Origin of the sequence: Pseudomonas syringae pv. tomato str. DC3000 (assembly GCF_000007805.1) — a bacterium.
GTDB lineage: Bacteria > Pseudomonadota > Gammaproteobacteria > Pseudomonadales > Pseudomonadaceae > Aquipseudomonas > Aquipseudomonas avellanae.
In genome coordinates this window covers 670,001-725,097 of sequence record NC_004578.1, presented here as the reverse complement: position 1 = coordinate 725,097, position 55,097 = coordinate 670,001, and the positions used below count along the sequence as shown (strand labels likewise).

At 55.5% G+C, this 55,097-nt stretch carries 63 protein-coding genes, 4 tRNA genes and 2 rRNA genes (2 of these 69 running past the window's edge); 11 read left to right on the top strand and 58 right to left on the bottom strand.

The genetic code is table 11. The features are described from left to right. The 3 genes from PSPTO_RS03545 to PSPTO_RS03535 form a co-directional block, all read right to left on the bottom strand. Window positions 1–955, bottom strand: partial view of an IS66-like element ISPsy5 family transposase gene (locus PSPTO_RS03545; RefSeq protein WP_003409202.1) — the 5' portion only. 599 nt of this gene lie to the left of the window's left edge; the window shows 955 of its 1,554 coding nt (coding positions 1–955); it begins with the start codon at window positions 953–955; the stop codon falls past the left edge of the window. Window positions 956–972: 17 nt separating this feature from the next. Continuing rightward, window positions 973–1,332 (bottom strand): IS66 family insertion sequence element accessory protein TnpB, encoded by a 360-nt coding sequence (tnpB, locus tag PSPTO_RS03540; RefSeq protein ID WP_003409203.1) that lies wholly within the window; start codon window positions 1,330–1,332, stop codon window positions 973–975. Between the two features lie 442 nt (window positions 1,333–1,774). Beyond that, the gene (locus PSPTO_RS03535; protein ID WP_005768976.1) at window positions 1,775–2,194 is read right to left on the bottom strand and encodes a hypothetical protein; all 420 of its coding nucleotides are present in this window, start codon (window positions 2,192–2,194) and stop codon (window positions 1,775–1,777) included. A 423-nt stretch (window positions 2,195–2,617) separates the two neighbouring features. Between PSPTO_RS03535 and PSPTO_RS03530 the strand changes: the two genes are divergently transcribed. Together PSPTO_RS03530 and PSPTO_RS03525 are read left to right on the top strand one after the other, a co-directional pair. Then, the gene (locus tag PSPTO_RS03530) at window positions 2,618–3,337 is read left to right on the top strand and encodes a hypothetical protein (protein ID WP_005768974.1); all 720 of its coding nucleotides are present in this window, start codon (window positions 2,618–2,620) and stop codon (window positions 3,335–3,337) included. A gap of 174 nt (window positions 3,338–3,511) precedes the next feature. Further along, window positions 3,512–4,282, top strand: coding sequence for an SDR family NAD(P)-dependent oxidoreductase (locus PSPTO_RS03525; protein WP_011103227.1), 771 nt, complete (start codon window positions 3,512–3,514; stop codon window positions 4,280–4,282). 147 nt (window positions 4,283–4,429) lie between these two features. Here PSPTO_RS03525 and PSPTO_RS03520 read toward each other — a convergent pair whose 3' ends face one another. Further along, complete coding sequence (locus tag PSPTO_RS03520) at window positions 4,430–4,672, bottom strand: hypothetical protein (RefSeq protein ID WP_005768970.1); 243 nt, start codon at window positions 4,670–4,672, stop codon at window positions 4,430–4,432. 215 nt (window positions 4,673–4,887) lie between these two features. Between PSPTO_RS03520 and PSPTO_RS03515 the strand changes: the two genes are divergently transcribed. Further along, on the top strand, window positions 4,888–5,409 hold the full coding sequence (locus PSPTO_RS03515; protein ID WP_011103226.1) for a hypothetical protein: 522 nt from the start codon (window positions 4,888–4,890) through the stop codon (window positions 5,407–5,409). 27 nt (window positions 5,410–5,436) lie between these two features. Here PSPTO_RS03515 and PSPTO_RS03510 read toward each other — a convergent pair whose 3' ends face one another. Then, window positions 5,437–6,567 carry an ROK family transcriptional regulator gene (locus PSPTO_RS03510; RefSeq protein WP_005768966.1) on the bottom strand — a complete coding sequence of 377 codons (1,131 nt, stop codon included), beginning with the start codon at window positions 6,565–6,567 and terminating at the stop codon, window positions 5,437–5,439. 165 nt (window positions 6,568–6,732) lie between these two features. Here PSPTO_RS03510 and PSPTO_RS03505 point away from each other — a divergent pair, with 165 nt between their 5' ends. Genes PSPTO_RS03505 through PSPTO_RS03480 form a run of 6 tightly spaced genes read left to right on the top strand, consistent with a single transcriptional unit; the run spans window position 6,733 to window position 12,560 of the window. Further along, window positions 6,733–8,169 (top strand): extracellular solute-binding protein, encoded by a 1,437-nt coding sequence (locus tag PSPTO_RS03505; RefSeq protein WP_011103225.1) that lies wholly within the window; start codon window positions 6,733–6,735, stop codon window positions 8,167–8,169. Beyond that, the gene (locus PSPTO_RS03500; protein WP_005768962.1) at window positions 8,166–9,059 is read left to right on the top strand and encodes a carbohydrate ABC transporter permease; all 894 of its coding nucleotides are present in this window, start codon (window positions 8,166–8,168) and stop codon (window positions 9,057–9,059) included. Before PSPTO_RS03505 ends, PSPTO_RS03500 begins: the two co-directional genes overlap by 4 nt. Then, window positions 9,056–9,949: an ABC transporter permease subunit gene (locus PSPTO_RS03495; RefSeq protein WP_005768960.1), complete on the top strand. Its 894-nt coding sequence runs from the start codon at window positions 9,056–9,058 to the stop codon at window positions 9,947–9,949. The genes PSPTO_RS03500 and PSPTO_RS03495 overlap by 4 nt, the downstream gene beginning before the upstream one ends. Next, entirely contained in the window at window positions 9,946–11,052 is a 1,107-nt protein-coding gene (locus tag PSPTO_RS03490; RefSeq protein WP_005768959.1) for an ABC transporter ATP-binding protein, read from the top strand. The genes PSPTO_RS03495 and PSPTO_RS03490 overlap by 4 nt, the downstream gene beginning before the upstream one ends. Before the next feature lie 6 nt (window positions 11,053–11,058). Further along, the gene (locus tag PSPTO_RS03485) at window positions 11,059–11,820 is read left to right on the top strand and encodes a glycerophosphoryl diester phosphodiesterase (RefSeq protein ID WP_005768957.1); all 762 of its coding nucleotides are present in this window, start codon (window positions 11,059–11,061) and stop codon (window positions 11,818–11,820) included. Continuing rightward, entirely contained in the window at window positions 11,817–12,560 is a 744-nt protein-coding gene (locus PSPTO_RS03480) for an inositol monophosphatase family protein (RefSeq protein WP_011103224.1), read from the top strand. Before PSPTO_RS03485 ends, PSPTO_RS03480 begins: the two co-directional genes overlap by 4 nt. Before the next feature lie 139 nt (window positions 12,561–12,699). On the opposite strand, the gene PSPTO_RS03475 is transcribed toward PSPTO_RS03480, so the two are convergent. Further along, window positions 12,700–13,356 carry a hypothetical protein gene (locus PSPTO_RS03475; RefSeq protein ID WP_005768953.1) on the bottom strand — a complete coding sequence of 219 codons (657 nt, stop codon included), beginning with the start codon at window positions 13,354–13,356 and terminating at the stop codon, window positions 12,700–12,702. Between the two features lie 265 nt (window positions 13,357–13,621). Between PSPTO_RS03475 and PSPTO_RS03470 the strand changes: the two genes are divergently transcribed. Then, the gene (locus PSPTO_RS03470) at window positions 13,622–13,921 is read left to right on the top strand and encodes a hypothetical protein (protein WP_010205374.1); all 300 of its coding nucleotides are present in this window, start codon (window positions 13,622–13,624) and stop codon (window positions 13,919–13,921) included. A gap of 215 nt (window positions 13,922–14,136) precedes the next feature. Here the strand turns inward: PSPTO_RS03470 and PSPTO_RS03465 are convergent, their stop codons facing one another. Together PSPTO_RS03465 and PSPTO_RS03460 are read right to left on the bottom strand one after the other, a co-directional pair. After that, window positions 14,137–14,706 carry a single-stranded DNA-binding protein gene (locus tag PSPTO_RS03465; RefSeq protein ID WP_003426596.1) on the bottom strand — a complete coding sequence of 190 codons (570 nt, stop codon included), beginning with the start codon at window positions 14,704–14,706 and terminating at the stop codon, window positions 14,137–14,139. A 9-nt stretch (window positions 14,707–14,715) separates the two neighbouring features. Then, entirely contained in the window at window positions 14,716–16,110 is a 1,395-nt protein-coding gene (locus PSPTO_RS03460; protein WP_005768949.1) for an MFS transporter, read from the bottom strand. Between the two features lie 129 nt (window positions 16,111–16,239). On the opposite strand from PSPTO_RS03460, the gene uvrA reads away from it, so the two are divergent. Continuing rightward, a complete protein-coding gene (gene uvrA, locus PSPTO_RS03455) occupies window positions 16,240–19,074 on the top strand; it encodes an excinuclease ABC subunit UvrA (protein ID WP_005768946.1) in 2,835 nt (944 codons plus the stop codon). 93 nt (window positions 19,075–19,167) lie between these two features. Here uvrA and bfr read toward each other — a convergent pair whose 3' ends face one another. The 50 genes from bfr to PSPTO_RS03205 form a co-directional block, all read right to left on the bottom strand. Continuing rightward, window positions 19,168–19,632 (bottom strand): bacterioferritin, encoded by a 465-nt coding sequence (gene bfr / locus PSPTO_RS03450; RefSeq protein WP_005614296.1) that lies wholly within the window; start codon window positions 19,630–19,632, stop codon window positions 19,168–19,170. Window positions 19,633–19,894: 262 nt separating this feature from the next. Further along, the gene (rplQ, locus tag PSPTO_RS03445; protein WP_004397026.1) at window positions 19,895–20,281 is read right to left on the bottom strand and encodes a 50S ribosomal protein L17; all 387 of its coding nucleotides are present in this window, start codon (window positions 20,279–20,281) and stop codon (window positions 19,895–19,897) included. A 41-nt stretch (window positions 20,282–20,322) separates the two neighbouring features. Then, complete coding sequence (gene rpoA, locus PSPTO_RS03440; RefSeq protein WP_002555464.1) at window positions 20,323–21,324, bottom strand: DNA-directed RNA polymerase subunit alpha; 1,002 nt, start codon at window positions 21,322–21,324, stop codon at window positions 20,323–20,325. A gap of 22 nt (window positions 21,325–21,346) precedes the next feature. After that, entirely contained in the window at window positions 21,347–21,967 is a 621-nt protein-coding gene (gene rpsD, locus PSPTO_RS03435; protein ID WP_002555465.1) for a 30S ribosomal protein S4, read from the bottom strand. 18 nt (window positions 21,968–21,985) lie between these two features. After that, window positions 21,986–22,375 carry a 30S ribosomal protein S11 gene (gene rpsK / locus PSPTO_RS03430; protein ID WP_002555466.1) on the bottom strand — a complete coding sequence of 130 codons (390 nt, stop codon included), beginning with the start codon at window positions 22,373–22,375 and terminating at the stop codon, window positions 21,986–21,988. Between the two features lie 30 nt (window positions 22,376–22,405). Next, a complete protein-coding gene (rpsM, locus tag PSPTO_RS03425; protein ID WP_002555467.1) occupies window positions 22,406–22,762 on the bottom strand; it encodes a 30S ribosomal protein S13 in 357 nt (118 codons plus the stop codon). Window positions 22,763–22,892: 130 nt separating this feature from the next. After that, complete coding sequence (gene rpmJ, locus PSPTO_RS03420; RefSeq protein ID WP_002555468.1) at window positions 22,893–23,009, bottom strand: 50S ribosomal protein L36; 117 nt, start codon at window positions 23,007–23,009, stop codon at window positions 22,893–22,895. A 28-nt stretch (window positions 23,010–23,037) separates the two neighbouring features. Continuing rightward, entirely contained in the window at window positions 23,038–24,372 is a 1,335-nt protein-coding gene (gene secY / locus PSPTO_RS03415) for a preprotein translocase subunit SecY (RefSeq protein ID WP_002555469.1), read from the bottom strand. After that, window positions 24,373–24,807, bottom strand: a complete 435-nt coding sequence (gene rplO, locus PSPTO_RS03410; RefSeq protein WP_002555470.1) for a 50S ribosomal protein L15 — start codon at window positions 24,805–24,807, stop codon at window positions 24,373–24,375. Between the two features lie 3 nt (window positions 24,808–24,810). Continuing rightward, window positions 24,811–24,987: a 50S ribosomal protein L30 gene (rpmD, locus tag PSPTO_RS03405; protein WP_002555471.1), complete on the bottom strand. Its 177-nt coding sequence runs from the start codon at window positions 24,985–24,987 to the stop codon at window positions 24,811–24,813. Between the two features lie 2 nt (window positions 24,988–24,989). Then, window positions 24,990–25,490, bottom strand: coding sequence for a 30S ribosomal protein S5 (rpsE, locus tag PSPTO_RS03400; RefSeq protein ID WP_003317099.1), 501 nt, complete (start codon window positions 25,488–25,490; stop codon window positions 24,990–24,992). Between the two features lie 3 nt (window positions 25,491–25,493). Further along, window positions 25,494–25,844 (bottom strand): 50S ribosomal protein L18, encoded by a 351-nt coding sequence (gene rplR / locus PSPTO_RS03395; RefSeq protein WP_002555473.1) that lies wholly within the window; start codon window positions 25,842–25,844, stop codon window positions 25,494–25,496. A 10-nt stretch (window positions 25,845–25,854) separates the two neighbouring features. Continuing rightward, window positions 25,855–26,388 carry a 50S ribosomal protein L6 gene (rplF, locus tag PSPTO_RS03390; RefSeq protein ID WP_005768939.1) on the bottom strand — a complete coding sequence of 178 codons (534 nt, stop codon included), beginning with the start codon at window positions 26,386–26,388 and terminating at the stop codon, window positions 25,855–25,857. Window positions 26,389–26,400: 12 nt separating this feature from the next. Continuing rightward, entirely contained in the window at window positions 26,401–26,793 is a 393-nt protein-coding gene (gene rpsH, locus PSPTO_RS03385; RefSeq protein WP_002555475.1) for a 30S ribosomal protein S8, read from the bottom strand. Between the two features lie 214 nt (window positions 26,794–27,007). Next, the gene (gene rpsN / locus PSPTO_RS03380) at window positions 27,008–27,313 is read right to left on the bottom strand and encodes a 30S ribosomal protein S14 (RefSeq protein WP_002555476.1); all 306 of its coding nucleotides are present in this window, start codon (window positions 27,311–27,313) and stop codon (window positions 27,008–27,010) included. Window positions 27,314–27,326: 13 nt separating this feature from the next. Then, a complete protein-coding gene (gene rplE, locus PSPTO_RS03375) occupies window positions 27,327–27,866 on the bottom strand; it encodes a 50S ribosomal protein L5 (RefSeq protein ID WP_005768935.1) in 540 nt (179 codons plus the stop codon). 20 nt (window positions 27,867–27,886) lie between these two features. Further along, a complete protein-coding gene (gene rplX, locus PSPTO_RS03370) occupies window positions 27,887–28,201 on the bottom strand; it encodes a 50S ribosomal protein L24 (protein WP_002555478.1) in 315 nt (104 codons plus the stop codon). Between the two features lie 11 nt (window positions 28,202–28,212). Beyond that, complete coding sequence (gene rplN, locus PSPTO_RS03365; protein WP_002555479.1) at window positions 28,213–28,581, bottom strand: 50S ribosomal protein L14; 369 nt, start codon at window positions 28,579–28,581, stop codon at window positions 28,213–28,215. 23 nt (window positions 28,582–28,604) lie between these two features. After that, on the bottom strand, window positions 28,605–28,871 hold the full coding sequence (gene rpsQ, locus PSPTO_RS03360; RefSeq protein ID WP_002555480.1) for a 30S ribosomal protein S17: 267 nt from the start codon (window positions 28,869–28,871) through the stop codon (window positions 28,605–28,607). Window positions 28,872–28,873: 2 nt separating this feature from the next. Beyond that, on the bottom strand, window positions 28,874–29,065 hold the full coding sequence (gene rpmC / locus PSPTO_RS03355; RefSeq protein WP_002555481.1) for a 50S ribosomal protein L29: 192 nt from the start codon (window positions 29,063–29,065) through the stop codon (window positions 28,874–28,876). Further along, window positions 29,065–29,478, bottom strand: a complete 414-nt coding sequence (rplP, locus tag PSPTO_RS03350; RefSeq protein ID WP_002555482.1) for a 50S ribosomal protein L16 — start codon at window positions 29,476–29,478, stop codon at window positions 29,065–29,067. Before rplP ends, rpmC begins: the two co-directional genes overlap by 1 nt. A gap of 12 nt (window positions 29,479–29,490) precedes the next feature. Continuing rightward, window positions 29,491–30,177, bottom strand: coding sequence for a 30S ribosomal protein S3 (gene rpsC / locus PSPTO_RS03345; protein ID WP_003176422.1), 687 nt, complete (start codon window positions 30,175–30,177; stop codon window positions 29,491–29,493). Window positions 30,178–30,190: 13 nt separating this feature from the next. Continuing rightward, complete coding sequence (rplV, locus tag PSPTO_RS03340; RefSeq protein ID WP_002555485.1) at window positions 30,191–30,523, bottom strand: 50S ribosomal protein L22; 333 nt, start codon at window positions 30,521–30,523, stop codon at window positions 30,191–30,193. A gap of 13 nt (window positions 30,524–30,536) precedes the next feature. Further along, window positions 30,537–30,812, bottom strand: coding sequence for a 30S ribosomal protein S19 (rpsS, locus tag PSPTO_RS03335; RefSeq protein WP_004883670.1), 276 nt, complete (start codon window positions 30,810–30,812; stop codon window positions 30,537–30,539). 16 nt (window positions 30,813–30,828) lie between these two features. Then, window positions 30,829–31,653, bottom strand: coding sequence for a 50S ribosomal protein L2 (rplB, locus tag PSPTO_RS03330; protein WP_004397049.1), 825 nt, complete (start codon window positions 31,651–31,653; stop codon window positions 30,829–30,831). Between the two features lie 14 nt (window positions 31,654–31,667). Beyond that, window positions 31,668–31,967, bottom strand: coding sequence for a 50S ribosomal protein L23 (gene rplW, locus PSPTO_RS03325; RefSeq protein ID WP_002555488.1), 300 nt, complete (start codon window positions 31,965–31,967; stop codon window positions 31,668–31,670). Continuing rightward, window positions 31,964–32,566: a 50S ribosomal protein L4 gene (rplD, locus tag PSPTO_RS03320; protein WP_002555489.1), complete on the bottom strand. Its 603-nt coding sequence runs from the start codon at window positions 32,564–32,566 to the stop codon at window positions 31,964–31,966. The genes rplW and rplD overlap by 4 nt, the downstream gene beginning before the upstream one ends. Before the next feature lie 12 nt (window positions 32,567–32,578). Further along, a complete protein-coding gene (gene rplC, locus PSPTO_RS03315; RefSeq protein ID WP_004397052.1) occupies window positions 32,579–33,214 on the bottom strand; it encodes a 50S ribosomal protein L3 in 636 nt (211 codons plus the stop codon). Between the two features lie 81 nt (window positions 33,215–33,295). Further along, on the bottom strand, window positions 33,296–33,607 hold the full coding sequence (gene rpsJ, locus PSPTO_RS03310; protein WP_002555491.1) for a 30S ribosomal protein S10: 312 nt from the start codon (window positions 33,605–33,607) through the stop codon (window positions 33,296–33,298). A gap of 141 nt (window positions 33,608–33,748) precedes the next feature. Then, entirely contained in the window at window positions 33,749–34,942 is a 1,194-nt protein-coding gene (gene tuf, locus PSPTO_RS03305; RefSeq protein WP_007245455.1) for an elongation factor Tu, read from the bottom strand. 31 nt (window positions 34,943–34,973) lie between these two features. Next, on the bottom strand, window positions 34,974–37,079 hold the full coding sequence (gene fusA / locus PSPTO_RS03300; protein ID WP_005768927.1) for an elongation factor G: 2,106 nt from the start codon (window positions 37,077–37,079) through the stop codon (window positions 34,974–34,976). A gap of 30 nt (window positions 37,080–37,109) precedes the next feature. Then, the gene (gene rpsG / locus PSPTO_RS03295; protein ID WP_004397077.1) at window positions 37,110–37,580 is read right to left on the bottom strand and encodes a 30S ribosomal protein S7; all 471 of its coding nucleotides are present in this window, start codon (window positions 37,578–37,580) and stop codon (window positions 37,110–37,112) included. 122 nt (window positions 37,581–37,702) lie between these two features. After that, window positions 37,703–38,074, bottom strand: coding sequence for a 30S ribosomal protein S12 (rpsL, locus tag PSPTO_RS03290; RefSeq protein ID WP_002555494.1), 372 nt, complete (start codon window positions 38,072–38,074; stop codon window positions 37,703–37,705). 197 nt (window positions 38,075–38,271) lie between these two features. Further along, window positions 38,272–42,471: a DNA-directed RNA polymerase subunit beta' gene (gene rpoC / locus PSPTO_RS03285; protein WP_004397078.1), complete on the bottom strand. Its 4,200-nt coding sequence runs from the start codon at window positions 42,469–42,471 to the stop codon at window positions 38,272–38,274. 64 nt (window positions 42,472–42,535) lie between these two features. Beyond that, the gene (gene rpoB, locus PSPTO_RS03280; protein WP_011103220.1) at window positions 42,536–46,609 is read right to left on the bottom strand and encodes a DNA-directed RNA polymerase subunit beta; all 4,074 of its coding nucleotides are present in this window, start codon (window positions 46,607–46,609) and stop codon (window positions 42,536–42,538) included. Between the two features lie 221 nt (window positions 46,610–46,830). Beyond that, entirely contained in the window at window positions 46,831–47,196 is a 366-nt protein-coding gene (gene rplL / locus PSPTO_RS03275; RefSeq protein WP_005768921.1) for a 50S ribosomal protein L7/L12, read from the bottom strand. Between the two features lie 79 nt (window positions 47,197–47,275). Further along, window positions 47,276–47,776 carry a 50S ribosomal protein L10 gene (gene rplJ, locus PSPTO_RS03270; protein ID WP_004397081.1) on the bottom strand — a complete coding sequence of 167 codons (501 nt, stop codon included), beginning with the start codon at window positions 47,774–47,776 and terminating at the stop codon, window positions 47,276–47,278. Between the two features lie 202 nt (window positions 47,777–47,978). Continuing rightward, window positions 47,979–48,674, bottom strand: coding sequence for a 50S ribosomal protein L1 (rplA, locus tag PSPTO_RS03265; protein WP_003317112.1), 696 nt, complete (start codon window positions 48,672–48,674; stop codon window positions 47,979–47,981). Continuing rightward, entirely contained in the window at window positions 48,674–49,105 is a 432-nt protein-coding gene (gene rplK / locus PSPTO_RS03260) for a 50S ribosomal protein L11 (protein WP_002555500.1), read from the bottom strand. The genes rplA and rplK overlap by 1 nt, the downstream gene beginning before the upstream one ends. Window positions 49,106–49,223: 118 nt before the next feature. Continuing rightward, window positions 49,224–49,757: a transcription termination/antitermination protein NusG gene (nusG, locus tag PSPTO_RS03255; protein ID WP_003317113.1), complete on the bottom strand. Its 534-nt coding sequence runs from the start codon at window positions 49,755–49,757 to the stop codon at window positions 49,224–49,226. A 9-nt stretch (window positions 49,758–49,766) separates the two neighbouring features. Beyond that, complete coding sequence (gene secE, locus PSPTO_RS03250) at window positions 49,767–50,135, bottom strand: preprotein translocase subunit SecE (protein ID WP_005768918.1); 369 nt, start codon at window positions 50,133–50,135, stop codon at window positions 49,767–49,769. 46 nt (window positions 50,136–50,181) lie between these two features. Next, a tRNA-Trp gene (locus PSPTO_RS03245) sits at window positions 50,182–50,257 on the bottom strand. Window positions 50,258–50,422: 165 nt separating this feature from the next. Then, window positions 50,423–50,498 (bottom strand) — tRNA-Thr (locus PSPTO_RS03240). 26 nt (window positions 50,499–50,524) lie between these two features. Then, window positions 50,525–50,598: transfer RNA gene (locus PSPTO_RS03235), tRNA-Gly, on the bottom strand. 24 nt (window positions 50,599–50,622) lie between these two features. Then, a tRNA-Tyr gene (locus tag PSPTO_RS03230) sits at window positions 50,623–50,707 on the bottom strand. 143 nt (window positions 50,708–50,850) lie between these two features. Next, complete coding sequence (locus PSPTO_RS03225; RefSeq protein ID WP_005768916.1) at window positions 50,851–51,279, bottom strand: hypothetical protein; 429 nt, start codon at window positions 51,277–51,279, stop codon at window positions 50,851–50,853. A 7-nt stretch (window positions 51,280–51,286) separates the two neighbouring features. Beyond that, window positions 51,287–52,036 carry a pantothenate kinase gene (locus PSPTO_RS03220; protein WP_005768914.1) on the bottom strand — a complete coding sequence of 250 codons (750 nt, stop codon included), beginning with the start codon at window positions 52,034–52,036 and terminating at the stop codon, window positions 51,287–51,289. Then, window positions 52,026–52,985 carry a bifunctional biotin--[acetyl-CoA-carboxylase] ligase/biotin operon repressor BirA gene (birA, locus tag PSPTO_RS03215; protein WP_011103219.1) on the bottom strand — a complete coding sequence of 320 codons (960 nt, stop codon included), beginning with the start codon at window positions 52,983–52,985 and terminating at the stop codon, window positions 52,026–52,028. The genes PSPTO_RS03220 and birA overlap by 11 nt, the downstream gene beginning before the upstream one ends. Before the next feature lie 143 nt (window positions 52,986–53,128). After that, window positions 53,129–53,244, bottom strand: a 5S ribosomal RNA gene (rrf, locus tag PSPTO_RS03210). A gap of 158 nt (window positions 53,245–53,402) precedes the next feature. Then, window positions 53,403–55,097 (bottom strand): 23S ribosomal RNA (locus PSPTO_RS03205) (it continues 1,199 nt past the right edge of the window).

Genomic DNA, 55,097 nt, shown 5'->3' with positions numbered 1-55,097 from the left:
GCGCGTTATAGCCCGCGTAATCATCAGTCATCACATAGCCGCGATAACTTTCCAGCAGCCGTAACGGTACGTCCTGCGCGCGGCTGGAAGTGTAGTCGAACAATACGACTTTATGATCTGGAGGCCCGCTGGCCTGTACCCACATCCAGGATTGGCTGGTCGGGTCTCGATCTGGTTCTTTCAGTACCTGAACGCGGGTTTCGTCACAGTGGATGACCGGGCTTTCCAGCAATCGATCACGCATCAGATTTAACAGCGGCTGCAAATGTTCGCCGCACTGGATAATCCAGCGGGCCAACGTTTGACGCGGGATTTCTATGCCATGTCGGCTTAGCACCGTTTCAAAACGATGCAGCGGCAAGCCGTCGACATACTTGGTGGTCAGCAGCATGGCCAACACGCTGGGGCTGGCCATGCTCTTTTCAATCAACTGCGCAGGCTTGCCGGCTGTGACCGGTGCCGACTCACAGCCACGACAGCCGTAGACTTTGCGGATGTGTTTGATCACCCGAATCTGCATCGGCACGATATCCAGTTGCTCGCTGGTTTCCTCGCTGACGACATGCTTGCGGCAACCGCAGGCACAGGTCAGTTCGTGTTCGGGCAGCTCGTGGATGACTTCAATGCGCGGCAGATCAGCCGACAGTGGCTTGCGCTTGCCACGGCGTGGCGCAGGAGCAACTACTTCCTCATCAGCATCGCCGACCGGGAGCATAGGCTCGCTTTCAGGTTCATTGAACAAGGCAAGTTGAGGGGTATTAGGCTCGACGGTTTGTTCGGACTTTCGACCAAAAATACGGTCACGCAGCAGCTTGATCTGCTCTTTGAGATCAACGATGTGAGTGGCGTAGGCGTCTTTAACTTCCTGTTCGCGCGAGCGTGCTTCGTAGCTCTCAAGCAGCATCTGTTTGAGCAATACGGGATCGTCAGGAAGGTTGTCGGGCAATGGTCGCATGCCCTGGATTATACCCGTCAGGCAACAAACCTTGGAGTCAAAATCTTATGAGGACGGTTGCGCCACAGATCAAATCCATCCAGCAGCCAATTCAATTCCTGAACCGTCAGCACAATGGCTTCGTCGACATCATCTGGCGAGATTTTGAAACGCTCGGACTCGAGACGCTTGAGCCAAAGGCAGAAGCCGTTACGCTCCCAATACAAAATCTTCACTCGATTCCGGGATTTGTTGAGAAAGACAAAGAGCACCGGATCAAAGACCGCCACTTTAATATCCAACTCGACCAAAGCAGCTAAGCCATCGATGGATTTTCTGAAATCCACGGGTTTGGGATAGAGGTAGACTTTCTCGACTTTGGCGTCGGGTCGCATCATGGTGCTGGCTCCTGAAAGAAAACGGGAGCACAGCATCAGGCGTCAGCCAGTGGCTTGAAATGTGGGGTTCGTGGATCGGATACGAGACTACGCCGATTCAGATGACGTATACCGAGCAGTTTGCGCTGGAGTGCCTTGTGGCCGAGGCTATCGCGCTGAGGAGGTAGGCGTTTGTGTGGGGTATGGTGCAAGCTGGGATTTTGTTGCAGCTCTTGCTGGCTATCAGGTCTGCATAACTGGAGGTCGCAGTTAGCTGTAAAAGACCGCTATCGAACGAAAACGACGTTCAACTTGAATTCATGTTCTGCAAAGACCTGTCTACGTCAGTAAATTCAGCTTTATCGCGAGTATGCTGTTGAGACCTCCTGAAGGGCAAATGCGTCACCCTCCAGGAAAGCTATATGAGTGTTTAGCGCGAACGGCCAAACGTTTACGGCACTCCTTACTTGCGATAGCTAGTATCTTGCCCGCCAAATGGATTGGGGGTGCCTCTCGACGAGCGACCATCGCTGTAGCGAGTATCTTGTGCGCCAAGAAGGTTCTCGCTGCTTTGCGACCAAGTGCCGTTACTGTTGACGGTATCTTGTCCGTGAAAAACGTTAGCGGTGCTTCTTGAGGTCGTACCATCGCTGTAGCGGGTATCTTGCCCGCCTGAAAGATTAGCGCTGCTGTGCGACGTGCGACCATCGCTGTAGTTAGTGTTTAGCCCGCCCATGCCATTAGCGCTGCTGATAGAGGTCGTTCCATCATCGTATCTGCAGGTATAGCCGCCGGACAAATTCGCACTGCAACTGTCGGCCAAGGCCTGATACAAGGGAGAAACAAGAAGAATCGACCCCAATAGAACAACCTTAAGTTTCATGAAAGCTCCGCTCAAAAGGAATCGAATCACAAGCAAGGTCGATAGACCGTGCGACCGCACACGAACATTTATTTTCTGGCAAACAGGAGCGCTTATGAATACTTTAGTTTCTCAGACTCCTTTAAATTTTGGCGATTGGAGCACCGGGCAAAACTACGAAAGTAGCAAAATGCTACCATTTATACAGACTGAGTAACCCACACTAAGTTTCCACTACAAAAACTTATTTTTTTATCACGCGCAACCATGGCGCTTCCTGCGGTGATTGCCCCACCCAGGGAACGAGGGCGATGCTTTCCATGACGTCTTTTTTGGGTCGCTTTCCGCCGGTCGCGAAAGGCAGTCGGCCTGAAGCAGTCTTGGACTGTGTATGCTTCAACCGCCAAGCTAACCGTTCAGCCCACGGCGAGGGCCTATCAGCATATGAAGTCATTCTACGAAGACATTCGAGATTTCTTGACCAGCAGCATTGTCGTGGGTGATCTGACTTTACCGACGCACTATGCAAAACCTGAGCGCTTCAATGACTTTCAAGCGGGCTTTCGCACGCATGGTAATACCGACGAAAGCCTGGTCTCCGACGCTGAGGGCGACTGGAAACCCGAATGGTATGTCATCGCAATGACCGGGCTGGATGATCCCGTTTTCCTTGCCGTTAACGAGGCTGGAAGTGGTTATCCGGTCTATACCGCAGTCCACGGTGCCGGACGATGGGATGCCATTCAGATAGCACCGAGCCTCGCAGCTTTTGGCCGCCTGCTGAAGGCATTGGCGGAGGTGAATGAAGACACCTTCGAATTCAACCGCTTGATCATGGCTGAGGTCCGCTTTCCGAATGAATACTGGCGTGAGGTCATCGATACGCGTCAGGAGACAGCGCTTTTGGAACAATCTTCCCCTGATATTAGTGACTATAATCCAGTCGACTTTGAAAGAGGCAACCTGATCGTAAGTGATCCAGGCCCCCATAAGCTGAAGGTTGTTCAGATCGTCAGCAAATGTCGCGGATTGCCGTTGAAGGACGCGCTGGCACTCGCCGGAGCGCCCGAGTTAAAGGCCGCAAGTGGCACCAGAGGCCAACTGCACAGCTTGCGCGCACAACTTGAGGCGGCAGGTGCGACGGTTGAGTTTCGGCCTGATTAATAGCGACGCGCATTACACACGCAGAGCAGTGGATCGGTAAGTTTTTCGTCAGATGAGTATTCATCAGTATCAAGTCGCTTTCGTTCAGGTCTCTATTTGCAAGCAACCTTCTACTTGAACGTCATGCCGTGCCCCGAAGTCAAAAAAACTCAGCCATGCTCCTCAAGGTGCCTTATGAGTTTGATACCCGAACTGAACAGCAAAGCTCACGTGCTGATAGGCGGGGCCAGCCGAGGCATAGGCTTGGCACTGTGTGCGGCTTTGCTCGCGCGCGATGATGTGGCTCTGGTATGGGCGGTAGCGCGAAAAGCCAGCAGCTCTATAGAACTGACAAAGCTTGCAGAACAGTATGGCCAACGCCTGAAACGAGTCGACTGCGATGCGTGCAATGAGCAAGCACTCGAAGCACTCGTGAGCGAGACGCTTGAGGGGTCCGATCATCTGCATCTCGTTATCAGTACGTTAGGCATTCTCCATCAGGACGGCGCAAAAGCAGAAAAGGGCCTGGCACACGTGACGCTTGCGGGCCTGCAAGCGAGCTTCGCGACCAACACCTTTGCACCGATCCTGCTGCTTAAACACCTACTCCCGCTATTGCGCAAACACCCTTCGACCTTCGCGGCGCTCTCCGCGAGGGTTGGCTCTATCGGTGATAATCGATTGGGTGGCTGGTACAGCTACAGAGCCAGCAAAGCGGCGCTCAACCAGTTGCTGCACACCGCCAGTATCGAATTGAAACGCCTGAACCCTGCCTCTACTGTCCTGGCAATACACCCAGGCACGACTGATACGGAACTGTCCCGGCCATTCCAGGCGAACGTGCCTGATGGACAACTATTCGAACCGGCTTTCTCCGCGGATCGCATTATTGCGCTGATAGAAGTACATGGTCCGGCCGACAGCGGGACCTTCTGGGACTGGAACGACAAACCCATTGTCTGGTGACTTATTTCACTCGCGATAACAAGATCACTATCAGCCCGGCGCGGCTATCTGACCAGATGTTTTCTGGCCAGTAGCTGCCGTCGTCACCTTGCGTTGCCGATAACTAGCAGGTCGAAGGGCCGAGTCATCACCATGACAGATGAAGGCTTAGAATCGACGGAATGACCGTACCTCTTCCTCACTCATACGTTTTCCATCCGGCATTATTACTTCAAGAGTGGATTCAACGAGTGGCGGCTGCGGACGAACGGCTTGCTCGCTTGCCCTTGCCTCGACTCTGCGCTCAATCATGGAGGGGTATCTGGAAGCAATCAAAATAATAAGCCCCACAGGAGCGAAGATCACCATCAACGTTCTCAACACTTCAAGCCGTTCACTGCGCTTATCCATAAGCTACTCCTTTTTTTCCACTGGACTTGGCTGCGGTCACCTATCATACGTCAAACCCAGGCAAGCCAGGCGCTGTACGAAAACTAGACCTTATTCCCGTCAGAATTTCTGAGATATAGTGACCTGGTAACACGCAGGCAGGGACAATCAAAAACGGGCTGCACGAGCGAGTGAACGTGCCGCACGAATGAATAAGATTTGATCAGGAGATCGATTTGGCAATCACCCCACCCTTGGCCGCTAAACGGCCTGACCATGCATGTGGCTATGTTAACCTGAGCCTTCCACACCCGAGGGCGATGCGTGCCTACGTATTATTCAGCCTACTGTTGGCGAGCACCCTTAGTCTTGACGCTATTGCCGATCAAACAACTCCAGACAGCCCAGGATTGACCCAATTCGAAATCGCAGGTCGGCAGCTCAGCCTGAGCAATGAGAAGGGCCGTTGCGTACTTAACCGAGCGGGCGATCCCCCTGTAAAAATGGACATGCAATGGCCATGTCGCTTCAGTGAGAACAAACAGCTCAACGTGCGAATCGAAGACCATCGGCAGTCGTTAGTCTTTATGGTCGAGCGCAGCGTCCCTATGCCTGCACCCAGTACGGATTGCCTCACAGACCTTCAGGCTGTTCGCCTTTTCAAGGGTCAACTTGAAATAGCACCCTCAATACGTGTAGGCGGCTGCGGTCCCGGCCTCTGGGATCAAAAACTATTTATTTGGTATTTCTCTAAATAATATTTCAAAAATCAGATGTTATACGTTTCAAACAAAAAACCGCTCCTTCAAAGGCACCAACGCCGCCCCGATAGCCGCCGCATCCCCATTGGTTTCACTCAGCAATAACCGAGGCCTTGGCGGTGGCGAGTTATACCGATGGGTCCCCCAGAAAGTCGTCGCCGCAATCAGGCGCTTCCCCAGTTCCGCCGGCAATTGCCCACCAAACACCACCGCCTGTGGATCAAACAACCCCGCCAGCGCATTGACCAGCCGGTCCAGCGTTGGCTGGATTCGTTTCAACCAGGTATCGACACCGGGCCAGTTGGGGTCGAAGCGCAGGCGCAGGTCTTCGATGGAATCCACTTGCACGCCTTTCTGATGCAGTTCTTCCAGCAAATAGCGCAACGCCGGGCGGTTTATTGATTCTTCATCGTTGTAGAGGGTGATCTCGCCTGCGTTGCCGTGGCTGCCGAAGTACGGTTTACCGTTGATGACCACGCCTGCGCCGAAACCGAAGTTGAACGACAGGTAGATGAAGTTGCTGGCCCAGGCGCCAACGCCCACCAGGCTTTCGCCGATGGCGGCTGTGGTGGCGTTGTTTTCCAGCCAGACCGGCATGCCGAAGCGTTCTTCGAGTACTGGCTGCAAGTCGATCAATGACCAGTCGCGCAGCGGCTCCGGTGCGTTGATCTGGCGGTTTTCAAGGAAGAATCCGGCGATGGCGAAGCCCATACCGATGACGCGGTCCGTCTCGATGCCGTTACGCTGAAGCATGCGTTCGATGGTTTTCGCCAGCGAATCCAGCGTGCTGTTGCGGCTCAACGGCGGCGTGCGCAGGGTGACTTGTTCCAGCACGTTGCAGCCCAGATCCGCTACGCAGACGACTGCTGAGTCGGTGTTGATCGACACGCCGATGGCATACACCGCCTCGTTGACCAGTTCGATGCGCGGGCTCGGTTGGCCTCGGCCGTTCTTCACGCGCTCGCCGCTGCGCAACAGGCCACGACTGATCAACTCTTCGATCAGGCGGTGTACCGACTGCTGCGCGAGGTCCATTTCGGCCGATACCGTGGCGCGGGTGATCGCGCCTCGACGACGAAGAATGTCCAGCAGTTTGCGTTCATTGAGGCTCAACGGTTGGTGCGAAGAAAGGGCAGTGTCGAGGTCGAGAGGCATGGAATCTACAAATCAAAGGAGGATTAAAACAGTCGGCGTGTGGAGCAGTTTATCGCTCGTCGCCAATTGCGCACTTCAATCATGAAAATTTAATAAAAATCGAGCAGGTCACAAATACTACACACAAGCTGTATTAAATGGCAGTCAGTTCTTGTGAGTGCTCCCATGCCTTTCATCAGTAGAATTTTTTCCGTACTGGCACTGCTGCCGCTTGCCACTCAGGCGCTCGCCGCACCCGCCGAGTTCTGGTACAGCCACAGCGGTGCGGCGGCGAGCGCCATCGCAGACGTGTGCAGAAGCTTCAATGCGCAACGTGAGGAAGGCGATCGCCTGCACTGCATTCGCCAAGGCACTTATGAGCAGACGTTGCAGAAAACCGCCGCCGCCTATCGCGCCGGCATAGGCCCGGCACTGGTCGAGATTTATGACGTCGCCACGCCGGACATGCTGCTGGGTGGCGCTACGCATGCGGTCGATACGGTGATGGCCGATCATCAACGAGCCTATTCAGATGACGCGTTTCTACCCGCATTGCGGCGCTATTACTCTGATGATCACGGCACGCTAGCGGCCCAACCCTTTGCGGCCTCGACAGCGGTGTTTTACACGCACCGAAAAGCGCTGGCTGCAGCGGGTATCAGTGAACCGCCTGCCACTTGGGAAGCTTTCGATACTGCCTTGCGGGCCTTGAAGAGAAGTGGCCACACGTGTCCTGTCGTAACTGAGTTTTCCCCGTGGATCTGGCTGGAACAGACCAGTGCCGCACAAGGCACGCACGTCGCGATCCGCGCCGCAGGCACTGACCATTATCAGTTCGACAAAGGCACGCACGTGCGCCTGATGACCGACCTTGCGCGGTGGACCGCCGAAGGCCTTGTGCGGCACCAGGACTCGACCCGCAGCGGCCAGCAGGGTCTGGCGTTTGCCACCGGCGACTGCGCCATGCTGCTGGATTCAACAGGCAGCTGGAATCTCATGCACGGTGATCTGGAGTCTGATATCGAGGTGAGCGCACTGCCGATCTACGCTCAAACCCAGCGCCGCGCCAACGTCCCCGGCGGCTCTTCGCTGTGGGTGATGCGCGGGCATTCTGTGCACGATTATCGAGTGGTTTCGGAATTTCTGGCGTTCGTACTGCAACCGGATAACCAGTTGATGTTCAGCGCACGGACGGGTTACCTGCCGGTCACTCAGGCTGCGGCTGCGCGATTGCAATCCAGCACAAAGAAGCCCTCGGCGGTGGCGGTCGGGCTCGCCGCACTCAACGATATCGACGGGGAGCCCTCTGCTCCGTTGCGCTGCGGCTTTATCACGCTGATGCGCTTGATCTGGTCGCAGGAAATGGAAAATGCGCTCGCAGGCCGTCAAAGCGTTGATAACGCACTGCGCCAGACAACGATGCGCGCCAACGATCTGCTCAGCCTGTTTCAACAGATGCACCAGGCTCAGGCCAGCAACTCAGCTCTAGACACACATCCTGCGACGCTTCGCTTGCTCGCGAAGAGGCCCGTACAGCCCTCGGAAATTGGGCGCGCGGACGATCGCTTTGGCGAGCAAGCTCTCTCCGACAAGAATCTCCACTCGAGCGAGGTAACGCCATGAAGGCGGGTGCGCATTTTCCGCAACCGCGTTTGGCGCTGCTGTTCGCGCTGCCGCAGTTGCTCGCGCTCGGGCTGTTTTTCTATTGGCCTGCGCTCCAGGCACTCTGGTGGTCGTTTCATCTGGTGCCCCCCTTTGGCAGTCACGAAATCTTTGTCGGCTTGAGCAATTATTGGCGGGTACTGAAAGACCCCGGCGTGCTCGCATCGCTGGGCTCGACGCTGGTGTTCAGCCTGTCGAGCGTGATGCTTTCGATCCTTATCGCGTTGGTGCTTGCGCTGTGCCTTGAGCTGAGGTTGCGTGGCAACGCGGTGTTTCGCAACCTGCTGATCTGGCCCTACGCAGTATCGGGCGCGACCATCGGCATTGTCTTTCACGTGCTGGCCAATCCGGTGATGGGCATTTTTGCCTGGCTCAACGCGATCGCCCCCGGTACCTGGGCGCCCTACGCCATCCCCGTGCAAAGTATGCTGCTGTTGATCGCGGCGTATGCCTGGTGCCTGGTGCCGTTCAACTTTGTGATGCTGGTCGCCAGCCTGAAGTCGGTGCCGGACGATTACCTCGCCGCTGCGGCAATGGATGGAGCAGGCCCCTTGCGCCGCATGCTCGATATTCAATTGCCACTGATCGCGCCGTATCTGCTGTTCGTGTTCGTCATCGACCTGCTGGAAAGCCTGTCCAACAGTTTCGGACTGGTCGACACCCTCACTCACGGCGGGCCGGGCGATACCACCAACGTGTTGGCCTACAAGATTTACACCGACGGTTTCATGGGGCTGGACCTGGCCGGATCATCGACACTTTCCGTGCTCATGCTGTTGGCAGTCGTGGCGTTGAGCGTTGCACAGTTCAAGCTCATGTCGCGCTTCAAACGCCGTGGGGTGAAAACATGATCAGGCACAGTCGGCTGCTCGATGCAGTTGCCTACTTACTGCTGACGCTGGGTCTGGTGTTCGCGTTGGGGCCGCTGTATATGGCGGTCTGCTCGGCGACCGTCAGTAACTCGCAGCTGTTCACTTACGGCCTTGCGGTCGTGCCCGGCGACCAGTTGCTGGAGAACCTGCAGCAGGTTACCCGGCGTCTGGACTTGCTGCGTTTGCTGGGCAACAGCCTATTGGTCGCCACGCTGGTGGTGATCGGCAAACTGGCGCTCTCGGCCTTGACCGCCTTTGCGGTGGTGTACTTTCGCAGCCGTTACACGTCAGTGATTTTCTTCGCTGTACTGGGCGCGCTGTTGCTGCCGCTGGAGGTGCGCATCATCCCCACGTATGCCGTGGCCAGTGATCTCCTCGGGCCGCTGCGCACGGTATTGCGATGGCTGGGCATCCAGTGGCTGCCGGTGCCGACCATTAATCTGCTCGACAGCTACACCGGCCTCGCCCTGCCCCTGATCGCTTCGGCCACCGGTACTTTTCTGTTTCGGCAGTTCTACCAGACCCTGCCCGCCGAACTGGTCGAGGCCGCGCGAATGGATGGCGCCGGGCCGTGGCGCTTTTTCATCGACATTCTGCTGCCGCTGTCGAAGACCAACTTCGCTGCGCTGGGCACGCTGGTGTTTATCGGCGCCTGGAAAGACTACCTGTGGCCGCTGGTGGCGACCAACCGCGAGGACATGCGCACGCTGGTGCTGGGCGTCGCCAGCTTTCTGCCGACCGATGCAAGTCAAATCCCTGAATGGAACCTGCTGATGGCCGCTGCAGTGGTCAGCATGCTGCCCCCTATCCTCGTCATTGCGCTCATGCAGCGATGGTTCGTCAAAGGCCTGATCGGAGTCGGTAAATGAACGCGCTCGCCCCCATTACCTGTGCGCCGCAGATTGTCACCAAAGGGCTGCACAAAACGTATGGCACCGGGCACATCCTTCATGGCCTGGACCTGACCTTCAAGGCTGGCGAACGGAACGTCATCCTCGGCCCGTCGGGGTGTGGCAAGTCCACACTGTTGCGCATGGTCGCCGGGCTGGAGGACGTCAGCCAAGGGCAGATTCTGATGGGCGGCCGCGACGTCACACGTCTGCCGCCCAAGGAACGTGGCTGCGCAATGGTGTTTCAAAACTATGCGCTCTACCCGCACATGAGCGTGGCCGACAACATTGGCTATGCGCTCAAGCTGGCCGGTGTTTCGCGCAAACAGCGCGAGCAGCGCGTACGGGAATGCGCCAGCTCGCTGGGGCTGGAGGACCTGCTGCAACGCAAGCCCGGCGAGCTGTCCGGTGGTCAGCGCCAGCGCGTCGCCATCGGCCGGGCGTTGATTCGCAAACCGCCGGTGCTGCTGTTCGATGAGCCGCTGTGCAACCTGGACAGCGCATTACGCCATGAAATGCGCCTGTTGATTCGCAGCCTGCACCAGCAGACCGGCGCAACCATTCTGTATGTCACCCACGATCAGACCGAAGCCATGACGCTCGCCGAGCGGGTGGTGATTCTCAACCAGGGCCGTGTCGAGCAGATCGGTACGCCCGCCGACATCTATGATCAACCCGCCAGCACATTCGTCGCCCGCTTCATCGGCACCCCGCCGATGAACCTGCTGCCCGTAACCTGTCTGGAAGACAACGTGCTGATGCTCGCAGATGGGCAACGCCTGCCCATAAAGCTCGGTATCGGCGCCATCCGGACAGGCAAATGGCTGATGGGGGTGCGACCCGAGACCTTCACGCTGGATCAGAACGGCGTGACTGCCGTGGTGGAGTCTTCGGAAAATCTCGGCAGCCACAGCCTGCTGTATTGCAAATTGGCCGGCACACGCTGCGTGGTCAGCCTCGCCGACCGGCACCACCTGACGCCCGGCACCCAGGTGCGGCTGGCGATCAATCCCACGCCCCTGCTGTTCGATATGGAGAGCGGCCAACGCCTGCTCGTTTCCTTCTCACACACCGCCAAGTGACCCGCCATGCCCAAATCTGCTCCCCTCGTCCGCTCGTCTCTGATTGCCCATCGCGGCGCCAAGGCTTACGTGCCGGAAAACACTTTGCTGGCCCTTGAGAAAGCTGCCGAGTGCGGCGCGAAGTGGGTCGAGATCGATGTGAAACTGACCCGTGACGGCCAGCCTGTGGTGATTCATGACGACATGCTCGACCGCACCACCAACGGGCGCGGCGCTGTCGTGCTTCATGATCTGAGCGCCATCCGCACGCTGGACGCCGGCGGCTGGTTCGCAGCGGAGTTCACTGGCCTGCAGGTCCCGACATTTGAAGAAATAGTGGCCTGTGCGTTACGCCTCGAGCTCGGCCTGCAGGTCGAACTCAAGCCGACGATTGGCGACGACGTCGAGACGGCGGAGGTGGTCATGCCGATCCTCAAAAGCCTTTGGCCTGCCGACAATGATCAGCTATTCGTTTCCAGTTTTTCAGTGCGCTCCCTCACTGCCGCTCGCCGGTTATGGGCCGACGTACCACTGGCCATCGCCTCGGTGGTGGCCCCTGCTGACCCGGTCGCACTGCTGGCCGAATATGACTGCCGAATACTTCACGTACTTGACGATATGCTCGATGACCATCACCTTGTTCGCCTGAAAAGCAGCGGCGTCGAATTCGCCGTGGCTACCATCAACAGCCCGAAACGCGCACGCTACCTGCTTGAACACGGCGCGCAATCGATTCTCAGCGATTACCCGGACCTGTTGAACCTGCCAAACGGAGGCTGCCTGCAATGAACAACCGACTCAGCGTCGCCATGCAAGCCGTAGAAAAGGCCACTGGCCTGGCTATGGCGTATTTCAACGACCGCCACACCCTCGACATCACCACCAAAAGCGCGCAAGACCTGGTCTCCCGCGCCGACTTTGAAGTCGAACAACTGCTTCGTGCAGAACTGGGCAAACACTTCCCCGACGATGCAATCCTTGGCGAAGAATTGGGCGGTGAATTTATCACCGACGGCTGGGTCATCGACCCCATCGACGGCACCGGAAACTATCTGCGCGGCACACCACTGTGGGGCATCGCCGTCGCTTACATGTCGGCAGGCGTGCCTGAAATAGGCGTCGTCGCCTACCCGGCCCTGGGCTACACACTGGCCGCCCGTACCGGCGATGGCTTGCTGCGCAATGGCATCCCCTTCGTGCGCCCGCAACCGCCAGAGTACCTGCGCATTGCCGGCATTGGTGAAAACACACGTTGGGACGCCGAAGAGCTGGGGCAGCTACAACTGACCTTGCGCCAGCAAGGCTGGGGCCTCGCCGGCTATCGCTGCGCCACCATCGGCCTGGCCTTCGCTGCACTGGGGCAAACGGATGGGTACATGGAGAAATTCACCAGCCTGTGGGACATCGCTGCGGGTGCGGTGATTTGTCGTGAGGCGGGGTTGTTGTGTGAAATCGAGGGCGAGCAGAAGCAAGGGTCCATGACAGTGATGGTCGGGCGTGAGGAGTTGATGGGGATTTTTGCGGGGTGATCGGCTAGAACGCACATCAGTCCAGCTAACGTCTGCAGACATTCGTACAGCCAAGGCTCGATAAAGAAAAATGCTTTATCGAGCCCCTCGCTGAGCATCGAACCTAGTGAGAACCGCATCATGGGGTTTCTACAACGCCTCAGCGGTTCGCACGAAAGAACGAAGCAACATCATTGAACCTGACGCCCATTTCGCGCATCGCCTGATGCGCGTGTCTCGCGGTGATCTGTCGGACATAAAAAGGTTCGCCGACGACAAAGTGATGAATCCCGTGAGTCGAGCCGAAATTGGCGCAAAACAACTGCAACGGCCAGAACCATGGGTTATTCAAGACCTGTGTCTGAGTGATAAAGTTTTTAGGGTCGACATCACCATAATAATGAATATTTGAAGTAATGAAGTGGAGACAAAAGCTTCTCAGTACATTGGGGGCAATGAGCACGACGACCAGCGTATTCATTAAAGCCACCCACGCACTTAGCCCATGAGTTTCGGCATAGAACCCCGGCGCGCCATTGAAGTAATCCGCGGTATGAAACACAAGAAAAACATACCATATACTCCAGCTCAACACGGTAAGCAGAATATAAGCCCTGGCGCCCGTCAGCAGAAGCCTGACCTTGTTTTTCCACCCGGCTTCGCGCGCGATCATCACTGAGGTTGAAAGCATCAGGTCGCAGATCATGAAAAATCGCAGGACACCCCACGGCGTGCCTTTGGACAGCGTACGCTCCTCCAGATCAGCCTCAGTGCCCGAAAACTTATGGTGATTGAAATGCTGCCGGCGTGGCAGCAATGCTTTCCAACGAGTCCATGTCAGCTCCTTCGCTCCATGCCAATGTAGAGCTGACGCGAAGACTAGACCTATAGCTTTTTATCGAGAAATACTTGTTTGGACTAAAGCATTCGATAGTGTGACCACTATAAAAAACTCCGACGTCAGCGTCTTGTCCCATAGCCTTGGTTTGGCACCGTTGACGCTGATGACCAGCCGACGCCGGGAACGACCCGCTGCCCCCGCACGTCAGACCTGCATCGACTCACTTAAAAGGTACAGCGCAATGGACAAGACGATCACCATAGACCAACTGGCCACCACTGACCTCAGATCAATCAACGAGATATGGCTCGGTGGTACTCACACTGAGTTGTGCCTGTGGCGTGGCGAGCAAATCTTCACCCACGACATGCTCAGCGAGGGCACCCACGATCAGAATGTCCGGCGCCTGTGCTTGCAGCTGGTCGACCCTGACGATCAGGCGGCAGTGGCCAGCGTCGAGGTGATTGTGCGCGAGCGGTTGGAGAAGATGGGCAGCGAGGGCGAGTTTTATCCGGCTGAGAATGTGGATACGCATCAGTAAGCAGGCCAATTACGCGATCTTGTATGCTCAGGGTCAAACGGGCTTGCCATCGTTTACGAACACGCCGCCTCCAGATAGGCTGGATTCCTGACCGGTTTACTCATCTCGAAAAAAACCCTCTGGCTTTACGGCGCAGAGGGCTTGGTTTCAAACACGTAAAGCGATGATCAGGTGATGACGAATACTGACCTGATGAGGGTTTTTACGTTTTTGGCTTAGAACGGAATATCGTCATCAAAGCTGTCAAAGTCAGCAGCAGGCTGCGGCGCTTGTTGTTGCGGCGCCGGGCGCGAATCGCGCTGTTGTGGCGGTTGCTGGTTGTAGTTCTGCTGAGGGGCAGATTGCTGCGGCGCGGATTGCTGTGGGCGCGACTGCTGTGGACGAGGCGCGGACTGGTTGTAGTTGCCGCCACCGCCCTGACCTTGTTGAGCGTCGCCCTGTGGACGGCCGCCCAGCAGTTGCATGGTGCCTTGCATGTCGACGACGATTTCAGTGGTGTAGCGCTTGATGCCGTCTTTTTCCCATTCGCGGGTCTGCAGCTTGCCTTCGATGTAGACCTGCGAACCCTTGCGCAGGTATTCGCCGGCGATTTCGGCAACCTTGCCGAACATCGAAACACGGTGCCACTCGGTCTTCTCGACCTTCTGGCCGCTCTGCTTGTCAGTCCATTGTTCGCTGGTTGCCAGACTCAGGTTGGTCACGGCGTTACCGTTAGGCAAGTAGCGAACTTCGGGATCCTGGCCGCATGTACCGACCAATATGACTTTGTTAACCCCACGGGCCATAACGTTCTCCTAGGCTTCGCACGCTTCTGATGCTGGGTTGACCAGCTTCTCGAGAGAGGCGCGATCCAATAATTTTGTGTCGAGTTTTATGTAGATGGCTGCCTCTTCGGCAACCACCACTGCATCTGTCACGCCTGCTACGGACATCAAACGCTCCGCCAGGCCTGCTTCACGCTGCGCCTGCGGCGACAACGGCAGACGTAGGCTGGTCACGTAAGGCGGTTCTCGCATGGTCACTGCGAAGGCGAGCCAGACGGCGGCCATGGCTGCACCGCCAAGGAACACCACATCAAGCCCACCGTGCTGGAACAACCAGCCGCCCAGTATCCCACCTGCGGCCGAACCAAGAAACTGGCTGGTGGAATAAACTCCCATCGCGGTGCCTTTTCCGCCCGCCGGTGAAACTTTGCTGATCAGCGACGGCAAGGACGCTTCCAGCAGGTTGAACGCAGTGAAGAATACCACTGTCCCGATGACCAGTGCCCGCAACGTATCGCCGTATGCCCAGAAGAATAGCTCAGACAGCATCAGAACAAACACGGCGCCGAGCAGAACGCGCTTCATTTGACGTTTCTTCTCGCCATAGATGATGAACGGGATCATCGCGAAGAAGGAAACCAGCAAGGCGGTCAGGTAGACCCACCAGTGCTCTTCCTTGGGCAAACCGGCTTTTTCGACCAGCGCCAGCGGCAAGGCCACGAAGCTGGACATGAGCATGGCATGCAACACGAAGATACCCAAATCCAGGCGCAGCAGGTCCGGGTGACGCAACGTCGCGCCTAATGCCTGTTTGGCGACGCCGGATTCGCGGTGCACCAGCGGACCGTTGGCCTTGGGCACCACGAACGCGACGATCAGCATGCCCAGCAACGCCATGCCTCCGGTTGCCAGAAACAACCCCGACAGCCCGAACGCGCCGGTGATGACCGGGCCAACGACCATGGCGACAGCGAACGACAGACCGATGGTCATGCCGATCATGGCCATTGCCTTGGTGCGGTGCTGTTCGCGGGTCAGGTCAGAGAGCAAGGCCATCACAGCGGCAGAGATAGCCCCCGCGCCTTGCAGGACGCGTCCGCCGATAATTCCCCAGATCGAGTCGGCATTGGCGGCCACTACGCTGCCGAGCGCGAAGATGATCAGCCCGAAATAAATAATCGGTCGCCGGCCGATCCGGTCGGAAAGAATCCCGAACGGGATTTGCAGTACGGCCTGCGTCAGGCCATACGCGCCGATCGCCAGACCAATCAGTGCAGGACTCGCGCCCGCCAGGTCCATGCCATAGGTTGCCAGAACCGGCAAAACCATGAACATGCCAAGCATGCGGAACGCGAACACCAGGGCCAGACCGCCTGCTGCGCGGGTCTCGCCGCCACTCATACGCTCGCTGTGGGTATCGTGCATGGAATAACCTCGTGTGAACCGGCGGCGATTCTACCAGTCCCATCGTTGTACAGCACATACGCGACGCTTTGCCGCGTGATGGCTCGGAGCCGTATACTCCGTCGTTTATGCCCGCCAAGCGAGGCCGCAGTGGACAAGATCCTGATACGTGGGGCACGAACCCACAACCTGAAAAATATTGACCTGACACTTCCCCGCAACAAACTGATCGTTATCACCGGGCTCTCCGGCTCAGGCAAGTCTTCGCTGGCTTTCGATACGCTGTATGCCGAAGGGCAACGCCGTTACGTCGAGTCGCTGTCTGCCTATGCACGACAGTTTCTGTCGATGATGGAGAAGCCGGACGTCGATACGATCGAAGGTCTGTCGCCGGCCATTTCCATCGAGCAGAAATCCACGTCGCACAACCCGCGCTCGACCGTGGGCACGATTACCGAGATTTACGATTACCTGCGTCTTTTATATGCGCGGGTCGGACAGCCTCGCTGCCCGGATCACGATATTCCGCTGGAAGCCCAGACCGTCAGCCAGATGGTTGACCTGGTGCTGACTCAACCCGAAGGCAGCAAACTGATGCTGCTGGCGCCGGTTATTCGCGAGCGCAAGGGTGAACACCTTTCGGTATTCGAAGAGCTGCGTGCGCAGGGTTTTGTGCGGGCGCGGGTTAACGGTCGGCTGTGTGAGCTGGATGAACTGCCGAAGCTGGACAAGCAGAAGAAGCACTCCATTGACGTGGTAGTGGACCGCTTCAAGGTTCGCGCCGACCTGCAGCAGCGTCTGGCCGAGTCTTTCGAGACGGCATTGAAGCTGGCAGACGGCATTGCGCTGGTCGCACCGATGGACGACGAGCCAGGCGAAGAAGTAATTTTCTCCGCCCGCTTCGCCTGCCCGATCTGTGGCCACGCGATCAGCGAGCTTGAACCCAAGCTGTTCTCCTTTAACAACCCGGCTGGCGCATGCCCGACCTGCGACGGTCTGGGCGTGAAGCAGTTCTTTGATATCAAGCGGCTGGTCAACGCCGAGCTGACGCTGGCTGAAGGCGCGATACGCGGCTGGGACAGGCGTAACGTCTATTATTTCCAGATGCTCGGCTCGCTGTCCAAGCACTACGGTTTCAGCCTGGAAGTGCCGTTCAAAGAAATCCCGGCCGACATGCAGAAGGTTCTGCTTAATGGCAGCGGCTCGCAGAGTGTCGACTTCCGCTATCTGAATGATCGCGGCGATATCGTCAAACGTGCGCACCCGTTCGAAGGCATCGTGCCGAATCTGGAACGTCGCTATCGGGAAACCGAATCAGCGACCGTGCGCGAGGAGCTGGCCAAGTTTCTCGGTACACAGCCCTGCCCTGACTGCCGCGGCACTCGCCTGCGTCGCGAGGCACGTCATGTGTGGGTGGGTGAAAAGACCTTGCCTGCGGTGACCAATCTGCCGATTGGCGACGCCACGCATTATTTTGAAACGCTGAAGCTGACCGGCCGACGCGGCGAAATTGCCGACAAGATTCTCAAAGAGATCCGCGAGCGTTTGCAGTTTCTGGTAAACGTCGGTCTGGACTACCTGACCCTGGATCGCAGCGCAGACACGCTGTCTGGCGGTGAAGCGCAGCGCATTCGTCTGGCCAGTCAGATCGGTGCGGGCCTGGTCGGAGTGATGTACATCCTCGATGAGCCGTCTATTGGCCTGCATCAGCGCGACAACGACCGTTTGCTGGGCACGCTCAAGCACCTGCGCGACATCGGCAACACGGTGATTGTGGTCGAGCATGATGAAGATGCGATTCGTCTCGCCGACTACGTGGTCGATATCGGCCCTGGCGCTGGCGTGCACGGCGGGCATATCGTTGCCGAAGGCACGCCGGACGAGGTGATGGCGCACCCTGACTCACTGACCGGCAAATACCTGTCGGGACGTGTGAAGATCGCCGTACCCGCCAAGCGCACGCCCCGCAACAAGAAGCTGTCGTTGACACTCAAGGGTGCGCGTGGCAACAACCTGCAGAACGTCAACCTCGACATTCCGATTGGCCTGCTGACCTGTGTGACGGGCGTTTCCGGTTCGGGCAAGTCGACGCTGATCAACAACACGCTGTTCCCGCTGAGTGCTACGGCGCTCAACGGCGCAACGACGCTTGAGGCTGCCGCTCACGACAGCATCAACGGCCTGCAGCATCTGGACAAGGTCGTGGACATCGATCAGAGCCCTATCGGTCGTACGCCACGCTCCAACCCGGCGACTTATACCGGGCTGTTCACGCCGATTCGCGAACTGTTTGCCGGTGTGCCGGAATCGCGCTCGCGGGGCTATGGCCCGGGACGGTTCTCGTTCAACGTCAAGGGCGGTCGTTGCGAAGCGTGTCAGGGCGATGGCTTGATCAAGGTCGAGATGCACTTTCTGCCGGACATCTATGTGCCGTGCGATGTGTGCAAGAGCAAGCGCTACAACCGTGAAACCCTTGAGATCAAATACAAGGGCAAGAACGTCCACGAAGTGCTTGAGATGACCATCGAAGAAGCGCGCGAGTTCTTCGACGCCGTCCCTGCACTGGCGCGCAAGCTGCAAACCCTGATGGACGTAGGGCTTTCCTATATCAAGCTGGGTCAATCGGCGACCACCCTGTCGGGCGGTGAAGCTCAGCGCGTCAAGCTGTCGCGTGAGCTGTCCAAGCGCGACACTGGCAAGACGCTTTATATCCTCGACGAACCGACTACCGGCCTGCACTTTGCCGATATTCAACAGTTGCTGGATGTCCTGCATCGCCTGCGCGACCATGGCAACACGGTGGTGGTAATCGAGCACAATCTGGATGTCATCAAGACGGCAGACTGGTTGGTGGACCTGGGGCCGGAAGGCGGCTCAAGAGGCGGGCAGATCATTGCGACCGGCACACCTGAGCAGGTCGCCGAGATGGAGCAGTCGTATACCGGGCATTACCTCAAGCCTCTGTTGATCAGAGACAGGGCTTAACCGGCGTAATGAAAACGGGTCAGGCTTCGGTCGGGCCCGGATACAAAAAAGCTCCTGTCACATCTGTGCAGGAGCTTTTTTATGGACGCTGAATCAGAACTGCGATTGCAGGTAATTCTGCAGACCGATGGATTTAATCAGACCCATCTGCTGCTCAAGCCAGTAAGTGTGATCTTCCTCTGTATCGGCCAACTGCACGCGGAGAATTTCACGGGTCACGTAGTCGCCGTGCAGCTCACAGAGCGCGATGCCCTTGCACAGTGCGGCACGTACCTTGTATTCCAGACGCAGATCGCTGGCGAGCATCTCAGGCACCGTGGTGCCGACATCCAGATCATCCGGTCGCATGCGTGGCGTGCCTTCCAGCATCAGAATGCGGCGCATCAGAGCGTCAGCATGTTGAGCCTCTTCTTCCATCTCATGATTGATACGCTCGTAGAGCTTGGAAAAGCCCCAGTCTTCGTACATGCGCGAGTGAACGAAATATTGGTCACGAGCCGCCAATTCGCCCGTGAGCAACGTGTTGAGATAATCGATTACTTCCGGGTGGCCTTGCATCGCACCTGACTCCTGCTTCAAAGAACGTAGTTTGAACCAAGCGTCGCGCAAGGTCACTCGGAAAAGCGCAATAAACCGACGAAAAGCGGCGAAATTACGCTGTAAAGAAGCGAAAAACCGGCTAAATGAGGTCGGTTCTGTTTCTCACTTCGACTCAATCCGAGAATGGCAATACGGATGATTGACACTGACATTCGGGTTTCTAAAACGCAGATAACAAAAAACCGGGCACAAGGCCCGGTCTTCTGTTCAAACTGATGTCTTATTCAGCAGCTTCTACAGAGCCACCGACAGGACGATCAACCAACTCGACGTACGCCATTGGCGCGTTGTCGCCAGTGCGGAAACCGCACTTGAGGATACGCAGATAGCCGCCCTGACGGGTTGCATAGCGTTTGCCCAGATCGTTGAACAGCTTGCCGACGATTTCTTTCGAACGAGTACGGTCGAAAGCCAGACGACGGTTAGCAACACTGTCTTCCTTGGCCAGGGTGATCAGCGGCTCGGCAACGCGGCGCAGTTCCTTGGCTTTCGGCAGGGTAGTTTTGATCAGCTCGTGCTCGAACAGCGACACCGCCATGTTTTGAAACATGGCTTTACGGTGAGAGCTGGTACGGCTCAGGTGACGTCCACTTTTACGATGACGCATGGTTCATTCCTTACCAAACTCGCGTTCGGTGATTACGACGATCAGGCCGTAGCCTTGTCGTCCTTCTTAAGACTTGCCGGCGGCCAGTTGTCGAGGCGCATGCCGAGGGACAGACCACGCGAAGCCAGAACGTCCTTGATCTCGGTCAAGGATTTCTTGCCCAGGTTCGGAGTCTTCAACAACTCTACTTCGGTGCGCTGAATCAGGTCACCGATGTAGTAGATGTTCTCCGCCTTAAGGCAGTTGGCCGAACGCACGGTCAGTTCCAAATCGTCAACCGGACGAAGCAGGATCGGATCGATCTCGTCTTCCTGTTCGATTACCACTGGTTCGCTGTCGCCTTTGAGGTCCACGAACGCAGCCAACTGCTGTTGCAGGATGGTTGCAGCGCGACGGATAGCCTCTTCCGGGTCCAGAGTACCGTTGGTTTCCAGATCAATAACCAGCTTGTCCAGGTTAGTGCGCTGCTCGACACGGGCGTTTTCCACCACGTATGCGATACGGCGGACCGGGCTGAACGAAGAGTCAAGCTGCAAGCGACCAATGCTGCGGCTTTCGTCTTCATCGCTTTGACGCGAGTCTGCCGGCTCATAACCACGACCACGAGCTACGGTGAGCTTCATGTTCAAGACGCCGTTAGACGCCAGGTTAGCGATTACGTGATCGGGGTTAACGATCTCGACATCATGATCCAGCTGAATATCGGCAGCGGTAACCACCCCCGAACCCTTCTTCGACAAGGTCAGCGTAACTTCGTCTCGACCGTGCAGCTTGATAGCCAGACCTTTAAGGTTCAACAGGATTTCAATGACGTCTTCCTGTACACCTTCGATGGCGCTGTACTCATGGAGTACACCGTCAATCTCGGCCTCGACTACTGCACAGCCGGGCATGGAGGACAACAAAATGCGGCGAAGCGCGTTGCCCAGGGTATGGCCGAAACCACGCTCGAGAGGCTCGAGAGTGATTTTGGCGCGGGTTGGACTGACAACCTGCACATCAATGTGGCGGGGTGTCAGGAACTCATTTACCGAAATCTGCATGGATGCACCTATTTTCTAGCCCTTACTTGGAGTAGAGCTCGACAATCAGGCTTTCGTTGATGTCGGCGGATAGATCACTGCGAGCTGGTACGTTCTTGAAAACGCCCGATTTCTTCTCAGTGTCTACTTCTACCCATTCTACGCGGCCACGTTGGGCACACAGATCGAGAGCCTGGACAATACGCAGCTGATTCTTAGCCTTTTCGCGGATAGCAACAACGTCGCCAGCACGAACCTGATAAGAAGGAACGTTAACGGTTTTGCCGTTTACGCTAACCGACTTGTGCGAAACCAATTGACGGGATTCGGCACGCGTCGAGCCGAAGCCCATGCGGTATACAACGTTGTCCAGACGGCATTCGAGCAGTTGCAGCAGGTTCTCGCCTGTTGCACCTTTCTTGCCGGCGGCTTCTTTGTAGTAGCCGCTGAACTGACGCTCGAGAACGCCGTAGATACGACGGACTTTTTGCTTTTCACGCAGCTGGGTACCGTAATCGGACTGGCGACCGCGGCGTTGGCCGTGGATGCCTGGAGCTGCTTCGATGTTGCACTTGGATTCGATAGCGCGAACGCCGCTCTTCAAAAAGAGATCGGTGCCTTCACGACGAGCAAGTTTGCATTTTGGACCAATGTAACGAGCCATTTCTTACAGTCTCCTGGATTACACGCGGCGCTTCTTCGGCGGACGGCACCCGTTGTGCGGGATTGGCGTCACGTCGGTGATGCTGGCGATCTTATAGCCACAGCCGTTCAATGCACGGACAGCGGATTCACGACCTGGGCCTGGACCCTTGACATTGACGTCGAGGTTCTTCAGACCGTACTCCAGCGCAGCTTGGCCAGCACGTTCAGCAGCTACTTGAGCAGCGAACGGGGTGGATTTGCGCGAACCACGGAAACCCGAACCGCCGGAGGTAGCCCACGAAAGAGCGTTACCTTGACGATCGGTAATGGTGACGATTGTGTTGTTAAACGACGCGTGGATGTGGGCGATGCCATCAACCACTGTCTTTTTAACTTTTTTACGAGGACGAGCAGCAGGTTTTGCCATGACTAGATTCCTGTCGTTGCGCTGGAGCGATTACTTGCGGATCGGCTTACGCGGACCTTTGCGAGTACGCGCGTTGGTCTTGGTACGCTGACCGCGCACTGGAAGACCACGACGATGACGCAGACCGCGGTAGCAGCCCAGGTCCATCAAGCGCTTGATTTTCATGTTGATTTCGCGACGCAGGTCACCTTCAGTGGTGAACTTCGCCACTTCGCCACGCAGCTGTTCAATCTGCTCGTCGCTCAGATCTTTGATTTTCACCGCCGGGTTGACCCCGGTGGTTGCACAAATTTTCTGTGCGGTGGTGCGACCAACACCATAGATGTAGGTCAGCGAGATAACAGTATGCTTGTTATCTGGAATGTTAACGCCTGCAATACGGGCCATTCAGTGGGACTCCAATTGACAGCTACCTACGCCCCGGAAGCCAAGAAATAGGGCGCGAGATAATATCGCTGTAGTAACAAATAATCAACCCAGCAGCGCACTAGCTGCTGGGCTTAAGCACAAATCACAATCAGCCTTGGCGCTGCTTATGACGTGGTTCCGCGCTGCAAATTACTCGAACAACACCTTCGCGGCGAATAATCTTGCAGTTACGGCACAGCTTTTTCACCGATGCACGAACTTTCATCACCAACTCCTCGAACCTTAGGGGTGCTTCAGCGCAGCATACCGCCGCTGCCACCGTAGCCCTTCAGGTTGGCTTTCTTCATCAGGGATTCGTACTGGTGCGAAACGAGGTGAGATTGCACTTGCGACATAAAGTCCATCACAACCACGACCACGATCAGCAACGAGGTCCCGCCAAGGTAGAACGGTACGTTTGCCGCGACCACCAGAAACTGGGGAAGCAGACACACGGCCGTCATATATAGAGCACCGAACATGGTCAAACGAGTCAGAACGCCATCAATGTAGCGCGCCGACTGCTCGCCTGGACGGATACCCGGAATAAAGGCACCGGACTTCTTCAGGTTTTCCGCTACGTCTTTCGGATTGAACATCAACGCCGTATAGAAGAAGCAGAAGAAAATAATCCCTGCACTAAACAGCAGAATATTCAACGGCTGACCAGGAGCGATCGACTGCGAGATGTCCTGCAACCAGCCCAGACCTTCAGACTGACCGAACCAGGACCCCAACGAAGCCGGGAACAGCAAAATGCTGCTCGCGAAAATGGCCGGAATTACGCCAGCCATGTTCACTTTCAACGGTAGGTGGCTTGTCTGCGCAGCGAAGACCTTGCGGCCCTGCTGACGCTTGGCATAGTGAACGGCTATTCGACGCTGACCACGCTCAATGAACACCACAAAACCGATGATCGCTACTGCCAGCAAACCGATTGCAACCAGGGCGAAAATGTTGATATCACCCTGACGGGCAGACTCGAAAGACTGCCCTATCGCTCTCGGAAGACCAGCCACGATACCTGCGAAGATCAACATCGAGATACCGTTGCCGACACCGCGCTCGGTGATCTGCTCGCCTAGCCACATCATGAACATCGCACCTGCCACGAAGGTAGTTACGGCCACAAAGTGGAAACCAAGGTCCCCAGAAAACGCGACGCCCTGACTCGCCAGGCCAACGGACATGCCGATAGCTTGAACCAGAGCCAGAACCACAGTGCCGTAGCGGGTGTACTGGCTTATCTTGCGACGGCCAGCCTCACCTTCCTTCTTCAACTGCTCCAGCTGTGGGCTGACGGCTGTCATCAACTGCATGATGATCGACGCCGAAATGTACGGCATGATCCCCAGTGCAAATATGCTCATCCGCTCCAGCGCACCGCCGGAAAACATGTTGAACAAGCTAAGAATGGTCCCCTCATTCTGTCGAAACAGTTCTGCGAGTCGGTCCGGGTTGATACCTGGAACCGGGATGTGTGCGCCTATTCGGTAGACGATAATCGCCAGGAACAGAAAACGCAGACGAGCCCAGAGTTCAGACATACCGCCTTTGCCGAGCGCAGAGAGAGCACCTTGCTTAGCCATTTATTCCTCGAACTTGCCGCCAGCTGCTTCGATAGCCGCACGCGCACCTTTGGTGGCGGCGATACCCTTGATAGTGACAGCGCGAGTAACTTCGCCCGACAGCATGATTTTCACACGCTGTACGTTCTGGTTAATCACGTTGGCATCTTTCAGGGACTGCACAGTTACGATGTCGCCTTCCACTTTAGCCAGCTCGGACAGACGCACTTCTGCGCGATCCATGGCCTTCAGGGAAACGAAACCGAATTTTGGCAGGCGACGATGCAGCGGCTGTTGGCCGCCCTCAAAGCCCGGAGCAATAGTGCCACCGGAGCGGGAGCTTTGACCTTTGTGGCCACGGCCACCGGTCTTGCCCAAACCGCTACCGATACCACGGCCCGGACGATGCTTTTCGCGACGGGAACCCGGCGCTGGACTCAGATCATTGAGTTTCATCGATTAACCCTCGACTCGCAGCATGTAGTAAGCCTTGTTGATCATCCCGCGATTTTCGGGAGTATCCAGGACTTCTACAGTGTGACCGATGCGACGCAGACCCAAACCCTTAATGCACAATCTGTGATTAGGGATGCGGCCGGTCATGCTTTTGATCAGCGTTACTTTAACGGTAGCCATGATCAGATGATCTCCTCAACACGCTTGCCACGCTTGGCAGCGATCGACTCAGGAGACTGCATGCCTTTCAAACCCTTGAAAGTGGCGTGAACCACGTTTACAGGGTTAGTCGAACCGTAGCACTTGGCCAATACGTTCTGAACACCAGCAACTTCCAGCACTGCGCGCATTGCGCCGCCAGCGATGATACCGGTACCTTCAGAAGCAGGCTGCATGTACACCTTCGAGGCGCCATGAGCAGACTTCATTGCGTACTGCAATGTAGTGCCGTTCAGGTCAACCTGAATCATGTTGCGGCGAGCAGCTTCCATCGCTTTCTGGATTGCAGCAGGCACTTCACGTGACTTGCCACGGCCGAAGCCAACGCGCCCTTTACCATCACCCACCACGGTCAACGCAGTGAAAGTGAAGATACGGCCGCCTTTTACGGTTTTGGCAACGCGGTTAACTTGAACCAGTTTTTCGATGTAGCCTTCGTCGCGTTTTTGGTCGTGATTTGACATAACTTAGAACTCCAGCCCGCCTTCACGAGCAGCATCAGCCAGCGCTTTGACACGGCCGTGGTACTTGAAGCCAGAACGGTCGAAAGCGACTTGCGATACACCCGCGGCTTTCGCGCGCTCGGCGACCAGCTTGCCAACCTTAGTGGCCGCGTCGATGTTGCCAGTGGCGCCATCACGCAGTTCTTTGTCCAAAGTAGAGGCGCTTGCCAGAACTTTGCTGCCGTCGGCCGAGATGACCTGGGCATAAATGTGCTGCGAAGAGCGGTGCACGCAGAGACGCACGACTTCCAGCTCGTGCATTTTCAGGCGTGCTTTGCGAGCGCGACGCAGTCGGGTAACTTTTTTGACGGTCATTTGCTATGCCCTACTTCTTCTTGGCTTCTTTACGGCGGACGACTTCGTCCGCGTAACGCACACCTTTGCCTTTGTAAGGCTCAGGACGGCGGAAGTCGCGGATCTCAGCGGCCACTTGACCAACCAACTGCTTATCGATACCGCGAATCAGGATATCGGTCTGGCTGGGGGTCTCAGCGGTGATGCCATTCGGCAATTCATAGTCCACCGGGTGCGAAAAGCCAAGTGCAAGGTTCAGGACCGTGCCTTTTGCTTGCGCCTTGTAACCAACACCGACCAGCTGGAGCTTGCGCTCAAAGCCTTGGCTTACGCCCTGGACCATGTTGTTAACCAGTGCACGAGTGGTGCCTGCCATTGCGCGGGTTTGTTGATCGCCATTGCGAGCAGCGAAACGCAGCTCACCAGCTTCTTCAACAATCTCAACAGACGAATGGATAATCAGTTCTAGAGTGCCCTTGGCACCCTTCACCGAAAGCTGCTGGCCGACGAGTTTGACTTCGACGCCTGATGGCAGCTTAACGGGGTTCTTAGCTACGCGTGACATGCTTATCCCCCCTTAGAACACAGTGCAAAGCACTTCGCCACCGACACCGGCAGCGCGCGCAGCACGATCCGTCATCACACCTTTACTGGTGGAGACGATAGACACACCAAGACCGCCACGAACTTTCGGCAGATCATCGGAGGACTTGTACTGACGCAAGCCTGGGCGGCTGACGCGCTTAACCTCTTCGATGACCGGACGGCCTTCGAAGTACTTAAGCTCGATGGACAGCGAGGATTTAACTTCGCTGCTGATCTGATAACCCGCAATGTAGCCTTCGTCCTTCAGGACTTTTGCTACAGCAACCTTCAACGTGGAAGATGGCATGCTGACGACGGGCTTTTCAGCCATCTGGGCATTACGGATACGAGTTAGCATGTCCGCTAACGGGTCCTGCATACTCATGGGCTAGACGCTCCTAAAACAAAATAATTAGCCTTGCGGCTACAGCTTGATCGCCGAGAACTTCCGGGCAAGTGAAAACACGGGCTCAGGCGAGCCGGCAATTCTAGTCCTACCCCGGAAATGAATCAAGCCCCAAAAGGGGCTTGATTCAAATTCAGGCGCCATCCCGACCGATGACTTGCGCAACCGGCGGGACGAAGCGAGAGGTGTCGCCTTACCAGCTGGCTTTAACCAGACCTGGAACGTCGCCACGCATAGCTGCTTCACGCAGCTTGTTACGGCCGAGGCCGAACTTGCGGTAGACGCCGTGCGGACGACCAGTGATACGGCAACGGTTACGCATGCGCGCAGCGCTTGCGTCACGTGGTTGCTTCTGCAGAGCTACGGTAGCTTCCCAACGCGCTTCTGGACTTGCGTTCAGATCAACGATGATAGCTTTCAGCTCTGCACGCTTCTTGGCGTACTTGGCAACGGTGAGCTGACGCTTCAACTCACGGTTTTTCATGCTCTTCTTGGCCATTTTCCTACTCCAATCAGTTGCGGAACGGGAATTTGAAAGCACGCAGCAATGCGCGACCTTCATCATCGTTCTTGGCAGTGGTGGTCAGGGTAATGTCCAGACCGCGGAGAGCATCGATCTTGTCGTAATCGATTTCCGGGAAAATGATCTGCTCTTTTACGCCCATGCTGTAGTTACCACGACCATCGAAGGACTTGGCATTCAGGCCGCGGAAGTCGCGAACCCGAGGCAGGGAGATCGACAGCAGACGATCCAGGAACTCATACATACGATCGCGGCGCAGAGTCACTTTGACGCCGATCGGCCAACCTTCACGGACTTTAAAGCCAGCGATGGATTTCCGAGCGTAAGTCACAACGACTTTTTGACCGGTGATCTTTTCCAGGTCAGCAACAGCGTTCTCGATGACTTTTTTGTCACCGATCGCCTCGCCCAGACCCATGTTCAGGGTGATTTTGGTAACGCGCGGAACTTCCATCACGTTCCCAAGCTTAAGTTCTTCCTTAAGCTTCGGAGCGATTTCCTTCCGATAAATCTCTTTTAGTCGTGCCATGGTCTTCTACCTAGCAGTGTTCAAGCATCAACCGCTTTTTGGGTCGACTTGAAGACACGAATTTTCTTGCCATCTTCAACTTTGAAACCAACGCGGTCTGCCTTGTTGGTTGCGCCGTTGAAAATAGCGACGTTAGAAGCGTGCAATGGCGCTTCTTTCTCGACGATACCGCCCTGTACGCCCGACATCGGGTTTGGCTTGGTATGACGCTTCACCAGGTTGATCCCACCAACGACCAGACGGTCGTCAGCGAGAACCTTGAGCACCTTACCGCGCTTACCTTTGTCTTTACCGGCGATCACGATGATCTCGTCGTCACGACGAATCTTTTGCATGTCGGATCTCCTTAGAGCACTTCTGGGGCGAGCGAGACAATCTTCATGAACTTCTCAGTACGAAGTTCACGGGTCACTGGCCCAAAGATACGGGTACCGATCGGCTCTTGCTTGTTGTTCAGAAGAACAGCAGCGTTGCCATCGAAGCGGATGATGGAGCCGTCAGCACGACGGACACCATGGCGAGTGCGGACTACGACTGCAGTCATCACTTGGCCTTTTTTCACCTTGCCGCGCGGAATTGCTTCCTTGACGGTCACTTTGATGATGTCACCGATACCAGCGTAACGACGATGGGAGCCACCCAGCACCTTGATGCACATAACGCGGCGTGCGCCGCTGTTATCGGCCACATCGAGCATGGATTGAGTCTGAATCATATAATTTCTCCGACCCCTAGTCCTTAGACTTCCACAGCGCGTTCGAGGATATCAACCAACGCCCAAGACTTGGTCTTGGCTACCGGACGAGTTTCACGAATAGTGACCTTGTCGCCGATATGGCACTGGTTGGTTTCGTCGTGCGCGTGCAGCTTAGTCGAACGCTTAACGTATTTACCGTAGATCGGGTGCTTTACGCGACGCTCGATCAGAACGGTGATGGTCTTGTCCATCTTGTCGCTGACAACACGGCCAGTCAGCGTACGGACAGTTTTTTCGGCTTCAGCCATGATTACTTACCTGCCTGCTGGTTGAGCACAGTTTTCACGCGAGCGATGTCACGCTTAACTTGCGAGAGCAGATGAGACTGCCCCAACTGGCCAGTTGCTTTCTGCATACGCAGATTGAACTGGTCGCGCAGCAGGCCGAGCAGTTGCTCGTTCAGCTGCTGTGCTGATTTTTCACGAAGTTCATTCGCTTTCATCACATCACCGTCCGCTTAACAAAGGAGGTGGCGAGCGGCAGCTTTGCAGCAGCCAGGGCGAAAGCCTCACGCGCCAGCTCTTCAGTAACACCCTCGATTTCATACAGGACTTTGCCTGGCTGAATCTGGGCAACCCAGTACTCCACGTTACCCTTACCTTTACCCATCCGAACTTCGAGGGGCTTCTTGGTAACAGGCTTGTCCGGGAACACACGGATCCAGATCTTGCCGCCACGTTTAACGTGACGGGTCAGAGCACGACGCGCTGACTCGATCTGACGAGCGGTGAGACGACCACGAGCAACAGACTTCAGCGCGAACTCGCCGAAGCTGACTTTGCTACCGCGCAGTGCCAGACCACGGTTGTGGCCGGTCATCTGCTTGCGGAACTTCGTACGCTTTGGTTGCAACATTTGGCGTACCCCTTACTTAGCAGCTTTTTTACGAGGCGCTGGTGCTTGTGGTTTCAGTTCTTCTTGGCGACCACCAATTACTTCGCCTTTGAAGATCCAAACCTTTACACCGATCACACCATAAGTGGTGTGAGCTTCGTAGTTGGCATAGTCGATGTCGGCACGCAGGGTGTGCAATGGCACACGACCCTCGCGATACCATTCAGTACGTGCGATTTCAGCACCGCCGAGACGACCGCTCACTTGGATTTTGATGCCTTTGGCACCAATGCGCATGGCGTTCTGAACAGCGCGCTTCATAGCGCGACGGAACATTACACGACGCTCCAGCTGCTGAGCTACGCTCTGCGCAACCAGCATACCGTCAAGCTCCGGCTTGCGGATCTCTTCGATATTGATGTGCACAGGCACACCCATTTGCTTGGTCAGGTCCTGACGCAGTTTCTCAACATCTTCACCTTTCTTGCCGATCACGATGCCGGGACGAGCGGTGTGGATGGTGATACGTGCTGTCTGAGCCGGACGATGGATATCGATACGGCTGACGGACGCGCTTTTTAATTTGTCTTGGAGGTACTCACGCACTTTCAGATCAGCGAACAAATAGTCCGCATAAGTCCGACCGTCTGCGTACCAGACGGAGGTGTGCTCCTTGACGATTCCCAGGCGAATGCCAATGGGATGTACTTTCTGACCCATCTCTTCGACTCCGTTACTTGTCAGCAACCTTGACAGTGATATGGCAAGACCGCTTGACGATGCGATCAGCACGGCCTTTAGCACGTGGCATGATGCGCTTCAGCGAACGCCCTTCGTTGACGAAGACGGTGGAGACCTTGAGGTCATCAACGTCTGCGCCTTCGTTATGCTCGGCGTTGGCTACAGCCGACTCCAGCACTTTCTTCAGGATCTCGGCGGCTTTCTTACTGCTGAAAGCCAACAGGTTGAGCGCTTCGCCCACCTTCTTCCCGCGGATCTGGTCGGCGACCAAGCGGGCTTTCTGGGCGGAGATTCGAGCGCCCGACAACTTAGCGGCTACTTCCATCGTTCCTTACCCCTTAACGCTTGGCTTTCTTGTCTGCCACGTGCCCACGATATGTGCGGGTACCGGCAAACTCGCCTAGTTTATGGCCGACCATGTCTTCGCTCACAAGAACTGGGACATGTTGACGACCGTTATGCACTGCAATGGTCAAACCGACCATTTGTGGCAGAATCATCGAACGACGCGACCAGGTTTTCACCGGTTTGCGATCATTCTTTTCCGCCGCCACTTCGATCTTCTTCAGTAGGTGAAGATCAATAAAAGGACCTTTTTTCAGAGAACGTGGCACTGTCGTATCCCTCTATTTACTTGCGACGACGGACGATCATTTTGTCGGTACGCTTATTACCACGAGTCTTCGCGCCCTTAGTCGGGAAGCCCCACGGCGATACCGGATGACGACCACCAGAGGTACGACCTTCACCACCACCATGTGGGTGGTCAACCGGGTTCATGGCAACACCACGAACGGTTGGGCGAACGCCACGCCAGCGTTTGGCACCAGCTTTACCCAGCGAACGAAGGCTGTGCTCGGAGTTCGAGACTTCGCCCAGCGTTGCACGGCATTCAGACAGTACTTTACGCATTTCACCGGAGCGAAGACGCAGGGTCACGTACACACCTTCACGAGCGATCAGCTGTGCAGAAGCACCAGCAGAACGAGCGATCTGTGCGCCTTTACCTGGCTTCAGTTCGATGCCGTGCACGGTGCTACCAACTGGAATATTACGCAGTTGAAGAGCGTTGCCCGGCTTGATTGGTGCCAAAGCACCTGCAATCAGCTGGTCGCCAGCACTCACGCCTTTAGGGGCGATGATGTAGCGGCGCTCGCCGTCTGCGTAAAGCAGCAGAGCAATGTGAGCAGTACGGTTTGGATCGTATTCAATACGCTCGACGGTGGCAGTAATGCCATCCTTGTCGTTGCGACGGAAATCGACCAGACGATAATGCTGCTTATGGCCACCACCGATATGACGGGTAGTAATACGACCATTGTTGTTACGACCACCAGTCTTCGATTTTTTCTCGAGCAGCGGTGCGTGAGGAGCGCCTTTATGCAGCTCCTGGTTGACCACCTTGACCACAAAACGGCGGCCAGGGGAAGTCGGTTTGCATTTAACGATTGCCATGATGCACCCCTTCCTTACTCAGCACTGCTGCTGAAATCGAGATCTTGGCCTGGCTGAAGGGAGATAACTGCCTTCTTCCAGTCATTACGCTTGCCCAGACCGCGAGCAGTGCGCTTGCTCTTACCCAGAACATTCAGGGTAGTAACACGCTCTACTTTCACGCTGAACAGGCTTTCGACGGCCTTCTTGATTTCCAGCTTGGTTGCGTCAGTAGCAACCTTGAAAACGAACTGACCTTTTTTGTCTGCCAGAACCGTAGCCTTCTCGGAAACGTGCGGGCCAAGCAGAACTTTAAATACGCGTTCCTGGTTCATCCCAGCAGCTCCTCGAATTTCTTCACGGCCGACACGGTGATCAACACCTTGTCGTATGCGATCAGACTAACTGGATCGGAACCTTGAACATCACGTACATCGACGTGCGGCAGGTTACGAGCAGCCAGGTACAGATTCTGGTCAACAGCGTCAGACACGATCAAGACGTCAGTCAGGCCCATGCCAGTCAGCTTGTTCAGCAAATCTTTGGTTTTCGGTGCTTCAACAGCGAAATCCTGAACCACGACCAGACGATCAGTACGAACCAGTTCAGCAAGGATGGAGCGCAAAGCTGCGCGATACATCTTCTTGTTGAGCTTCTGAGTGTGATCCTGAGGACGAGCTGCGAAAGTGGTACCGCCGCCGCGCCAGATTGGGCTACGGATAGTACCGGCACGAGCACGGCCAGTACCTTTCTGACGCCAAGGGCGCTTACCGCCACCACGAACGTCGGAACGGGTCTTTTGCTGCTTGCTACCCTGACGACCGCCAGCCATGTAGGCCACGACTGCCTGGTGAACCAGCGTCTCGTTGAATTCGCCGCCAAATGTCAGTTCGGAAACTTCGATTGCCTGAGCGTCATTTACATTTAATTGCATGTCAGCTTCCCCTTAACCGCGAGCCTTGGCTGCCGGACGTACAACCAGGTTGCCGCCAGTAGCGCCAGGAACAGCACCCTTGACCAACAACAGATTGCGTTCAGCGTCCACGCGCACCACTTCGAGGGACTGCACGGTCACGCGCTCAGCGCCCATATGACCGGACATTTTTTTGCCCTTGAATACACGACCAGGAGTCTGGCACTGGCCGATAGAGCCCGGGACGCGGTGGGAGACGGAGTTACCGTGGGTATTGTCTTGACCACGGAAATTCCAGCGCTTGATCGTACCCTGGAAGCCTTTACCTTTGGACTGACCGGTTACATCAACCAGTTGACCAGCAGCGAAGATTTCAGCGTTGATCTGATCGCCAGCCTGGTACTCGCCTTCTTCAAGACGGAATTCCATGACGGTACGACCGGCGGCTACATTCGCTTTAGCGAAGTGGCCAGCCTGAGCGGCTGTAACACGCGAAGCGCGACGCTCGCCGACAGTGACTTGCACTGCACGATAGCCATCGGTTTCTTCGGTTTTGAACTGAGTGACGCGATTCGGCTCGATCTCAATGACCGTGACCGGAATGGAGACACCTTCTTCGGTGAAAATACGGGTCATACCGCATTTACGACCGACTACACCAATAGTCATGTTGTAAACCTCATGAGTGTACGGGGCTTTCACCCGCTATGGCCGCCCATTTCAGAGCGTTACACGACTAAGACCCAAGTCTTAGCCGAGGCTGATCTGAACTTCCACACCGGCCGCAAGATCAAGCTTCATAAGCGCATCAACGGTTTTTTCCGTTGGCTGGACAATGTCCAGAACACGCTTGTGAGTACGGATCTCGTACTGGTCGCGCGCGTCTTTGTTGACGTGCGGAGAAACCAGAACGGTGAACCGCTCTTTACGGGTCGGCAGTGGAATCGGACCACGCACCTGTGCACCAGTACGTTTCGCGGTTTCCACGATTTCCTGGGTTGATTGGTCGATCAGGCGATGGTCAAAAGCCTTCAACCTGATACGGATTTGCTGGTTTTGCATTGGATTCAGACTCCAGATTGCTGTTCCCACCGAGCGCAATACGCCCGTTAAAAGGAGGCGCAATTCTATAGACGGGCTGGCAAGGTGTCAACCCAATAAAAAAGCCCCCGCGTGGCGGGGGCTCTTTTTGGGAATCAACGCTTACGCGATGATTTTGGCTACGACGCCAGCGCCAACGGTACGACCGCCTTCACGAATTGCGAAACGCAGACCATCTTCCATTGCGATTGGCTTGATCAGGGTAACGGAAACTTTAACGTTATCACCTGGCATAACCATTTCTACGCCTTCCGGCAGTTCGCAGCTACCAGTTACGTCGGTAGTACGGAAGTAGAACTGTGGACGGTAGCCTTTGAAGAAAGGAGTGTGACGACCGCCTTCTTCTTTGCTCAGAACGTAGATTTCAGCTTCGAACTGAGTGTGCGGCTTGACGGTGCCTGGCTTGACCAGAACCTGGCCACGCTCAACGTCGTCACGCTTGGTACCGCGCAGCAGAACGCCGCAGTTCTCGCCAGCACGACCTTCGTCGAGCAGCTTGCGGAACATCTCAACGCCGGTGCAGGTAGTGACAGTAGTGTCACGCAGACCAACGATTTCCAGTGGATCCTGGACCTTGACGATACCGCGCTCAACACGACCAGTCACAACAGTACCGCGACCGGAGATCGAGAATACGTCTTCGATCGGCATCAGGAACGGCTTGTCGACAGCACGCTCTGGCTGAGGAATGTAGCTGTCCAGAGTTTCGACCAACTTCTTGACGGCAGTGGTGCCCATCTCGTTGTCGTCTTTGCCTTCCAATGCCATACGGGCGGAGCCGATGATGATTGGAGTGTCGTCGCCCGGGAAGTCGTAAGTGCTCAGCAGATCGCGCACTTCCATCTCAACCAGTTCCAGCAGCTCAGCGTCGTCTACCAGGTCAGCCTTGTTCAGGAAGACCACGATGTACGGAACGCCAACCTGACGGGACAGCAGGATGTGCTCACGGGTTTGCGGCATCGGACCATCAGCAGCCGAACAAACCAGGATAGCGCCGTCCATCTGCGCAGCACCGGTGATCATGTTCTTCACGTAGTCGGCGTGACCTGGGCAGTCAACGTGCGCGTAGTGACGCGTAGCCGAGTTGTACTCAACGTGAGCGGTGTTGATGGTGATACCGCGAGCTTTCTCTTCTGGTGCGCTGTCGATCTTGTCGAAGTCAACACGAGCCGAACCGAAAACTTCGGAGCAGACGCGAGTCAGAGCAGCGGTCAGCGTGGTCTTGCCATGGTCAACGTGACCAATGGTGCCGACGTTGCAATGCGGGAGGGAACGATCAAATTTTTCTTTAGCCACGACAAATAACTCCTAGCCTAAAGGCGCTGAATCAGCCTTGTTTTTTGGTTACAGTTTCGACGATGTGCGACGGCGCTGTATTGTATTTTTTGAATTCCATAGAGTAGCTTGCGCGACCTTGGGACATGGAGCGGACGTCGGTCGCATAACCGAACATCTCACCCAACGGAACCTCGGCACGAATTACTTTGCCGGAAACCGTGTCTTCCATACCCAGGATCATGCCGCGACGACGGTTAAGGTCGCCCATCACGTCACCCATATAGTCTTCAGGCGTAACAACCTCTACCGCCATGATCGGCTCAAGCAACTCACCACCGCCCTTCTGGGCCAGCTGCTTGGTCGCCATGGAAGCAGCCACCTTAAACGCCATCTCGTTCGAGTCGACGTCATGGTAGGAACCATCAAACACGGTAGCCTTCAGGCCGATCAGCGGATAGCCGGCAACAACGCCGTTCTTCATCTGCTCTTCGATACCCTTCTGGATAGCCGGGATGTATTCCTTCGGAACAACACCACCCACCACTTCGTTTACGAATTGCAGACCTTCCTGACCTTCGTCAGCAGGAGCAAAACGGATCCAGCAATGACCAAACTGGCCACGACCGCCGGACTGACGAACGAACTTGCCTTCGATTTCACAATTCTTCGTGATGCGCTCACGATAGGAAACCTGCGGCTTGCCGATGTTGGCTTCGACGTTGAACTCACGGCGCATCCGGTCAACCAGGATGTCCAGGTGGAGCTCGCCCATGCCAGAGATGATCGTTTGACCAGTCTCTTCATCAGTTTTGACGCGGAAAGAAGGGTCTTCCTGAGCAAGCTTGCCCAGTGCAATACCCATTTTTTCCTGGTCATCCTTGGTTTTTGGCTCAACGGCAACCGAAATAACCGGCTCCGGGAAGTCCATACGAACGAGGATGATTGGCTTGTCAGCGTTGCACAAGGTTTCACCAGTGGTGACGTCCTTCATGCCGATCAGGGCCGCGATGTCGCCAGCGCGTACTTCCTTGATCTCTTCGCGGGCGTTTGCGTGCATTTGCACCATACGACCCACGCGCTCTTTCTTGCCTTTGACCGAGTTGATCACGCCGTCGCCGGATGCCAACACGCCCGAGTAAACGCGGACGAAAGTCAAAGTACCCACGAATGGGTCGGTAGCGATCTTGAACGCCAGCGCCGAGAACGGCTCGCTGTCGTCTGCATGACGCTCCATCAGAATTTCCTCATTATCAGGATCGGAACCCTTGATAGCAGGAATATCGATTGGAGCAGGCAGGTAGTCGATCACGGCGTCGAGAACCAGGGGAACACCCTTGTTCTTGAAGGAAGAACCGCAAACAGCAAGAACGATCTCACCAGCGATAGTACGCTGACGCAGAGCGGCCTTGATTTCCTCGTTGGTGAGCTCTTCACCTTCAAGGTACTTGTTCATCAGCTCTTCGCTGGCTTCAGCCGCAGCCTCAACCATGTTGCCACGCCATTCATCAGCCAGCTCCTGCAATTCAGCAGGGATTGGCTTACGAACAGGAACCATGCCTTTGTCGGAATCGTTCCAGTAAACAGCTTCCATAGCCATCAGGTCAATTTGACCCTGGAAGTTGTCTTCAGCACCAATGGCCAACTGAATCGGCACCGGGGTGTGACCCAGGCGCTGCTTGATCTGGGCGATTACGCGCAAAAAGTTGGCACCGGCACGGTCCATCTTGTTCACGTAGACGATACGTGGAACGCCGTATTTGTTGGCTTGACGCCATACGGTTTCGGACTGCGGTTCTACGCCGGAAGTACCACAGAACACAACGACCGCGCCGTCGAGCACACGCAGGGAACGCTCAACTTCAATGGTGAAGTCTACGTGACCCGGGGTGTCAATGACGTTGAAGCGGTATTGGTCTTTGTGTTGCTTCTCGGAACCCTGCCAAAAGGCAGTGATAGCAGCAGAAGTAATGGTAATACCACGCTCCTGCTCCTGAACCATCCAGTCCGTGGTCGCGGCGCCATCATGCACCTCGCCCATTTTGTGGCTTTTGCCGGTGTAAAAAAGGACGCGCTCGGTGGTGGTGGTTTTACCAGCATCCACGTGAGCGACGATACCGATGTTACGGTAACGGCTAATCGGAGTAGTACGAGCCATAAAGCCCTCGCAAATTTAGTGACGCTGAAATTAGAAGCGGTAGTGCGAGAAAGCCTTGTTGGCCTCGGCCATACGGTGCACGTCTTCACGCTTCTTGACCGCAGCACCTTTACCTTCGGCGGCGTCCATCAGTTCGCCAGCCAAACGCAGAGCCATAGACTTCTCACCGCGCTTGCGCGCGAAGTCTACCAGCCAACGCATTGCCAGAGCATTACGACGGGACGGACGAACTTCGACAGGAACCTGGTAAGTAGCACCGCCTACACGGCGCGACTTTACTTCGACCAGCGGAGCGATGGCGTCGAGAGCTTTCTCGAAGATTTCCAGGGGGTCGCTGTTCTTGCGTTCTTTAACCTTTTCCAGCGCGCCATAAACGATACGCTCGGCAACGGCTTTCTTGCCGCTTTCCATTACGTGGTTCATGAACTTGGCCAGGATCTGGCTGCCGTATTTTGGATCGTCAAGCACTTCGCGCTTGGCTGCTACGCGTCTTCTTGGCATGGATAAGCCCTCAAACGGTCTTCAGGTTAGCTCGGGACCACCATCCTGAAAAGGATGCGCCCGACCTTACTCTTATCGACTCAGAAAAATAGAAATCTGCAATTTCAAACAGAAGCCAAAGACTACTTAGGCTTCTTGGTACCGTATTTCGAGCGACCCTGGTTACGACCTTTGACGCCGGAGGTATCCAGAGAACCACGAACGGTGTGATAGCGAACACCTGGCAAGTCTTTTACACGACCGCCACGGATCAGTACCACGCTGTGCTCTTGCAGGTTGTGACCTTCACCACCGATGTACGAGGAAACCTCGAAACCGTTGGTCAGGCGCACACGGCAGACTTTACGCAATGCCGAGTTAGGTTTTTTCGGCGTAGTGGTATACACACGAGTGCACACACCGCGACGTTGCGGGCAGTTCTGCAGCGCAGGCACGTCGGATTTCTCGACGATACGCTTACGCGGCTGACGTACCAGCTGGTTGATAGTTGCCATCTACTAGCTCCACTGTTGTCTTGCGACGCTATTGTCTTACAAGAAAAGCAAATGACGAGGCACAAGCCCCGCCAAATTTAGGGGTACAAGAGTCTAAAGAGGATCCCGCCCCCAGTCAAGACAAAGCCCCGGCCTCCTCACAAGGCAAGCAACACAAATTGTGCTGCCTGCCGAATGAAAATGCCGAGGCTTTAATCTCAATTACCGCTGGAGTTCAACGCTTCGGTCAGAGCAGCTTCTACTTCGCTCGCGCTGACACGGGTCGGTTTGTCCATTTCACGGCGACGCTTACGCTCGCTGTGATAAGCCAGACCGGTACCGGCCGGGATCAAACGACCCACGACCACGTTTTCTTTCAGGCCGCGAAGGTAGTCGCGCTTGCCTGTCACAGCCGCTTCGGTCAGTACGCGGGTTGTCTCCTGGAAGGAGGCCGCGGAAATGAACGACTCGGTGGACAACGATGCCTTGGTGATACCCAGCAACACACGAGTGAATTTGGAGACAAACTTGTCGTCTGCGCCCAAACGCTCGTTTTCTACCAGAACGTGAGTCAATTCCATCTGGTCGCCCTTGATGAAACTGGAATCGCCAGACTCGGCAATCTCAACTTTACGCAACATCTGACGCAGAATGGTCTCGATGTGCTTGTCGTTGATCTTCACGCCTTGCAGACGGTATACGTCTTGAATCTCGTTGACGATGTACTTGGCCAGCGCGCTGACACCCAGCAAACGCAGGATATCGTGTGGATCGCTAGGGCCGTCAGAGATAACTTCGCCGCGGTTCACTTGTTCGCCTTCGAAGACGTTCAGGTGACGCCACTTCGGAATCAGCTCCTCGTACGGATCGCTACCGTCGTTCGGGGTAATGACCAGACGACGCTTGCCTTTGGTCTCTTTACCGAATGCGATGGTACCGCTGACTTCTGCAAGGATCGAAGCCTCTTTCGGACGACGTGCTTCGAAAAGGTCGGCAACACGCGGCAGACCACCGGTGATGTCACGGGTCTTCGAAGTCTCTTGCGGAATACGAGCGATAACATCACCGATCGCGATCTGCGCACCGTCAGCCACACCAACCAGGGCGTTAGCCGGCAGGAAGTACTGGGCAGGCACGTCAGTACCCGGCAGCAACAGATCCTTGCCATCCAGACCCACCATCTTCACAGCAGGACGAATGTCCTTGCCAGCAGCCGGGCGGTCTTTCGCATCAAGCACTTCAATATTGGTCATACCGGTCAATTCGTCTGTCTGACGCTTGATCGTGATGCCCTCTTCCATGCCGACGTAGGTAACAGTACCTTTCATCTCGGTGACGATTGGGTGGGTGTGAGGATCCCACTTGGCCACGATCGAACCAGCGTCGACCTTGTCGCCTTCCTTCACCGAAATCACTGCACCGTAAGGCAGCTTGTAACGCTCGCGCTCACGACCGAAATCGTCTGCGATTGCCAGCTCACCAGAGCGGGATACCGCAACCAGGTGACCGTCGACACGCTCGACGTGCTTCAGGTTATGCAGACGGACAGTACCGCCATTCTTCACCTGAACACTGTCAGCTGCCGAGGTCCGGCTTGCCGCACCACCAATGTGGAAGGTACGCATTGTCAGCTGGGTACCTGGCTCACCGATCGACTGTGCAGCAATTACGCCGACAGCTTCACCAATGTTGACCTGGTGACCACGAGCCAGGTCGCGACCGTAGCACTTGGCGCATATGCCATAGCGGGTTTCACAGCTGATTGGCGAGCGAACGATCACTTCGTCGATGCTGTTCAGCTCGATGAACTCGACCCACTTCTCGTCCACCAGAGTGCCTGCAGGCACGATGATTTCTTCTGTACCCGGCTTGAACACGTCACGGGCAATGACTCGACCCAGTACGCGCTCACCCAGCGGCTCTACAACGTCGCCGCCTTCAATGTGCGGAGTCATCAGCAGGCCGTGCTCGGTACCGCAATCCACTTCGGTAACGACCAGATCCTGAGCCACGTCTACCAGACGACGTGTCAGATAACCGGAGTTAGCAGTTTTCAACGCGGTATCCGCAAGACCCTTACGAGCACCGTGAGTGGAGATGAAGTACTGAAGTACGCTCAAACCTTCACGGAAGTTAGCAGTGATCGGCGTTTCAATAATGGAGCCATCAGGCTTGGCCATCAGACCACGCATACCGGCCAGCTGACGAATCTGGGCAGCAGAACCACGCGCCCCGGAGTCAGCCATCATGTACATCGAGTTGAAGGATTCCTGATCAACTTCGACGCCGTGACGGTCGATAACGCGTTCTTTGGACAGGTTCGACATCATCGCTTTCGAGACTTCGTCGTTCGCCTTGGACCAAAGGTCGATCACCTTGTTGTACTTCTCGCCCTGGGTTACCAGGCCGGAAGCGTACTGGCTTTCGATCTCTTTAACTTCTTCGGTGGCTGCGTCGATGATGCGAGCTTTCTCATCAGGGATAACGAAGTCGTTAACGCCGATGGAGACACCCGAAATGGTCGAATAGGCAAAACCGGTGTACATCAACTGGTCAGCGAAGATAACGGTCTCTTTCAAACCAACCACGCGGTAGCACTGGTTGATCAGTTTGGAGATCGCCTTTTTCTTCATCGGCTGGTTGACGACGTCGTAGGACAGACCGGCCGGAACCACCTGGAACAACAGCGCACGGCCGACAGTGGTGTCGACGATACGGGTGTTCTTGACGCTGCCACCATCACGGTCGTTGACCGTTTCGTGGATACGAACCTTGACCTTGGCGTGCAGAGCCGCTTCGCCGGCGCGAAATACCCGGTCGACTTCCTGCAGGTCCGCAAACACACGACCTTCGCCCTTGGCATTGATCGCTTCACGGGTCATGTAGTACAGACCCAGTACAACGTCCTGCGAAGGAACGATGATTGGCTCACCGTTGGCTGGCGACAGGATGTTGTTGGTCGACATCATCAGTGCACGCGCTTCGAGCTGGGCTTCCAGCGTCAAAGGAACGTGAACAGCCATCTGGTCACCGTCGAAGTCGGCGTTGTACGCGGCGCAGACCAGCGGGTGAAGCTGAATAGCCTTACCTTCGATCAGAACCGGTTCAAATGCCTGGATGCCAAGACGGTGAAGCGTTGGCGCACGGTTCAGAAGCACCGGGTGTTCGCGAATGACTTCTGCAAGAACGTCCCAGACTTCTGGCAGCTCGCGCTCGACCATTTTCTTGGCTGCTTTGATGGTCGTGGCCAGGCCACGCATTTCCAGCTTGCCGAAAATGAACGGCTTGAACAGCTCGAGAGCCATTTTCTTCGGCAGACCGCACTGGTGCAGACGCAGGGTCGGACCTACGGTAATTACCGAACGACCCGAGTAGTCAACACGCTTACCGAGCAAGTTCTGACGGAAACGACCCTGCTTACCCTTGATCATGTCAGCCAGGGATTTCAGAGGGCGCTTGTTGGAACCGGTGATTGCGCGACCACGACGACCGTTGTCGAGCAATGCATCGACCGCTTCCTGCAGCATGCGCTTTTCGTTGCGCACGATGATATCGGGAGCAGACAGATCCAGCAGACGCTTCAGACGGTTGTTACGGTTGATCACTCGACGATACAGATCGTTGAGGTCGGACGTTGCGAAACGACCACCGTCAAGCGGAACCAGAGGACGCAGATCTGGCGGCAGAACCGGCAGAACGGTCAGCACCATCCACTCAGGAAGGTTGCCGGAACCCTGGAAAGCTTCCATCAGTTTCAGACGCTTGGACAGCTTCTTGATCTTGGTCTCGGAATTGGTTTGCGGAATCTCTTCACGCAGACGGCCAATTTCGTGCTCCAGATCGATAGCGTGCAGCAGTTCACGGACAGCTTCGGCGCCCATGCGGGCGTCAAAATCATCACCGAACTCTTCGAGGGCTTCGAAGTACTGCTCGTCGTTCAGCAACTGACCTTTTTCAAGGGTGGTCATGCCTGGATCGATAACGACATAGCTCTCGAAGTAGAGAACACGCTCGATATCGCGCAGGGTCATGTCCATCAGCAAGCCGATACGGGACGGCAGCGATTTCAGGAACCAGATGTGGGCAACCGGCGAAGCCAGTTCGATGTGAGCCATGCGCTCGCGACGAACCTTGGCCAGAGCCACTTCAACACCGCACTTTTCGCAGATGACACCGCGGTGCTTCAGGCGCTTGTACTTACCGCACAGGCACTCGTAATCTTTTACCGGACCAAAGATCTTGGCGCAGAACAGACCGTCACGCTCAGGCTTGAACGTACGGTAGTTGATGGTTTCCGGCTTTTTAACTTCACCGAACGACCAAGAGCGGATCATCTCAGGCGATGCAAGTCCGATACGGATTGCGTCGAACTCTTCGACTTGACCCTGGTTTTTCAGCAAATTCAGTAGGTCTTTCAAGGCTTTCCTCCTGGCGGAGCAGGGGAGCAGGCAATACCGCCCTGCCCCCGATTCGCGTCACGTGTTATTCGGTTTCCAGATCGATATCGATACCGAGCGAACGAATTTCTTTGATCAACACGTTGAAAGACTCGGGCATGCCCGGCTCCATACGGTGATCGCCATCCACGATGTTTTTGTACATCTTGGTACGGCCGTTCACATCGTCCGACTTCACTGTGAGCATTTCTTGCAGAGTGTACGCCGCGCCGTATGCTTCCAGCGCCCACACTTCCATCTCCCCGAAACGCTGACCACCGAACTGTGCCTTACCACCCAGCGGCTGCTGGGTAACCAGGCTGTACGAACCAGTGGAACGCGCGTGCATCTTGTCGTCCACCAAGTGGTTCAGCTTCAGCATGTACATGTAGCCGACTGTAACCGGGCGCTCAAACTTGTTGCCGGTACGACCGTCAAACAGCTGCATCTGGCCGCTTTCCGGCATATCTGCCAGTTTGAGCATTGCCTTGATTTCGCTTTCCTTGGCACCGTCAAAAACCGGGGTAGCCATTGGTACGCCGTTACGCAGGTTCTTGGCGAGGTCCAGAATTTCGTTGTCGGTAAGGTCTTCCAGGGCTTCCTGGCGACCACCGATTTCGTTGTAGATCTCGTTGAGGAACTTGCGCAACTCGATAACTTTACGCTGCTCTTCAAGCATGCGGTTGATCTTCTCGCCCAGACCTTTGGCTGCAAGGCCCAGGTGAGTTTCGAGAATCTGACCAACGTTCATACGCGAAGGTACGCCCAGCGGGTTGAGGACGATATCAACCGGCGTGCCATTGGCATCGTGCGGCATGTCTTCAACCGGCATGATCACAGAGACCACACCCTTGTTACCGTGACGACCGGCCATCTTGTCGCCCGGCTGAATGCGGCGACGGATTGCCAGGTAAACCTTGACGATTTTCAGAACGCCTGGAGCCAGGTCATCGCCCTGCTGCAGTTTGCGCTTCTTGTCTTCAAACTTGTCATCCAGAAGGCGACGACGATCAACGATGTAAGCCTGTGCTTTCTCAAGCTGCTCGTTCAGAGCGTCTTCAGCCATGCGCAGCTTGAACCACTGACCATGCTCAAGGCCGTCGAGCACTTCGTTGGTGATTTCCTGACCTTTCTTGAGGCCAGCACCGCCTTCTGCTACACGACCGACCAGCGCAGAGCGCAGACGTTCGAAAGTAGCGCCTTCGACAATACGGAACTCTTCGTTCAGATCCTTGCGGATCTCGTCGAGCTGCGACTTCTCAATGGACAGAGCACGTGCATCACGCTCGACACCATCACGGGTGAAGACCTGAACGTCGATGACAGTACCTTTGGTGCCGGTAGGCACACGCAGGGAAGTGTCCTTAACGTCGCTGGCCTTCTCACCGAAGATAGCGCGCAACAGTTTTTCTTCCGGCGTCAGCTGGGTCTCGCCTTTCGGGGTGACCTTGCCCACCAGGATATCGCCAGCGCCGACTTCGGCACCTACGTAAACGATACCGGCTTCGTCCAGCTTGTTCAGAGCAGCTTCACCCACGTTCGGGATGTCAGCTGTGATTTCCTCAGGCCCAAGCTTGGTGTCACGCGCCACACAGGTCAGTTCCTGAATGTGGATCGTGGTGAAGCGGTCTTCCTGAACTACACGCTCAGAGAGACAGATGGAGTCTTCGAAGTTGAAACCGTTCCAGGCCATGAACGCGATACGCATGTTCTGACCCAGCGCCAGCTCACCCATATCGGTGGACGGGCCGTCGGCCATGATATCGCTACGCTGAACACGATCACCCTTGCTTACCAGCGGACGCTGGTTGATGCAGGTGTTCTGGTTCGAACGGGTGTATTTGGTCAGGTTGTAGATGTCTACACCGGCCTCACCTGTTTCAACTTCATCATCGGCAACGCGAACAACGATACGGCTGGCATCAACCGAGTCGATCACGCCACCACGACGGGCCACGACGCAAACGCCGGAGTCGCGAGCAACGTTGCGCTCCATGCCGGTACCCACCAGCGGCTTGTCGGCACGCAAGGTTGGTACAGCCTGACGCTGCATGTTCGAACCCATCAACGCACGGTTGGCGTCATCGTGCTCGAGGAACGGAATCAACGAAGCGGCTACCGAAACAACCTGCTTGGGCGAAACGTCCATCAGGGTGACATCGGCTGGCGCCTTGACGGTGAATTCGTTCAAGTGACGCACAGCAACCAGCTCGTCGATCAGCTCTTGCTTGTCGTTCATTGCGGCCGAAGCCTGTGCAATGACGTGGTCAGCTTCTTCGATCGCTGAAAGGAACACGATTTCGTCGGTGACCAGACCTTCCTTAACAACACGGTACGGGCTCTCGAGGAAACCGTACTGGTTGGTGCGGGCATAGGCCGCGAGGGAGTTGATCAGGCCGATGTTCGGACCTTCCGGCGTTTCGATAGGGCACACGCGACCGTAGTGAGTCGGGTGAACGTCTCGAACTTCAAAGCCGGCACGCTCACGAGTCAAACCACCAGGGCCGAGTGCAGAAACACGACGCTTGCAAGTAATCTCGGACAGCGGGTTGTTCTGGTCCATGAACTGGGAAAGCTGGCTGGAACCGAAGAATTCCTTGACCGCTGCCGCAACAGGCTTGGCGTTGATCAGGTCCTGAGGCATCAGGCCTTCACTTTCTGCCATGGAAAGGCGTTCTTTGACTGCACGCTCAACACGGACCAGACCTACACGGAACTGGTTCTCGGCCATCTCGCCTACGCAACGAACACGACGGTTACCGAGGTGGTCGATGTCATCGACGATGCCTTTGCCGTTACGGATATCAACGAGGGTCTTGAGGACCGCTACGATGTCTTCCTTGCACAGCACGCCCGAACCTTCGATTTCGGTCCGACCGATACGACGGTTGAACTTCATACGACCTACAGCAGACAGGTCATAGCGCTCAGGACTGAAGAACAGGTTGTTGAACAGCGTTTCTGCTGCATCCTTGGTCGGTGGCTCACCAGGACGCATCATGCGGTAGATCTCGACCAACGCTTCCAGCTGATTGCTGGTGGAGTCGATTTTCAGCGTGTCCGAAACGAACGGGCCGCAATCGATGTCGTTGGTGTACAACGTCTCGATGCGAACAACCTGAGCCTTGGCAATCTTGCCGAGGATTTCGGTGTTCAGCTCGGTGTTGCACTCGGCAATGATCTCACCGGTTGCCGGATGCACGATGACCTTGGCAGTCGTACGACCCAGGACGTAGTCCAGAGGTACTTCCAGCTCTTTGATCCCGGCTTTTTCCAGCTGGTTGATGTGACGGGCAGTGATACGACGACCCTGCTCGACAATGACCTTGCCTTTGTCGTCCAGGATATCCAGAACGGCAATTTCACCACGCAGGCGCTGAGGCACCAGCTCCAGGTTCAGGTTTTCGCCGCGAACATGGAATACGTTAGTGGTATAGAAAGCATCGAGCACTTGCTCGGTGGTGTAGCCCAGCGCGCGCAGAAGCACGGACGCAGGCAGCTTGCGACGACGGTCGATACGGACGAATACGCAGTCTTTCGGATCGAACTCGAAGTCCAGCCACGAACCACGGTAAGGAATGATACGCGCGGAATAAAGCAGCTTACCGGAGCTGTGCGTCTTGCCACGGTCGTGGTCGAAGAATACGCCTGGCGAGCGGTGAAGCTGAGACACGATAACGCGCTCGGTGCCGTTGATTACAAAGGTACCGTTTTCAGTCATCAGGGGGATTTCACCCATGTAGACTTCTTGCTCTTTGATGTCCTTGATCGCTTTGTTCGACGATTCTTTGTCGAAAATGATCAGACGGACCTTGACTCGCAGAGGTACTGCGTAAGTCACACCGCGCAGCACGCATTCCTTGACATCAAATGCCGGTTCGCCCAAGCGATAACCTACATACTCCAGCGCAGCATTGCCGGAGTAGCTGATGATCGGGAAAACGGATTTGAAGGCTGCATGCAGACCGACGTCGCGGAACTGATCTTTGGTCGCTCCCGCCTGCAGGAATTCGCGATACGAATCCAGCTGGATGGCCAAGAGATACGGCACATCCATTACGTCCGGCAACTTGCTAAAGTCCTTGCGGATACGTTTTTTCTCAGTATATGAGTAAGCCATCAGCGTTCCCCAGCTTGGTCACCTGCTTGTTTGGCTCCCTCCCGACGGAAGCAGCCAGAAAATCTTGCAAACCCCTTGGTTTGCGCCACCGCCATCGGTGGATACAGCACGTTACAAACGTTGGTCGCGCCAACCGTCTATAACGGAAAAAGGCCGGTGGCAAAAGCCACCAGCCATCAGCCTTTCGCTAAACGCGTGGGCTGGACACTCAAAATCGATGCTTATTTCAGCTCGACTTTAGCGCCTGCTTCTTCCAGAGTAGCTTTGGCTTTGTCAGCTGCGTCTTTGGCAACAGCTTCCAGAACGATGCCTGGAGCGCCGTCAACGACTGCCTTGGCTTCTTTCAGACCCAGACCGGTCAGCTCACGTACTGCCTTGATCACGTTAACTTTCTTCTCGCCAGCTTCCAGCAGCATGACGTTGAATTCAGTTTGTTCTTCAACAACAGCAGCAGCGGCGGCTGGACCAGCAGAACCGGCAGCAGCAGTAACGCCGAACTTCTCTTCGAATGCCTTGATCAGTTCTACAACCTGAATAACGGACATTTCAGCTACGGCGTTAAGGATATCGTCTTGAGAGATAGACATGACTCAATTTCCTGAATTGGGGGACGGCCTACGCGACCATCAAAATAAACAAAAATACGCGAAAAGATCTGACTCAGCCTTAAGCTGCAGCTGCTTCTTTTTGGTCGCGAACAGCCGCCAGAGTACGAGCCAATTTGCTGGTAGCGCCTTGAATCACGCTCATCAGCTGAGAAATTGCTTCGTTACGGGTCGGCAAGGTTGCCAGTACGTCGATCTGATTAGCTGCGAGGAACTTGCCCTCGAACGCAGCTGCCTTGATCTCGAACTTGTCCTGACCTTTCGCGAATTCCTTGAACAACCGGGCAGCAGCGCCAGGATGTTCGTTGGAGAACGCGATCAAGGTCGGGCCGGTGAACACGTCGTTGAGGACACTGAATTCAGTGTCAGCAACAGCGCGCTTGAGTAGGGTGTTACGTACAACGCGTACGTAAACGCCAGCTTCACGAGCCTCTTTACGGAGTCCGGTCATAGCGCCGACTGTCACACCACGGGCATCAGCCACGACAGCGGACAGACCAGCTTTGGCAGCCTCGTTGACTTCAGCGACGATGGCCTTCTTGTCTTCGAGTTTAATTGCCACGGGTTTAACTCCTGCTTGTTACCGTTTCATCCGACCGGAGTCAGATGTCGTTTTGGTGTCTGATTCGGTAAGGAACCGGGAGCACCATCTGCGTAGGCTTGAGGTTTAAGACTTGCGTCGCCTACGGTCTTGGATAGCCCCCGCCAGGCAGGGACCCCAATCTTTAAAACGGAGCGGCAAACAACGCCGCGCCATTTCTGTCTTACGCTTCCAGCGAACCTTGGTCGATGACCAGGCCCGGACCCATAGTGGTGCTCAGGGTGATGCGCTTGACGTAAATGCCTTTCGAGGAAGCAGGCTTGATACGCTTCAGATCAGCGATCAGGGCTTCAACGTTTTCCTTCAGCTTGACTGCGTCGAAACCGACCTTGCCAACGGAAGTGTGGATAATGCCGTTTTTGTCGGTGCGATAACGAACCTGACCAGCCTTGGCGTTCTTGACAGCGGTAGCCACGTCAGGAGTAACAGTGCCGACTTTTGGGTTAGGCATCAGGCCACGAGGACCGAGAACCTGACCCAGCTGACCCACAACGCGCATTGCGTCAGGGGAAGCGATGACGACGTCGTAGTTCAGATCGCCGGCTTTCATTTCAGCAGCCAGATCGTCCATACCAACGCGATCAGCACCAGCAGCCAGAGCAGCTTCAGCAGCAGGCCCCTGGGTGAAAACTGCAACGCGTACAGTTTTACCGGTGCCGTGCGGCAGTACGGTAGCGCTACGAACAACCTGATCAGATTTACGAGGATCAACACCCAGGTTGACAGCGACGTCGATAGACTCGCTGAACTTGACAGTCGACAGCTCGGTCAGCAGAGCAGCGGCGTCTACAAAGTTGTAGGACTTGCCAGCTTCAATCTTTTCGGCGATTGCCTTTTGACGCTTGGTCAGCTTAGCCATTACACACCCTCCACGTTAAGGCCCATGCTACGAGCGGAACCGGCGATGGTACGCACGGCCGCTTCCATGTCAGCTGCAGTCAGATCCGCATTTTTTGCTTTAGCGATATCTTCCAGCTGAGCACGAGTCACGGTGCCGACTTTAACGGTGTTCGGGCGAGCCGAGCCGCTGGTCAAGCCTGCAGCTTTCTTCAGCAGAACCGATGCAGGAGTACTTTTTGTTTCAAAAGTGAAGCTACGGTCGCTGTATACAGTGATGATCACTGGAGTCGGCAGGCCTGGCTCAATACCCTGAGTACGGGCGTTGAACGCTTTGCAGAATTCCATGATGTTCACACCGTGCTGACCCAGAGCAGGACCAACTGGCGGGCTAGGGTTAGCCTGAGCGGCTTTCACTTGCAGCTTGATGTATGCGGTTATCTTCTTGGCCATGAGGCACTCCAATTACGGGTTCAAGCGCCTATAAAGGCTCCCCGGTTACGTACGCGTATATCCCAGTGACGAAAAAACCCCACAGCCTTAAGCTGCGGGGTATGGGATTTCAGCTCAGCTAGGCCTTCTCGACCTGACTGAACTCTAACTCTACCGGGGTAGAGCGTCCGAAAATGAGCACCGCAACTTGGATACGGCTCTTTTCGTAGTTAACTTCTTCAACGGTGCCGTTGAAATCGGCGAACGGACCGTCAGTGACACGAACAACCTCACCCGGCTCGAACAGCGTCTTCGGCTTCGGCTTGTCGCTACCGTCAGCAACGCGACGCAGAATCGCTTCTGCTTCTTTGTCGGTGATCGGAGCAGGCTTATCAGCAGTACCACCGATGAAGCCCATGACACGAGGGGTATCCTTGACCAAATGCCAAGTACCTTCATTCATGTCCATCTGAACCAGCACATAACCAGGGAAGAACTTGCGTTCGCTTTTGCGTTTCTGGCCATTACGCATTTCAACCACTTCTTCAGTGGGAACCAGAATTTCGCCGAAGCCATCTTCCATGCCTGCCAGCTTCACACGCTCGACCAACGAGCGCATGACATGCTTCTCGTAACCCGAGTATGCATGCACTACGTACCAACGCTTAGCCACGGGACACCCTTAGCCAACTATCGAGGAAACAAGCCAGCCGAGCAGGGAATCAAGCCCCCACAACAGCAACGCCATAACCAGCACAACAGCCACAACTATCAACGTGGTTTGCGTGGTTTCTTGGCGAGTAGGCCAAACGACTTTACGGATCTCTGCACGCGCTTCTTTCGCCAAAACGAAGAAAGCTTTGCCCTTGCCAGTCTGCAGCGCTACAAATGCAGCTGCTGCGGCAATCACAAGGAGAGCGAGAACACGGTACAGGATCGGCTCAGCAGAGTAATACTGATTACCGACAACACCCACGACTACCAAAATGACTACCAGGAGCCATTTCAGCAAATCAAAGCGAGAGTCTGATGCTTCAGCCTTGGGATTCATCTACGGAGATCCTGTGAAAAGAAAGCCAGATTACATCTAGGGAATCTGGCAGGTCAGGAGGGAATCGAACCCCCAACCTACGGTTTTGGAGACCGTCGCTCTGCCAATTGAGCTACTGACCTAAAAGCAAAATCAGGCCGACCATTATGCGGACCTGACGAGAGTTTTTCAACACCTTATTCAAACCAGGCCTTACACGCAGCCCATCTCAAACAAGCTTCAAGCAGATCACGCAATGCTGAACCACCTAAAACAAAGGCAGATATTTTCATATCTGCCTTTAGCAATGGAGCTCTTGAGCGGATTCGAACCGCTGACCTCACCCTTACCAAGGGTGTGCTCTACCAACTGAGCTACAAGAGCAAAACACAGTGCATGAACCGCAAACATGGAGCGGGTAGCGGGAATCGAACCCGCATCATCAGCTTGGAAGGCTGAGGTTCTACCACTAAACTATACCCGCGCAATTTGCAGCTCGCGCTAAATCTGGTGGAGGGGGAAGGATTCGAACCTTCGAAGTCGTAGACGTCAGATTTACAGTCTGATCCCTTTGGCCGCTCGGGAACCCCTCCTAAGCGAGGCAGCATTCTCAACTTATGCTACCCTTCTGTCAACCTTTTTCTCAGTAAAAACCTGAGGTTACATGCGTTGACTACTAACCGCTTCGTTCGCGAGACTTTCACCTCACTGCGAAGCGGGCGCCATTCTATGTAAACTACTCGGCAGTTGCAATGGCCTCACACGACATTATTTGATTTTTTAATTGCGGAAAATCCTGGCTCAGCTGAGTCATGACACTCGCCTCTACAAGACGACGACTTTCCGGGATGATTTTCAGCCAATAGGCTGTCGAGCCACCGGATTGCAGGGGCCGAAATTGTGACTGGATATCCAGGCTGTTCAATCGCTGCTCAACCAGCCGAGCGTCTTCCTGCCTGGGGAAGCCACCCAGATAGAGACACTTCGTGTCGGCATCTTGCGACACTCGATTTGCATCTGACTCGCTAAGCAGGCGGATATCCTGCTGCGTGGCGCGATGCAGCGATAGAGGCATGACCTCTTTGGCCCTCAACGGAGCCTCCTGCTGATGCCACAGGTAATAGAAGCCATTGAGCATCAACAGCAGAAGAAACAACCAACGCATAAGGACCTCAACGTAAAGGGCAAGCGAGAGCCAGGCCAACGAATACCAAATCAGGGACAATGCGAGCGCCCGGTAACACATCAGCAACCAAGACAGCGTCGCCTCCTGTCACGAAAATAGCAAAGTCGTCCCCCCAGTATTCGCGAGCTATCTCGATCTGAGTCATTGCGAATCCGCGAAGCATGAGAGAACAACCTCGCTCCACAGCCTCGGCCGTCGCACGGCCAGGCACGAGTCGTACCAGGGCTTTTTCAGCCTCTGCATCGTCATATCGAATGCGACGGGTGTGGGTACGCAGCTGATTGCGCATCAGTGGCATGCCAGGACAGATGAAACCACCCAGATGCTTTCCTGACGCTTCAACAAAGTCAGACGTAATGGCGGTGCCCAGATCGATCACCAGGCAGGCACCCTTAACAAGGTGGTAAGCCCCTACAAATGCCAACCAGCGATCCAGCCCCAAGCGTGCAAAATCGTCGTATCCATTGATTACCCCGGCAAGCTCTGGCGCCGGCGCTGCACAGACAGGGCTAATGGAAAAGGTATCTGCCAGCGCGCAAACCAGCTTCGCCGTTTCTTCCGCGCTACGAACGCTTACCAGACGGCAATCGCTGAATGCTGCGCCTGACAGATTGCCCAGGCACTCTAGCAAGGCTGTGTCCGAGTCCACTACTCCGCCGCTGACCAACGTTGAGCAACTCTTTGTGATTATCCGCCACTTGATAAAGCTGTTGCCGCAATCGAGCTCAAGAATCATCGCGCAACCTCAGGCTGAGCTCACCACCACTAAAGCTCTTTTCCAAACCATTGACTTCCAACCGCAACGCTCCAAGTGAGTCGACGCCTAACACCACCCCTTCCACCGTCTCGATTCCCGAAAGCAACTTCACTGCAGCTCCCTGCCACAAATGCCCTTGCTCCCACTCCTTCTGGAACGCTAAAAAGCCTTCCTGACGATGAACAACCAGAAGAGCCTCAAGCTGAGAACTTATGCGGGCCGCGATAGTATTGCGATCGGCAGGCGCGCCCGTTTGCAGCCTGACCGACGTCCACAACTGATCGACCTCGGTAGACGCACGCATGTTGACGTTCACGCCGACCCCGATGATCACGTGACACACATCTGCGGGATCGCCAATAAGCTCAAGCAGGATACCGGCGATTTTTTGTCGCCCGACCAGCACATCGTTGGGCCATTTAAGACCCGCGCCCTGAACCCCCATATCACGCAGGACATTCATCACCGCAAGCCCTACCAGCAGACTGAGCCCTTCCAACTGACGCATCCCACCATCGATGCGCAGCACAAGGCTGTAATACAGGTTTTCGGCAAATGGGCTTACCCACTTGCGACCACGCCGCCCCCTGCCGGCCGTTTGCTGTTCGGCAACAACGAGCAGTGGCATTGGAGCCCCAAGGGCGATAAGCCGCGAAGCCTCTGCATTGGTCGAATCGATAGAGTCGTATGTGCGCACAGACCACTCGCCAGGCATTCCAGACTCGACTATGGCAGCAGGATCTAAAAGAACTATAGGCGTCGCCAGTCGATAGCCACGCCCACGCACTTTATGAACCTCGATATCGAGATCCGACTCAAGCTGCTGAAGCTGTTTCCAGACGGCGCTACGGCTTACGCCGAGGGACTCGCCCAGGACCTGTCCAGAATGAAATGCACCATCAGCAAGAAGCTTTAACAAGGTCAGCATTTAGAATCGCCCGGCAATAAGGCACGCATCATAGCCACGCAGGAGCATGATGCATAGAAACGAAAATGTGTTTTCATCGAGGTTTTTAAGCGCGCAAAACAAAAACCCTCAACGCGTAAGCGATGAGGGTTTTTGGAATTTAATCTTGACGATGACCTACTCTCACATGGGGAAACCCCACACTACCATCGGCGATACATCGTTTCACTGCTGAGTTCGGGATGGGATCAGGTGGTTCCAATGTTCTATGGTCGTCAAGAAATTCGGGTACCGAGTCGTGCCGTACGGCGCGCTTCAGCAAATCGGGTATGTGATAGCAAGCTGTTGCAGGTGTCGTTCGTGACGCAAACCTTCGGTTCGTGTCATCTCCACAGTCACCGCAATCTGGTCATTCGACTCAAATTGCTTGGGTGTTATATGGTCAAGCCTCACGGGCAATTAGTATTGGTTAGCTCAACGCCTCACAGCGCTTACACACCCAACCTATCAACGTCGTAGTCTTCGACGGCCCTTCAGGGAACTCAAGGTTCCAGTGAGATCTCATCTTGAGGCAAGTTTCCCGCTTAGATGCTTTCAGCGGTTATCTTTTCCGAACATAGCTACCCGGCAATGCCACTGGCGTGACAACCGGAACACCAGAGGTTCGTCCACTCCGGTCCTCTCGTACTAGGAGCAGCCCCTCTCAAATCTCAAACGTCCACGGCAGATAGGGACCGAACTGTCTCACGACGTTCTAAACCCAGCTCGCGTACCACTTTAAATGGCGAACAGCCATACCCTTGGGACCGGCTTCAGCCCCAGGATGTGATGAGCCGACATCGAGGTGCCAAACACCGCCGTCGATATGAACTCTTGGGCGGTATCAGCCTGTTATCCCCGGAGTACCTTTTATCCGTTGAGCGATGGCCCTTCCATACAGAACCACCGGATCACTAAGACCTACTTTCGTACCTGCTCGACGTGTCTGTCTCGCAGTCAAGCGCGCTTTTGCCTTTATACTCTACGACCGATTTCCGACCGGTCTGAGCGCACCTTCGTACTCCTCCGTTACTCTTTAGGAGGAGACCGCCCCAGTCAAACTACCCACCATACACTGTCCTCGATCCGGATAACGGACCTGAGTTAGAACCTCAAAGTTGCCAGGGTGGTATTTCAAGGTTGGCTCCACGCAGACTGGCGTCCACGCTTCAAAGCCTCCCACCTATCCTACACAAGCAAATTCAAAGTCCAGTGCAAAGCTATAGTAAAGGTTCACGGGGTCTTTCCGTCTAGCCGCGGATACACTGCATCTTCACAGCGATTTCAATTTCACTGAGTCTCGGGTGGAGACAGCGCCGCCATCGTTACGCCATTCGTGCAGGTCGGAACTTACCCGACAAGGAATTTCGCTACCTTAGGACCGTTATAGTTACGGCCGCCGTTTACCGGGGCTTCGATCAAGAGCTTCGCTTGCGCTAACCCCATCAATTAACCTTCCGGCACCGGGCAGGCGTCACACCCTATACGTCCACTTTCGTGTTTGCAGAGTGCTGTGTTTTTAATAAACAGTCGCAGCGGCCTGGTATCTTCGACCGGCGTGGGCTTACGCAGTAAATGCTTCACCCTCACCGGCGCACCTTCTCCCGAAGTTACGGTGCCATTTTGCCTAGTTCCTTCACCCGAGTTCTCTCAAGCGCCTTGGTATTCTCTACCCAACCACCTGTGTCGGTTTGGGGTACGGTTCCTGGTTACCTGAAGCTTAGAAGCTTTTCTTGGAAGCATGGCATCAACCACTTCATGTTCTAAAAGAACACTCGTCATCAGCTCTCGGCCTTAAGATCCCGGATTTACCTAAGATCTCAGCCTACCACCTTAAACCTGGACTACCAACGCCAGGCTGGCCTAGCCTTCTCCGTCCCTCCATCGCAATAACCAGAAGTACAGGAATATTAACCTGTTTTCCATCGACTACGCTTTTCAGCCTCGCCTTAGGGACCGACTAACCCTGCGTCGATTAACGTTGCGCAGGAAACCTTGGTCTTTCGGCGTGGGTGTTTTTCACACCCATTGTCGTTACTCATGTCAGCATTCGCACTTCTGATACCTCCAGCAAGCTTCTCAACTCACCTTCAC

Bases quoted from the DNA above. Each gene is read 5' to 3' on its own strand.
- tnpB (WP_003409203.1), bottom strand. From the start codon at position 1,332: ATGATGCGACCCGACGCCAAAGTCGAGAAAGTCTACCTCTATCCCAAA.
- PSPTO_RS03535 (WP_005768976.1), bottom strand. From the start codon at position 2,194: ATGAAACTTAAGGTTGTTCTATTGGGGTCGATTCTTCTTGTTTCTCCC.
- PSPTO_RS03530 (WP_005768974.1), top strand. From the start codon at position 2,618: ATGAAGTCATTCTACGAAGACATTCGAGATTTCTTGACCAGCAGCATT.
- PSPTO_RS03525 (WP_011103227.1), top strand. From the start codon at position 3,512: ATGAGTTTGATACCCGAACTGAACAGCAAAGCTCACGTGCTGATAGGC.
- PSPTO_RS03520 (WP_005768970.1), bottom strand. From the start codon at position 4,672: ATGGATAAGCGCAGTGAACGGCTTGAAGTGTTGAGAACGTTGATGGTG.
- PSPTO_RS03510 (WP_005768966.1), bottom strand. From the start codon at position 6,567: ATGCCTCTCGACCTCGACACTGCCCTTTCTTCGCACCAACCGTTGAGC.
- PSPTO_RS03505 (WP_011103225.1), top strand. From the start codon at position 6,733: ATGCCTTTCATCAGTAGAATTTTTTCCGTACTGGCACTGCTGCCGCTT.
- PSPTO_RS03500 (WP_005768962.1), top strand. From the start codon at position 8,166: ATGAAGGCGGGTGCGCATTTTCCGCAACCGCGTTTGGCGCTGCTGTTC.
- PSPTO_RS03495 (WP_005768960.1), top strand. From the start codon at position 9,056: ATGATCAGGCACAGTCGGCTGCTCGATGCAGTTGCCTACTTACTGCTG.
- PSPTO_RS03490 (WP_005768959.1), top strand. From the start codon at position 9,946: ATGAACGCGCTCGCCCCCATTACCTGTGCGCCGCAGATTGTCACCAAA.
- PSPTO_RS03485 (WP_005768957.1), top strand. From the start codon at position 11,059: ATGCCCAAATCTGCTCCCCTCGTCCGCTCGTCTCTGATTGCCCATCGC.
- PSPTO_RS03480 (WP_011103224.1), top strand. From the start codon at position 11,817: ATGAACAACCGACTCAGCGTCGCCATGCAAGCCGTAGAAAAGGCCACT.
- PSPTO_RS03470 (WP_010205374.1), top strand. From the start codon at position 13,622: ATGGACAAGACGATCACCATAGACCAACTGGCCACCACTGACCTCAGA.
- PSPTO_RS03465 (WP_003426596.1), bottom strand. From the start codon at position 14,706: ATGGCCCGTGGGGTTAACAAAGTCATATTGGTCGGTACATGCGGCCAG.
- PSPTO_RS03460 (WP_005768949.1), bottom strand. From the start codon at position 16,110: ATGCACGATACCCACAGCGAGCGTATGAGTGGCGGCGAGACCCGCGCA.
- bfr (WP_005614296.1), bottom strand. From the start codon at position 19,632: ATGCAAGGCCACCCGGAAGTAATCGATTATCTCAACACGTTGCTCACG.
- rplQ (WP_004397026.1), bottom strand. From the start codon at position 20,281: ATGCGTCATCGTAAAAGTGGACGTCACCTGAGCCGTACCAGCTCTCAC.
- rpoA (WP_002555464.1), bottom strand. From the start codon at position 21,324: ATGCAGATTTCGGTAAATGAGTTCCTGACACCCCGCCACATTGATGTG.
- rpsD (WP_002555465.1), bottom strand. From the start codon at position 21,967: ATGGCTCGTTACATTGGTCCAAAATGCAAACTTGCTCGTCGTGAAGGC.
- rpsK (WP_002555466.1), bottom strand. From the start codon at position 22,375: ATGGCAAAACCTGCTGCTCGTCCTCGTAAAAAAGTTAAAAAGACAGTG.
- rpsM (WP_002555467.1), bottom strand. From the start codon at position 22,762: ATGGCCCGTATTGCAGGCGTTAACATTCCAGATAACAAGCATACTGTT.
- rpmJ (WP_002555468.1), bottom strand. From the start codon at position 23,009: ATGAAAGTTCGTGCATCGGTGAAAAAGCTGTGCCGTAACTGCAAGATT.
- secY (WP_002555469.1), bottom strand. From the start codon at position 24,372: ATGGCTAAGCAAGGTGCTCTCTCTGCGCTCGGCAAAGGCGGTATGTCT.
- rplO (WP_002555470.1), bottom strand. From the start codon at position 24,807: ATGAAACTCAATGATCTGAGTCCAGCGCCGGGTTCCCGTCGCGAAAAG.
- rpmD (WP_002555471.1), bottom strand. From the start codon at position 24,987: ATGGCTACCGTTAAAGTAACGCTGATCAAAAGCATGACCGGCCGCATC.
- rpsE (WP_003317099.1), bottom strand. From the start codon at position 25,490: ATGTCAAATCACGACCAAAAACGCGACGAAGGCTACATCGAAAAACTG.
- rplR (WP_002555473.1), bottom strand. From the start codon at position 25,844: ATGACCGTCAAAAAAGTTACCCGACTGCGTCGCGCTCGCAAAGCACGC.
- rplF (WP_005768939.1), bottom strand. From the start codon at position 26,388: ATGTCACGCGTAGCTAAGAACCCCGTTAAGCTGCCATCAGGCGTCGAA.
- rpsH (WP_002555475.1), bottom strand. From the start codon at position 26,793: ATGAGTATGCAGGACCCGTTAGCGGACATGCTAACTCGTATCCGTAAT.
- rpsN (WP_002555476.1), bottom strand. From the start codon at position 27,313: ATGGCCAAGAAGAGCATGAAAAACCGTGAGTTGAAGCGTCAGCTCACC.
- rplE (WP_005768935.1), bottom strand. From the start codon at position 27,866: ATGGCACGACTAAAAGAGATTTATCGGAAGGAAATCGCTCCGAAGCTT.
- rplX (WP_002555478.1), bottom strand. From the start codon at position 28,201: ATGCAAAAGATTCGTCGTGACGACGAGATCATCGTGATCGCCGGTAAA.
- rplN (WP_002555479.1), bottom strand. From the start codon at position 28,581: ATGATTCAGACTCAATCCATGCTCGATGTGGCCGATAACAGCGGCGCA.
- rpsQ (WP_002555480.1), bottom strand. From the start codon at position 28,871: ATGGCTGAAGCCGAAAAAACTGTCCGTACGCTGACTGGCCGTGTTGTC.
- rpmC (WP_002555481.1), bottom strand. From the start codon at position 29,065: ATGAAAGCGAATGAACTTCGTGAAAAATCAGCACAGCAGCTGAACGAG.
- rplP (WP_002555482.1), bottom strand. From the start codon at position 29,478: ATGTTGCAACCAAAGCGTACGAAGTTCCGCAAGCAGATGACCGGCCAC.
- rpsC (WP_003176422.1), bottom strand. From the start codon at position 30,177: ATGGGTCAGAAAGTACATCCCATTGGCATTCGCCTGGGAATCGTCAAG.
- rplV (WP_002555485.1), bottom strand. From the start codon at position 30,523: ATGGAAGTAGCCGCTAAGTTGTCGGGCGCTCGAATCTCCGCCCAGAAA.
- rplB (WP_004397049.1), bottom strand. From the start codon at position 31,653: ATGGCAATCGTTAAATGCAAACCGACTTCCCCTGGCCGCCGTTTTGTG.
- rplW (WP_002555488.1), bottom strand. From the start codon at position 31,967: ATGAACCAGGAACGCGTATTTAAAGTTCTGCTTGGCCCGCACGTTTCC.
- rplD (WP_002555489.1), bottom strand. From the start codon at position 32,566: ATGCAATTAAATGTAAATGACGCTCAGGCAATCGAAGTTTCCGAACTG.
- rplC (WP_004397052.1), bottom strand. From the start codon at position 33,214: ATGACTATTGGTGTAGTCGGTCGTAAATGCGGTATGACCCGTATTTTC.
- rpsJ (WP_002555491.1), bottom strand. From the start codon at position 33,607: ATGCAAAACCAGCAAATCCGTATCAGGTTGAAGGCTTTTGACCATCGC.
- fusA (WP_005768927.1), bottom strand. From the start codon at position 37,079: ATGGCTCGTACTACTCCGATTAGCCGTTACCGTAACATCGGTATCGTC.
- rpsG (WP_004397077.1), bottom strand. From the start codon at position 37,580: ATGCCAAGAAGACGCGTAGCAGCCAAGCGCGAAGTGCTTGACGATCCA.
- rpsL (WP_002555494.1), bottom strand. From the start codon at position 38,074: ATGGCAACTATCAACCAGCTGGTACGTCAGCCGCGTAAGCGTATCGTC.
- rpoB (WP_011103220.1), bottom strand. From the start codon at position 46,609: ATGGCTTACTCATATACTGAGAAAAAACGTATCCGCAAGGACTTTAGC.
- rplL (WP_005768921.1), bottom strand. From the start codon at position 47,196: ATGTCTATCTCTCAAGACGATATCCTTAACGCCGTAGCTGAAATGTCC.
- rplA (WP_003317112.1), bottom strand. From the start codon at position 48,674: ATGGCTAAGCTGACCAAGCGTCAAAAGGCAATCGCCGAAAAGATTGAA.
- rplK (WP_002555500.1), bottom strand. From the start codon at position 49,105: ATGGCCAAGAAGATAACCGCATACATCAAGCTGCAAGTGAAAGCCGCT.
- secE (WP_005768918.1), bottom strand. From the start codon at position 50,135: ATGAATCCCAAGGCTGAAGCATCAGACTCTCGCTTTGATTTGCTGAAA.
- PSPTO_RS03225 (WP_005768916.1), bottom strand. From the start codon at position 51,279: ATGCGTTGGTTGTTTCTTCTGCTGTTGATGCTCAATGGCTTCTATTAC.
- PSPTO_RS03220 (WP_005768914.1), bottom strand. From the start codon at position 52,036: ATGATTCTTGAGCTCGATTGCGGCAACAGCTTTATCAAGTGGCGGATA.
- birA (WP_011103219.1), bottom strand. From the start codon at position 52,985: ATGCTGACCTTGTTAAAGCTTCTTGCTGATGGTGCATTTCATTCTGGA.